We start from the raw sequence: 57,671 nt of genomic DNA on the forward strand, positions 1-57,671 counted from the left end.
GGGAAATGCGACTGGAAATCCTTAAAGTTTGTCAGGTATGCCCCCTGGAACCTGTATATGCTCTGGTCGTCGTCTCCGACAGCTGTGACGTTGCCGTCCTTTGCAATTAACTTGACAAGTTCAAGCTGTGCAAAGTTGTTGTCCTGGAATTCGTCCACAAGAACATGCTTGAACTTTTTTTGATACTTTGAGAGAACGCCCGGCTTCTTTTTGAAAAGCTCAATTGTCTGTATTACCATGTCGTCAAAATCAATCACCGCCTTGCTCCGCTGAAATTCTTGGTATTTGAAATAAACTTTGCATAAATCAGATAGTTTGAGAAGAAAGTCTCTCTCCTCATCTGAGATGTTTTTTTCCAGTTTTGTCCTTATGTATTTTTGAATCTCTTCAGGAGATATCAGCTCGTCTTTGAACGTGCTAATCCCGTCTATTATGGATTCTATGACTTCGACAGAGTTGTTTCCAATTTCCAGATACTCTAATTTGAAATCATCAATGTGTTTTAGGCCCCACACCAGCTGAGAGGATCTTTTGATTACACCAGATGACATCCCGATGCCTGAATCAAGAACATTGTCCTCGAGAATCTCTTTTGCAAAAGAATGAAACGTGCTGATTTCCATCTCCGTGATGTCTGTGAGTTTTTCGAGTCTTTGCTTCATCTCCTCTGCAGCTTTTTCAGAAAATGTAAGGCATAGAATTTCGGAAGGTTTTATTCCTGATTTTATAAGATGCATTACCCGCTCAATAATTACTCTGGTCTTTCCGCTTCCCGGACCTGCAATTACAAGCAGCGGGCTTCCCAAATGAGTAACGGCCTGCTGCTGTTCGGGGTTTAATGTTATGTTCAATTCTCACGCTTGATGAGTCAGGCAAATAAAAATAGTTGTTGCCAAGTCTTCATGTATTATATCAGAAATTCAGCGGCATGATTTCCCTCTTGCGTCATCTTTATCCATCTGTTTCTTCCAATTTTCTCAACTTCGATAAATCCCCACTGCTCTTCTAATGGCTGTATGATATTTTTATCAAGGCTTGCAAATCTGGCCTGTTCAAAGTTTTCTTCTCTGGCATTTACAGTAATCAGCTTGCTTTCCTCAGAAATCTTTGCCATTTCTTTCTTAGTTATTTTGCCGTTGTGATTTTTTACTATCTTTAATGCCTCGACAAGCTCGTGTTTTGGCTTGTGAATTTCATATTTTGGTAATTCAACCAAATCTTTTAACCCAGTTGACTGTTGTTTTCCCTGAGTTGCAGGATAGCTCTCAGGCTCTGCATAATATGGAGTGGTGTTGCTTTCTCTAAAAATCATGCATGCCATCATGCACGCAATTGCTTGAATCTTTGAACCTGAGGACACGTTTACGTAAATGTCATTGTTTGCTTCTTTTTCAAATATCTCCTTTACTGCTTTTAGGATCTGAAAGACATCCCCACGGTCAGATTCTGAGAATTCAACTTTGATCTTTTGTTTTTTGAACTCATTTGCGATTTTTTCAATGTATGGCCTAGCTTTGTCTTGCGCGGGATTGCTGTCGCGGATCAGCCAAATCTTGTCTGCCTTCATCCTTACAGCTGGGAGTACAATTCTGTCGATTTCAAAGCCGACAGGTGCTATGTGTATGCGTAATTTTGCCAGTTTACTCATAATAGTATGTACAGTATGCATACTATTGTGATGTTATATAATAATTTCTAATCCTCAATCATTTCATGAATCAAACAACAATGTATCCAAGAATAATCAGGGAGTTCGATGATGGCCCTGACGAAAAACCAATGATTTACGGAAGTAACTAGGAAATGAAGATAACCAGACTACTTCCAAAATTCCTTGCAAAGGAATACCAAAACTATTCTCTGAACAGACTGGAGGCACAACTAGAGTACCATGCCGGAATGGCAAGGGTGTGTGAGGAGATGATACGTGATGCCCGCAAAGAACTAGACTGGCTGGAGAGAAGTCCATGAGGCATACCCTCACAAGCGTCTCCCAGACCGCTGTAATCCAAAGTTTAGAGGATGAGCTGAGAAACCACCAACAAAAGTACAACTATCACAAAAGAATTGCTGACGGATACTGCAAAGTCATACAACAAACAGAACTAAAGCTGCAGGAAATCAAGAATGTGAGATACAATGCTGGATGAGGCAAAAATACGAAAATTACTAGATGACATTAGAACTGCCTATGAGATTGGATACCAAAACAACGATCTTGATACCGAGGCAGAAAAATGGGGCCAAATCCAGATTCTAGAGTGGATTTTATCAAAATGAACGCCAGTACAGTCAAGGCTGGCCACAAATAATGAGATCAAAGCTTATCTAATTCTCAATACATTTCATATCGTGCCTGACACAAAAAAGAAAATAAACACAACAAAAGATGATTATGATAAGGCCTTGGCTTCTGATGATCCTACAAAAATTAGCACCGCTGACTTGGAAAATCTGGCTAAAGAAGCCATGAGAAAATTCAAGTCGCTATGAACCCTGAATGGGTTGTTACCGGAATCATACTTTTTGGAGGAATGGCAGCTGCAGGATTCAGCTTGTATCTAAAAAGAAGAAAAGAATCTTTGATTTCCGATTCATTTTATGATATTCCACAAGATCTGGAAGAATCTGAAAAAGACAAAAAATAGCCTTCTCCTATGGAAAAACCAAACTAATTAGGCTGGATTAAAAGGCAGGATCATAATTGAATGATTTTATCGCGCAATGCAGGGCATGCAAGGCTAGAGTCACGATTCCCGATCAGGGGCCTTGCACGGACTTGGAGTATATGCAGTACATCGATGCATACCGCATTCAATGCAAATGTGGCAAAAATGATTGGGAACTCTTACAAAACTGAATTTCCTATTTCTTTAGGATTTTCTTGAGTCTGCCAAACACACCACTTGATCTATATCCCTCATCGAATCTGTTAAGACACAACTGACTGCAGAAATTCTTTGCAACTAGGATGTATTTTTTCGATACGATGTGTGACATGCACACATAATCATTACATCGGCTACATTTTTCTCTATGATTGGAACACATCACCGTCTTACACTCTGTGCATAACACAATGCTGCAATTTTTACATAAAGTTGCTCTGCATATGCCGCAAACGGTTTGAGGATTGTGTTTGTCGCAAAAGTTTTTCCTACAATCGATGCATACATGCGCGCATATCTCGCACAAAATATCTGAACATGCCGAACAGGGACGATTGTGTTTGTCGCACATGGTGGAATGGCACGTTAAACAAATGGAGTTAGTGTTGTACTCGCATGATTTGATTTGGCATTTTGACATTTCGTCCAAAATAACATCATCGTCGTCATACCCGAAATAGATTCTCTGATACGTCTTGTCTCCAAGGTTAAACTTGACATCCCAAACAGGCACGTAAATTAGATACGACCCGATTATGCGAACGTCATCTGATCTGGGCCTTACAATTTTTTGCCTTTGTCCGTTTTTTGCAGTTGTATAATGCGTCCTGATTTCATTTTGTGCGGCGATTTGCTCGCGCACGACTCGTATTACTTCTCTCTGATTTACAAACGATTCCGCTTTTTTAATTCTAAATCCTTTTTCCTGAACTGCTGTGTGCATTTCCGCATTTGCATAATATTTTATCAAATGTTTGAAAACTGGATCATTTTCAGGAACAATCGTGCCACGAACCGCGTCAACTATGACAGTTCCGGCGTCATTACTCTCTTTTGGTTTTCCAGCATTCTGATGCCGTGCTTGAACGTACAATCTGTAATTTATCACTAGGTACGGTTCTAGCTTTAGCGTAGAGTCTGATGGCACGAGATCATGGTTATTCATAATGTATCGCGGCGACTCGTTCCAGAAGTTAACTGGAAGCAATCTCTCGCATCCTACTGTGCGGCCTATTGCTACATCCTTTTGAGCACGCATCTCATCTGCAATAGTTCTCTTTTTGCTTGTAATGAGGCCCAGTCTTGTCTTAAAATAGTCTTCAATGTCAGTCGTCTGTTTGGAATATGCGAATTTTTTTAATCTTGCAATTTCATCATGGTCAAGCAAAACGATGTTTATTCCTTTTGTGTTTCTAACATGTTCTGCTCTTAGGGGCAAAGTGTTTGCAATATCTCCAGAAGAAGCAAATATTCCGTACTTTAGATTTTCAAATTCAAGCATTTCGACAAGATGGGAAAATTGCTCAGAGCCTGGCACTTGCCCGTGCCAGTCCTTGCATGACACCCCTATGATTTCCCCACTAGATGGTTCTTGTGCTAAAACATCCAAGTCTCCAATTTGTTTTCCCTTGTGCATTATTTTGTGTGGTTGTTCTTTTATCACAAAGTCGGCGCTGTGTAACATCAGCGCAATTTGAGCTTCAAACGATTCACCAGGTTTTGACAATCATATCATAACGGTGTCGTATCCAATAAAATTTTCTTTAGCATTGACAAATTGTGCCAACTATCTTAATTTTACACAACTATGAAACTAGATCAAAAGTAAATTTCACACAAAAGTTATCGCGCTGGAATATTATTTGATATTGCTAAGGGCTGTTCCTTTTTCCTTAGCTTCTTTCTTTAATTCCACTATCTGCTGGTTTACGTCCTCGATCTCTGCAATTAGCTCGTCTCTTTGTCTTACCAGAGTCTCGTAATGTGACTGGTAAAGCATGTTAAGCGATGCAGGTTCTGCCGATTTTTTCATTTCGTATTAAATGATGGATCTTCCTTATCTTAACCTTGGTAATGGAGCAAAATTGACGCATTAGTAGCAAACTATGCTGTTTTTTTAAAAACCCAAAAATACCAAATCAAAAGCACTAGTACTGTGAAGGCGCTTTATTTTGATGGCAAAAAACTTGTGATGAACGCTGATTATCCAAAGCCAAAACCCGGCGAAACCCTAGTCAAAGTTACTATGGCAGGAATTTGTGGAACCGACCTTGAGATCCTAAAAGGCTACATGTCTTATTCTGGAGTACTGGGACACGAATTTGTAGGAATAGTTGAGGATTCGCACAACAAAGAACTAGTCGGCAAAAGAATAGTGGGAGAAATCAATGCAGGGTGCAAGAACTGCGAGTCTTGCTTTTCAGGACTGGAGCGACACTGTCAGAATAGAACAGTTCTTGGAATATACAAAAGAGATGGGGCGTTTGCAGAATACCTTTCTCTTCCGGAAGAAAACGTTCACGTCATACCTGATTCAATATCTGACAAGCAGGCAGTGTTTGTAGAGCCGCTTGCAGCGGCATTTGAAATATTAGAACAATTGCATTTAGAGTCAAGCTGGAAAATTGCAGTTCTGGGAGATGGAAGACTAGCACAGCTCGTCGCACGAGTCCTGAATCTTTCGTACCGTAATATCACGTGCTTTGGACATCATGAGGAAAAAACAAAGCTTTTGCAGAAAATTGGAATTAAGACAAAGACTAGAATAGAGAATTCCGACGAACACTCGTATGATGTTGTAGTGGAGGCAACTGGGAGGGAATCTGGATTTTTGGATACATTAAAACTGGTAAGGCCAAGAGGAATCGTAATCCTAAAGTCAACCATAGCATCACAAAACAAGATTGACCTGTCTCCAGCTATAATAAATGAGATAACGTTCGTTGGTTCCAGATGCGGACCGTTTAGGCCTGCCATAACTGCATTGGCAACTGGTTTGATATCAGTTGATGATCTAATTGACACAGTATATCCAATTGACAGCTATGCCCAAGCCTTTGAGCATGCTGGAAAGCCTGGCGCCCTTAAAATCATGCTGAAAACATAAAATCAGAAAAGGCCGTACTTGGTCGATTCCATCTCTTCCTTTATGGCAAATTTTGCCTTGAGGTTTTTTTGTTCCATTTTCTGTGATAGCCATGAAAGGAATTTCTTCTCCAGCCCCTTACCCTTTAGGCGGGAAAACTCTTCTCCCTTTTGGTCTGCAAGTTTCTGCACTAGGCTGGATTTTACAGATATTACGTAAAAGTGCCATCCGAAGGCAAACTCTGAATCTGTCACAACAAAAGAGTCTTCTTCATGGACCATTTCTTCCGCTAGGGTGAGAATGGACGTGATTTCCTTGCTCGTCTTGTCATAGTCTGTAGCCGAGACGTTGATGTGTATTCTTTCCATGGTGTATGTATGGTATTTCAAAAATAAAAGCATCACTACTTGATTAGGTGTTTTACCTCTATGTTGAAGTAGTTCTTCATTATCTCCATGTAGTTTTTGACGGGTACCGGTATCTCCTCCGTACATGACAGGCCTAGATTTTTTGCATTTATCCAGATCAGGAGTGTTTGGAGTATGGTGAGAAATCTGTCATTTCCGGCATCTGGTGAGCCGACTGCCTTTGTGTATCTTTCAGCATGCTCCCACGCAGTGGAAAAGTCAATGCACTCTGTCTCAAATATCGCAATGAGTTGTTCCCTGAGATCTTTTGCCTCTTTAAACGGGGTCTGAAACATCAGATATGGAAAATCTATCTTGGCTGGCAAAAGTCCGGGCAGCGGATCAAATATTGTAATTATTTTGCAGTTTTTTAGATTCATGAATTTCTCCAACATCATCTCAACTATCCCTGTATCTGAAAACCAAAAAAGGATCACACTTGCGTCTGATAGGTCTGATTCCAAAATGTCCTGGCATCTGAATTCAGAGTTTTCAAGTTTTGCAATTTCCTCTGTCTGCAGAATCTTGTCCACATCAGAATCAATTCCAATCGCCTTTTTGACGCGAAACTCTTTTAGCGCAATCGCTATGCTGTTTCCAGTGCCGCATCCAAGGTGATAAAACGTATCATTCTTTCCAAGCTCAGCTAGTTTGAAAATGTCCCTGATTGAATCGTCTGATAGTTGAATTTCTTCTCCCGTGATGATGGAATCTGGGAGAGTTGAAATGTATTCCTCGATCTTCACAATATGCCTATCTGATTCAGAAATTTATTCCCTTATGCCTTCCAACGCGGATACTGCCTGCCATAGGGTGACTCGCACGTATGACGGCATGTTTGGGTCCTGTGACACGTCGTCAAGCTGACTGATTGCGTTTGCAGCTCTAACAGATATTGGATCTTGGCTTGCTCTGAGGCTTGAAATCAGGTCTGTAAGATTTTTTTTAATGTTCTTTGGGGTTGTCGGATTTGATACAACCTGTACTAGTGTCTGTATTGCCTGATCAAACGATGTTTGATTCTGAGCCTTTTTGTCTGCCATAACCGATCAATTATTGATATTGACTGGTTTAAAAAGTGTGCACTCAGACCTCTACAAAAACGCTGTCTGACTCTACAACTATTTGGTATGATTTTAGGTCCCTTATCTTAGCTGGAAATTTTTCAAGCTTGCCCGTCATGCAGTTGAACTTGGCTCCGTGCCAGCCGCATGTTACGGTTCCGCCTTCAAGCGTTCCATCTGCAAGGCTTGCACCGGCATGTGTGCATGTGTCGTCGCACGCATAATAGTTGCCGTCAATATTTGCAACAAGAATGTCGCGTCCATCTACTGCCACTTTTTGCATTGAGCCTGGAAGGATGTCTGATTTTTTCCCAACAATTATCTTTCCCATGTCTTGGAATGATTCTGATTCATTAATTAATTTACTGTGTGAATCGCACGGTGTTTTCTATTTTTCCAAGGTTCTGGATTTCCATCTCTATTTTATCGCCATCTTGAAGAAATACTGCATTTGGCTTGTTTAGCATCACACCTGCCGGCGTTCCAGTAGATATGATGTCTCCTTTTTCAAGTGTCATAACCCTGCTTAGCTTTGAAATTATGGCTGGAATCTTGATGAACATATTTGACGTGGATGAATCCTGCCTTGTCTTGCCGTTTATCTTAGTTGTGAGTTTTAGGTTTTGAGGATCTGTGATTTCATCAGCCGTTGTGATCCACGGGCCACACGGGGCAAACGTGTCAAATCCCTTTGCACGCCCAAATTGCTTGTCCTGTGCCTGAACATCGCGTGCAGAAACGTCGTTTAGAATCATGTATCCAAATATCGCGCTCATGGCATCCTTCTCATCTATGTTTTTACAGTTTTTCCCAATTACCAGTGCAAGCTCGACCTCGTAGTCAAGCTGTTTTACAAAGTTTGGGCAAATTATCTCAGAGTTTGTCCCGTTTAGCGTGGTTCTTGGGATTAACACTATTGCAGGATCCACAGGGGGCGACAAATTTTGCTCCTTTGCATGATCGATATAGTTGAATGCAAGACAAATTGTCTTTGGAGGATTTGGGATTGGCGCCAGAATTTTTGCATCGGACAAACTTGTTGCGTAATCTAGGTCTGGCTTTTGGGATATTACCTCGTCGTACCACCCGTCAAACAAAAATTCCTTGACTCCGATAGGTATGGGAATTCCAGTCTTTGCGATTATCTCCTCCTTTGTCGCAATTTTATTATCCCTGACAAATCCGTACGTCTCCTTGTTGTTTATCAAAAATCTGCCTATCTTCATGGTGTATCACTTGTGTGTGTAGATTGCCTGCAAAACCGAATCCTTTCTGCAGTACCCAAATCTTACAAATTGAATTTCCTTTCCCTCTTTTAGCTGTGAATAGTATGATTCTACAAATACGTCGATCTCCTCTAGGCTTTTTTCGTTGAATTGTTCTCCGATGAACAGCTGGCTTGGAATTAGAATTTTTATTTTCTGCGCGTCCTTTTGGACTACCCACTGGACCTTTGGAATTTGCGGCTTTAGTTCTTCTCCGGCATATTTTCCTTCTAGCGGTTCTGTCTTTGTTATCTGGACGTTTCCCAATCCCATGAGTCTCAACTCGTCTCCCGTTTTGAGATTTTTTATGTCTTCAGATTCTATGTACAGGTTCTCATCTAGGATAATCTCCCTTGTGCCGATGTCCTTTGTGGGATGGTTTGGCAGGGTAATGGCGCTTGGCATGCCTGAAATTTTCATTTTTGCAGGATTTCTGACCATGTGCAGTCTGATGCTGTCTGCATCTACGATTTTTCGATTAAGTGACTCAAGTGTGTCAAACGGGGCAAGCGTGTCTGCCTTTGTAAATCCCAAAGACAGGACAAATTTCCTAATTGCCTCAGGTGTGATGCCGCGTCGTTTCAATGCCTCCAGCGTTGGTAGCCTTGGATCGTCATATCCTGATACCTTGCATTCTTCAATTAGTGGCCGCAGGATTCTTTTTGATACTGGCATTCCCTCAAACCCAAGTCTTGAAAATTCTATTACCTTTGGCTTTCTCATCTTTAGTGCGTCTAAAATTGCATAGTATAACTCGTTTCTCAATTCGTACTCCTTGGTCCTAAACGCATGAGTCACGCCGTCAATGCTGTCCTCTATTGCGACTGAAAAGTCGTAGCTTGGCCAGACCCTGTACTTGTCTGCATGTATTGGATGCTTTGCCTCTATTATTCTGCACATGACGGGATCGCGCATGACCGTGTTTTCGGATTTCATGTCTCCGCGGAATCTTACTATTACTTCGCCTTGCTTGTATTTTGAAAACATTTTTTCCCATCTCTCTAAATTCTGTTCCAAATCGCCAAGGCTGCACTTGCAGGCTTTCATCTCCCTTCTGTTTGCGCTGACTGTCTCCTGCTTACACGTGCATAGATATGCAAATCCGCCGTTGATTAGCTCAAGGCATTTTTTGTATAACAGCTCCATGTCGTCTGACGTGTTTTTGACCATGTGGTACTTTACGCCAAGCCAATCAAGTCCCACCTTTATTGCCGCCCAATATTCCAGTCTTTCTGCCTCTGGGTTTGTATCGTCAAATCGCAAAATGAGTTTTCCTCCGTACATTCTGGCGTATTCCTCGTCAATTATTGCAGCCTTTGCGTGCCCAATGTGGGGGTATCCGTTTGGCTCGGGGGGAAACCTTGTGATGACTTTTCCCTGTTCTGCACCCTCAAGTGGGGGCAGTCCCTCACGTTCTTCTTTTTTTGGCTTTTCTGCCAAAAGATCAGGAAACTCTTTTGCAATTTCTGATTTTTGCTGCTCAAAGGGTATCTGGTTTATGGAATTTACTATGTCTGAAATTATGGGGGCAACTTCCTTTACAATCTTTCGCAATTCCGGAATGGTTCCTAGCGCCTTTGATAAAATGATCTTGTCCTGTGTTTTTCCTTCATGTTCTACTGCGTTTTGCAGCGCTAGCTTTCGTATCTTTTCTTTTACGGAATCATCCAACTCTAAAGACTCCTTTTTACAACAAAATCAAGCAGCGAGATCAGTTCCTTTTTTGCAGGGCCTGAATATGACGCCAGGGACTTGATTGCCTTTTCTGCATACCGCATCGCCTTGTCTCTTACATCTTTTTCAATTTCCAAAGAGCGCATTGCGTCAACTGCGTCGTTTATCTGCTTTTTAGTGGCCTTTGGGTTTCCAAAGACGTTTAGGATTATTCTTTTTGATTTCTTGTCTGCCTTTTGTATTGCAAGTAATATGGGAAGCGACTTTTTCCCCTCGCGCAAATCGTTGCCGACTGGCTTTTTTGTAATCTTTGGATCACCTAGCACTCCGATATAGTCGTCAGTTATCTGAAATGCCACCCCGAGGTTTTTTCCAAATGTTGCCAAATTTGAAATGTCTTTTGTGTTTCCCTTTGCGCAAATTGCGCCCATTGCGCACGATACCTCAAATAATGCAGACGTCTTTTTTTCAACCATTTTGATGTATTCTGATTCTGTTGGGATCTTTTTCCCTCCTGCCATTTTTATGTCAAGTACCTGGCCTTCGCACACATCCACGCACGCTTTTGCCAGCCTTGCCACCAAAAGACTTGATGTGGTTTTGTCCCTTACGTTGTCTATTGATATTATTTCAAATGCCTTTGAAAATAAAACATCCCCAGCTAAAATGGCAAGCGGCATGCCAAACTTCGTGTGAACCGTTGGAACGCCGTGGCGCATCTCGTCATTGTCCATGATGTCGTCATGGACAAGGGTGAAATTGTGTATCATTTCTATCGCCGCCCCCGCAGGTAGCGTGTCCCTGATTGAGCCGCCTAGCATCTGGCAGCTCTTTATCACCAAGTATGGCCGCAGGCGCTTTCCCCCGTTCACTATGAGGTGCGCTGCTGCAGAATACAGCTCGTCTGGTTTTCCGTCAATTTTTGCACTAAGATACCTGTTTACGACCTTTGCGTTTTTTGGCAGGGTGGCTGTCATTTGGCAAGCCTCCAGTTTTTCGTTGGAAAGTGATAGTTTAGTGATTTTTCAAGTGCTGATTTGAATTGGGGACCAATCCATTTGTCTAGAACCTGGCTGTGCTTTCTCATCATTTCTTTTTCGGATTCTGGAAGCAAATACAGCGCAACTACCATCCACGGACAATATATCTGTGGATTTTTTTCCATATCCGCGTATAACTCATCACTACTTGACCATCTTATTTCGCTGATCTCGTCTTCTACTAGTTTGGTCTGGAATGATTCTGGCACGTGGCCGATGAGCGTTCCGCAGATTTCGTTTTCCGATCCCACATCCTTGTATGGTACGTGGTACTCAAATTTGAACAAATAATCAAGCTTGCACGAGGCGCCAATTTCTTCTGGCAGTCTTCTCTCTGCCGACGAGACATACGTTTCTGATTTTCTTGGGTGGCTTGCAACCGTCCCGTCCCAATCGCCAGGCCAGAGCATTTTGGACTGGCTTCTGCGCGTGAGCAATAATTTTCCGTCCCTGTCAAATAACAATACTGTGAATGCTCGGTGCAGCTTGCCTCTTGGCAGGTGGCACTTTACTTTTTCCTCAAATCCAATCGGATTATCGTTTTCGTCAACTAGGATCAAAAATTCTTCTGCCATCATGCGCCTCTGAACATCGTTCCCTCGAATTTGCCTTTTACGGCATTGGTGATTCTTTCTGGCTTGTTTCCGTTTACAAAAAAGACATCCAGTCCCATCTTTGAAATTCTTGTTGCCTCCTCCACTTTTCTTTTCATGCCGCCTGTAACATCCATTGGTATGTCTTCTATTGAAACTTGATCTCCGTCCATCTCATGGACTAGTCTTTTCGTCTTAAAATCAGAGTACAACCCGTCCACATTGAGCACAAATATTGACAGCCTTGGGCGCAGAATCTTTGCCAGAATGCTCATTATTTTATCGCCGGATAAAATGTATGACTTTTTTGCTCCATACCAGAGCGCGTCCCCGTATGATACTGGGACGAGTCCTGACTGGGCGATTTTTGAGATCTCCTTGATCTTTTTTGTGATTGGCCTGTTTCCGTCCATAAAGTCAGTCGGAGGTAGGCAGTAAGGGTTTAGCTTGTTTTTGATCAGCAAATCCAAAATGATTTTGTCAAGCTGGATCATCGAGTTTTTTACTACCGATACCCCGTGAAGGGAATATTTGTCGGGCTTTGTATGCATGTCATATTTTACAGACCAGTAGTGGCCAAACGATCCTCCTCCGTGAACAAGTATCATGGGCTCGTGGATTTTTTTTAGCTGTTTTGAAATTTTGTCTATTGTGGAAATCCTTGGGGAGAGCGGCTTTTCCTTGTTTGTGATGATGGAGCCCCCAAGCTTGATGAGAATCATATTTTTCATCGAAATTTAGTCAGTTAAAAAGTATCTGTGATGCAGATGGCAAATTTTTTGCAATCCATGGTGCAGTCTAACCAGTTTTTACTTTGATGATGCCTTTGTCAATCAAGTACGTTATCGCGTTAATCACTTCGTCGTCTGAAACTTTTCCCTCTCCATACCAGATGAAAATGTTTCTTACCCAGCTGGGAATTTTTTTCTGGCTATTCACTGGAGACGTATCGATTTTACCCTCAACGGACTCCTCTTGGCTTTCAGCTATTTCCAGTTCTGCATAATACGCGCTGCGCTGGATCAATTTTTGAATCCTGTCTGCTCCCTGATACTGCCAAAGGGCATCAGAGTACAAATTTGCACAAATTCTTGCCTCGATACTGTGCTTTTGTTGTTCAAGCCATTTTGCCTCCCCATACAGGTGATATCTGGCGTTTTCCTCCTCGCACCACTGTATGCCGTTCTCAGTAAGCTTGCTTCCTGCAAAAAACGAGGTGGCGCCAAAAACTGTGGAAACAGAGGGCGTCAGGACAATTATGCATAGAATTATTGCGGTGCACTTCATGATTCTTCAAATTTGATTTGTTTTGCCACAATTATCTCTTGCCCATCATTGTTAGTTGGCATGATCAAAAATTCAGTTCTTGCATGAATATTTCACTAAAATTCAAATTCTGTGATTTCAAGTCGAGCTTTGCTCAAGTCCTATCATGTCTATTTTTGCAGAAAAGCACTCGTATTTTTTTGCTAGCGCACCCAGTGTTCTGTCGAGGTTTGCCTTGTCAGCTAGTGCGATTATGCATCCGCCGTCCCCGGCGCCGGTTATCTTTGCGCCGTATGATACATCCTTCACCAGGCTGATCATCGAGCCTAGCGTGTCATTTGATACTCCGATTTTTTCCAAAAATTCCTGATTTCGAGTCATCAGTTTTCCAATCTTTGCCAGATCATTTTTCTGCAAGGCGTTTAGCGCTTCCTCGATCAGACTTGCTTCCTGCGTACACAAAGATGAGAAGACTTCCTGCCTTTCGTCCTTGAACTGCCTTACCATGGACACCACCCTGCTTGTAGAGTGTGTGATTCCAGAATTTGCCACCACAAGATCAAACTCTGGCACAAACTCTAGTTTTTTCACGTGCCCGTCCTTGTTGTACTCTAGAATCCCGCCATACACGCACGCGGTGCAGTCTGCACCTGACGTGTTTTCAAAAATTGTCCTTTCTGCATCAATTGACATCTTTAGGATCTCTTCTTTTGTGTTATTTTCAAAGAGCCCGGAAATTGATGCGGCAGCTGCAACGCAGCACGCAGACGAAGATCCAAGTCCGACGCCAGACGGGAATTCTGCCCTGACAATTATCTTGATGCCTGAATCTGAATGAAATTTCTCAAGCATTCTCTGCGCGATGTAGACAATTGGGCGGAACACCAAGTCTGCGTTTTTGTACGAGACTGACTTTGAAGTTTTTAATTTGCCAAGGCTTGACTCTATTTCTATCTGTCCTGTCTTTGTAAGCTCAGACTCTACCGTAATTCGCTTGTTAATTGAGCACAGGATTGCCTTTCCACCATACACGATAAAGTGCTCCCCAAACAGAATTATTTTTGCAGGGGCAGACGCAGTTGATTTCAAGTAAAAACTATAGATGCATACCCGACAACTGAGCCCTCGTCGCCTGTTATGTCGCCGCTAGTTGCGTATTTTAGCAACTGGCCTCTTGTTGCCCCCAATTTTTCACATGCAACCATGGTTGTGGCGATGGCCCCGTATCCGCACGCACTAATCCTCCTCTCACGTAGTATTTTGTAGAACTTTTCAACATCCAAATCAAGTATCGGCTCGATGAGCGCCTTGTCCTGGCTGTGGGCAAACTCGTTTGGCTCGTAATGTGTAAAATCAGAAGAGCCGATTATCATGATCTTTTTATTTTCTGCAAGTTTCGATACCGCGTCTCCTATTTGGATGGCAGAGTCGTATTCCTGATCAATTAGGGATATCGGAAGTATCTTGAATTTGTTCTTGCAAAATTCCTGAAGCATTGGCACCTGGACCTCGATGCTGTGCTCTTTTGTGTGCGAGAAAAAATCCACCTCAACTAGACTTGTCATCTTGGTGATTTCGTCTGCAGCCTCTGAATCAACCTCCACTCCACCAAGTGGCGTCTCCCACGTGCAGTCCTTCATTGTCGCAATGTTGCATCCGATCCCCCAGTGATTTGGCCCAATTATTACGGCAAGATCAAAGTCCTGATTTGAAATCAAATTATACGAGTGAGTGGCAATCGGACCAGAATACATGTATCCTGCATGGGGGCATATGACTCCGTAAACTTTTTCAGATTTTGTTTTTGATTTTGCAGCGCCAAATTCATGCAAGAAAGAATCGTTAATTGATTTTTGCAGTTCGCTTTTTCCTTTTGGATAGAACATCCCGGCTACAGCCGGCGTTCTAATGCGCATTACTCGATTTCCTCGTCCGCTATCTTTGTTTCAAAGTCATCTATTTCGTATTTCATTTGGTCAGATTCGCTGAGCTTGCCCTGTTGGATTAGGATCTCGCGAGCTAACAACCAAAATACTGTTGCAAGTGACTTTCTACCCCTGTTGTTTGCTGGAATTACGATGTCAATCATTGATGTGACGTTGTCTGTGTTGGAAATTCCAATTACCGGAATTCCTGCATTTGTTGCCTCTATGATTGCCTGTGAGTCCACTTGAGGGTCTGATATTATGACGAGTCTTGGTTCTGTGTAGAACGGTAAAGACGGATTTGTAAGTGAGCCTGGCATGAATCTGCTGAGCATTTTTCTTGCTCCCGTTATTTCGCAAAATCTCTCAATTGGTGTAGTTGCATATTCTCGTCCAGAGCATACCAAAACTTTGTCAAAATCCATTCTGTTGATGAATTTAGCAGCTGTTTTGATTCTGTCAAGCGTCTTGTCCAAGTCTATCATGTAGAGGCCTTCTGGGCTTGCCTTTGTGATAAATGGCTGCATAAAAGTGGTCTTTACAGTGGTTCCTACTCTTATGCCTGTAGACAGGATCTTCTTTTTGATGTCTTGAGGTTCTGTTTGCTGGCTCATCTTGCGATTTTAAATCTCTGCCATGCCGCGTAATAAATCATGCTCTGATAATCTGACTAGCTCGTTTAGTTTTGCTACTCGCTCGCCTCCAACCACGCCGACTTTGAGCATTTTTGAGCCAGTTGCAATTCCGATATGGGAAATCTGGTGATCCGTGGATTCCCCAGATCGATGAGATGTGATGAGCCTGATTTTGTTTTTTGTAGCTACTTCGGCAAACTCCAGTGCGTCATAAAGGCTTCCTGCCTGATTTACCTTGAGTATTGCGGCGTTGCATGATTTTTTCTTTATTGCCTTTTGCAGGATTCCTGCATTTGTGACGGTGAGATCGTCACCTGTGATCAGTACCTTTGGGAACTTTGCCGTAATTTCTGACATGTCATCAAACGCTTCCTCATGGACTGCATCCTCTGCATAGATGAGTTTGTATTTTTTGATTATGTCTGATGCAAAGTCGATTTGCTCTTCTGGCGTATTTTCAAATCCTGCTCTAGAGTAAACGTATTTTTTCTTTTTTGGATCCCACTGGGTGGATGATGCAAAGTCTACCCCAAGCGCTACCTCTTTTCCAAGCGTGTATCCTAGGTTCTCGCATGCCTTGACAGATACGTCGAGCGCCTTTTCGTTGTCCATCTGCGGTGCCCATCCTCCCTCGTCCCCCCTGCCGTTTGTAAACATTGGATCCTTTTTTCGCAGTACGTTCCCAAGCTCCTTGTGGACTGCTAGGTTCATCTCAATTGACTCTCTGACTGTCTTTGCGCCAACTGAACAAACTAGGATTTCCTGAATGTCTGGGGTTCCAGGGCCTGCATGAGCGCCGCCGCCCAAGATATTCCCTATGGGGAACGGGAAGCGCCATTTTTTTGTCTGAGATATCACCTTAAACATTGGCTCGTCTTTTGCCTTTGCGGCAGAATCAACAGACGCTATGGTCACGGCGTATGCTACTGCCCCGCCTATTTTGGAATAATTTGACGTGCTGTCTATTTTGCGCAGTGCCTGCTGGATTGACTTTAGGTCGTCTGCTTCTAAGCCGATGAATTTTTTTATATTTGCGTTTAGTACTTGGAGACTTTTTTCTGGCTTGTTGTCTGTAAAGCTTTGCGCCTCGTATTTTCCTACGCTTGCGCCAGATGGGGCGCACGCACGTCCCAAGTGCTTGTTATCTGATATGACGTCAATCTCTACTGTCTTGCTTCCCCTGCTATTGTAAACTAGTCTACCTCTGATCGATGAGATCTTTGGCAATCTACTCTAACTCAGATTGGACTTCTAAGTAGCGTCTTTGTATTGCCTCGTAGAATGGAATTATCTGCTGTATTGTTTCTACAGACGTCATGAGCATTCTTCTGCAGCAGTATCTTTTGAAACCAAGAGAATCTAAAACTTTGGCTGGCTCTTCGCCGGACTTGATTCTATTTTGATAATCTTCGTATTTATCGGCAATTAGATTTCCGCAAGTAAAGCATCTAACTGGAATTAACACGAAATCAAAAAGTAATCAAGGATTATAAAAACCCTGCATGGTATTTCGATGCGGGAGTTGCCAAGCCCGGCCAACGGCGCTAGCTTGAGGGGCTAGTATCTTAGGATTTCGTGGGTTCAAATCCCACTTCCCGCATCCTCTTTTAATTATTTTTTAATTTTCTTGATCGTGTCAATTAGCTCTTGTCGTCTTATTTCCTCGGTAAGTGCAGTTCTTGTCTCCTCAACTAGAATTCTGTCGACATCGAGTTTCCGTCTTGCCTCCTTTACCACTTTGTCAAATGACGCAAACGGGTATAATTCCAAGTAGAGATCCTCCATCAAGTCAAATGTTTTTTTTGCCTCTTCGAGATTTCCAGTTCTGATTCTGTCGTAGATGTTTCGCCTCAGTTCTCCCACACAGTCAAGCAGCCCCAAAACATATGATTCCTCTTTTACCTTTAATGACTCAAAGGTGGGAACCGGCTTGTGTTGTATGATTGCTAAAAATGATGATGCTTCCACAAACTCCTGCTCTGATGGTATCAGGTATCGGTACAGGCTTTGATCAATCTCTTTTCGGAATTTTTCCAAGAGTTTTTTTGCACTTTGGATTTTTGCAGCGGCATTTTTTGTATCGTTTCTGTGAATGCTAATGATTGACTCGCTGCACAGCGTGATGATCTGGCGAGTGTTTTTTATGAGATCTTCCCGGCTGTCCTGAGTTTTTTCCAAGGATTTTGAAATCTTTGACAGCGATACCTTTGCATCTTTTAGTGACATGGAATGATCAAATTTGTTCTGGCATAAAGTCGTTTTCCAAATAGCTTATTTTACCTGTACAAAACTAATCCATTGTGGAAATCACTGTAAAGCAGATGTATCAGATTGAGGAAAATGGCCACCAGATGGGCTTTCCACGTCAGCTGATGATGGAAAATGCAGGCGCGTCAATGGTAAAAGAACTTGTAAATAAATTTGGAAACCTGTCTTCAAAAAAGGTACTCATCTTTGCAGGACTTGGAAATAACGGCGGGGACGCCCTAGTTGTCGCAAGACACCTGGCAGGACATGGGAGCAAGGTGACGGTGGTTCTGCTTGGTGACCCAAAGGACATCAAAACAATAGAATGCAAGGCAAACTGGCAAGTCTTGCAAAAAATGAAGTCAGTAAAACTAACACATGCCCTCAATGACGTATATGATATGAAGCCTGACATCATAGTTGATGGGATTTTAGGAACAGGCATATCTGGCACTATCCGAGAGCCGCAAGCATCGGCAATTGACTTGATAAACAAAACCAAGGCATTCAAGGTAGCAGTGGACGTCCCGACCGGACTGGATCCTGACACTGGCCTGACCTCTGACAAGTACGTTACAGCTGACATGACTGTGACCTTTCATAAAATGAAAAGGGGAATGCCAAAAAGCGCAGATATCTGCGGAACAATATTTGTTGAAAAAATCGGCATCCCACCGGAAGCGGAAATTGGAGTCCTATGATAGTACACCAGCTCCAAGTGGGAAACATGCAGAATTTCACCTATGTCTTAGAAGACGAGGATACAAGCCAGGCAATAATACTGGATCCGTCATGGGATCTTGACGAGGTAAATAGAATCATAGAAAAAAACAATCTTACGATAAAATACATTGTGAACACGCATCATCACTTTGATCACACCTTGGGCAACGAGTCGATGGCAAAAGAGACTGGCGCAAAAATCATCCAGCATGCATCATCGACCCTAAAGCACGACATTTCTGTGTCAGGTGGTGACAAGATAAAATTTGGAAACTCGGAACTGGAAGTCATTTACACTCCTGGACACTCAAAGGACAGCATGTGCCTTGTGGGCGATGGAAAAATCTTTTCAGGCGACACACTGTTTGTTGGGACTTGTGGCAGGGTAGACTTGCCGGGTGGAGACGCACGCGAGTTGTACCATAGCCTAGTTGACACCCTGAGAAAATTAGACGATAATCTGTTGATGTATCCTGGCCATAATTACGGGACAACTCCGACATCAACAATTGGCGAGCAAAAGAGAATGAACCTTGTAATGCAGCCAAGGACAGAGCAAGAGTTTTTGGAAATGATGGGAATCGGCTAGTTGTCAAAAGATATAGATATTTTCGGCAATCGCGCCTTGGGGCAGGACTTCCTAGACTGCCTTGAAAAAAAACAATTCATGTTCTCACTAGTCATATCGTATACTGATACCTGCACAATTCCTGGGATAACCATAGCTGGAAAAAACCCTGACCTCTTGGCGTATACCCCTCCAGCAGATGCAGAGTTTCTCAACTTTGGGTACTGCAGATGCATAGATGCAATTCCGATGAGTCCTGACGGGAAGCCAACGCCTGGACTTCTTACAAAAACGGCACTAGAGGCAGCAAGCATCTCAAACGTTGTGATAAATGCAGGGAGCAAGATCACGCCAAAACTGCCCTACTTTGAAACCGGGCTGGATTATGGCAGAAACATTGCACTGGAGCCCGCAATGCAGCCTGACTCTGTCACACAGGCAGTGGAATATGGGAGAATGATTGGACGGACGCTGGGCTCATTTACAGACTGTTTGGTGATTGGCGAGACCATTCCCGGTGGAACGACAACTGCACAGGCAGTACTCACCGGCCTTGGAGTCAACGCAAAAGTCAGCTCATCCATGCCTGAAAACCCGACATCATTGAAGAATAAGATTGCAAATGATGCACTTGCAAAAGTCAAATCCACAAACCCCTTTGATGTTGTAGCGGCTGTTGGGGACCCTATGATTCCAACCGTTGCAGGAATGCTCAGCACTGCGTCTTCGCTGACTAAGGTGATTCTTGCAGGAGGAACCCAGATGGCAGCAGTACTTGCATTTTCAAAGATGACTGGATATGAGAAAAAAAACACTGCAATAGGAACAACCTCTTACGTGATTGATGATCATACCGCGAATCTAGTTGACACCATAAAACAAATTGACGATATTCCAGTCATATCTGCAAAACTTGCCCTAAAGGACTCCAAGATAGATGGGTTGAGGGCATTCGCAGACGGCTTTGTAAAGGAGGGAGTGGGTGCAGGCGGCGCATCTATTGCAGCAATGCTAAAGGTTGGAATTGACGCAAAACACTTGCTGGAATTATCCGAAGCGGAATATCAAAAGGCTATTTCACAGTCACGGATTTAGCCAAATTCCTTGGATAGTCCGGGTCGGTATCTTTCTCAATTGCCGCATAATATGCAAGCAGCTGTATTGGAATGATTTCAATTAACGGGTACAACGCCTCGTCGATTGCCGGGATCTCAATCCAGTGATCATACACGTCGCTTGGCTTGTCCGATATTCCAATTATTTTTGCGCCGCGCGCCTTGATCTCGCGCGCACTAGTCAACGTGTCGTTGTAGGTAAAGTCATTTGGATTTATTATTATGACATAGACACTTGAGTCCATGAGTGCCAGAGGCCCGTGCTTTAGCTCTCCTCCAGGTATTCCCTCTGCGTGAATGTACGTCAATTCTTTAAGCTTTAGTGCGGACTCTGCGGCAATTGGATAGTGCACACCCCTTCCCAAAATGTAAATGTCCGAGACCTCTCTTAGCTCCTTTGCTATCTCCTTGATTTTAGAATGATCCTCAAGTGTCTTTGCGATGGACTCTGAAATTTTTCGACTATCCAGTTTGATGCATCCGTCGCAGAGCTTTTCAGTTATCTTGTAGATTATGCTCAGTTGGGCAGTAAAGCTCTTTGTTGCAGCAACTCCAATTTCTGGCCCGCAGTTCATGCCTATGACTAGCGATGACTCCTGTGCCAAAGACGAAGTCAGCGTGTTGACTATTGCAAGTATCTTTGAATTTGATTTTTTTGCAATGTTTACTGCCTCTAAAACGTCTGCGCTTTCCCCGCTTTGTGAAATAGCAACAAGTATGGAGTTTGGTTCTATTGCATCTGGTGCAAAGAATACCTCGCTTGATATTATCGGCTCTGCCTTTATCTTTGCATATTTTTGCCAGAGATATTTTGCGATAAGCGCTGCATTGTAACTAGTGCCGCTTCCAGTTATGTAGATGTTTTTTGCGTGCTTTAGAACGTCTGTAACAGAATCAATTGCAGCCTTTGACTTTTCGCCTGCCTGTACTATTGTTTCAGGTTGTTCTGATATTTCTTTTAATGTAAAATGCGCATAGTCTCCCTTGTATACGTCTGCAAATTCCTTTGATACTTTGGTTACCTGATGCTTTACTGGAATTCCTTCAAAATTAAAAATTTGCATGCCCATGCGATCAAGCACCACCAACTCTCCGTTGTCAAGATATATTGCGTCGTCTGTCTTTTCTATGAACCCCAAGACATCACTTGACATAAAGTAGCCATTCTTTCCAATTCCAACTATGAGTGGTTCGTGGTATCTGGCAGCTGCAAGCGTTCCGTTCTGAAACATTGCGACAAATGCATAGTGGCCCTTTAGGCTTGAGACTGTACGCATCATGGCGCTTTTGATGTCTCGGGTCTCATCAAAATTAAACTGCAACAGATTTGCAATTACCTCGCTGTCTGTCTGGCTCTTGAAAACATATCCCCGTTTTTCAAGATCTGATTTTAGCTCGCCATAATTATCGATTATTCCGTTGTGAACTATGGCGATTTTACCGGAGCTGCTCGGATGTGGGTGCGCGTTGGCATCTGTTACGTTTCCATGAGTCGCCCATCTCGTGTGGCCGATTCCTACGTTTCCCAGCATTGCGTCCAAATGTAATGCATTGTTGACCTCAGAAACCTTCCCGACTCCCTTTTTTACGCTAATTTCACTACCTGTCTCGGTTGCAACACCTACGCTGTCATATCCGCGATACTCCATTCTTTTTAGGCCTTTTACAAGAATTGGTGCTGCCAAGCCGTCGCCATAGTAGCCGATTATAGAACACATTTTCTTATCTCAATTAACTGCGCAGGTATTTAGAGATAAGCTTAGCTTATGATTCAGACTCTTGCACAACTGGCTCTGGCTCTACATCTGCCGGTTTGGCTTGCAGTAGATTCTTCAATGTTGATTTTGGAGCCAGGTGAATCTCTTGCTCTTCTTTGATACTGACAATGTATGATGGAATGTCAATTATTCGGTCATCAATCATGATGTGGCCGTGTGTTATTGCCTGTCTTGCTTGGTATGGAGTCTTGAAGGAAAACTTCTTTTGGACAAGTGTCTGCAATCTACGTGCAAGCAAATCGTTGATATTCAAGTTTAGTACATCGTCTAAGGTTGCGTTCTCTTTTACCAATCCGATTCGGACTAGTGACTTCATCAGGATTGGTTCTTTTTGTTCTCTGACTTCCTGTCTTAATGCCAATAATGATCTTGCCTGGTGTCTGACTCGCGATAGTTCTGTCCTTGACTTCCATAACTCTCGCTTGTTTTTCAAACCATAGGTTCCCAAAGTATTGAGATCCTCCATCATGAAATCATAATTCAGTGGACGCTTTGGTTTTCGCCAGATTCTACTTGGATACCGAGGATCTCCCATTCAGTCCACCTATTTCTTTGCCTTCGCATCGGCTGGTGCCTTTGCTGGAGCTGCTCCCTTTGCTGGTGCCGCTGCCTTTGCTGGAGCTGCTGCGGCTGCTGGTGCTGCCCCTGCTGCTGGGGCTGCTGCGGCTGCTGGCGCACCTGCTGCTGGTGCTGCACCTGCTGGCAATACCTTGCCGCCCTTCTTTACACCCACTGAAGCGCCCTTGCGTCCTGTAGTTCTGGTTCTTTGACCTCTGACCTTTAGTCCGTACATGTGACGAAATCCTCTCCAGCTGTTTGCGCCTTTCTCTCGCTCAATATCGTTTCTTATTGTAAAATCAATATCTGATGTAAGTAAATGAAATGTCTTTCCCGTCTCCACGTCCTTTCTTCTGTTGAGCAGCCAACTTGGGAAACTCATCGTACTTGGATCTTTTAGCGCCTTTTCAATGGTTTCGACCTGAGACTCGGTAAGAAATCCAATGTTGCTATTAGGATTCAAGTTCAAAGAGCCGATCAGAGCGTGTGCAAATGTCTGTCCTACGCCCTTTATCTGGCCTAGCCCGACTGAGATCTTTTTATCCCCTGGGATGTCTTTTCCGACAATTCTGACAATGTGCCTATAGTCTTGTGCTGACAAGTATTGAAAAATCAAATCTACCCCGATAAAAACCCTGCTCAAGTGATTTGCAAGAAAACCGCCCTGTTGGGTAATTCAGTAATAATATAAGCTCAAAGCGTACTAAGACTAGCAATTTGTCTGACATAAAACAACTGGTTCAGAAAAGCTATGCCTCACAGCCAGCATACTCTCAAGTCAAGGCAGGATTCCCAGAAAACCACGCCGAAATCAAAACAATAGGCGATCTGCTGAAAATCAATTACAAGCTAGTTGAGGCAAAAGAGCAGCTCAGACAAAACCTGATATCGCTAATGAAATCTGGCGCTCAGAAATATCCAAAAATACTTGGATACGACGACGATGTTATCCCGTCCCTTGACAGGGCAATACTAGCATGCCATGATATTTTTCTAATTGGGCAAATAGGGCAGGCAAAAACAAAACTAGTTGAGACAATTGCAACGCACCTGCTCTCACCAATTCCCGTAATCGAGGGCAGCATAACAAACGACTGTCCAATGGACCTGCCTCAAAACGAACTGGCATCTCTTCTGGAAGGGCAGGAAATAGACAAGACGCTGCCGAAATTCTACGTGAGTCCGGAAAGCGCCCAACAAATACTTGATAACAAGTTGGACACTAAAATCAAATGGGTCGACGGATACCAAAGATACAAGTATGTTTTGGCAACGCCGGATATCTCCGTAAAGGATCTGGTTGGCTATATTGACGCAATCAAGGTTGCAAAAAAAGGAGTTGAAATGTTTAGAATAGAGTCGTATTCCCCGGGGCAGCTACTGCAGGCAAAGCACGGAATATTTTGCATTGATGAGCTTCCTGTACTAGATCCGAGAAAACAGGTTACCCTGCTCTCTGTTTTACAGGAGGGGCGATACACGACGGGATCATACCCTGTCATGTTTGAGCCAAAGACTGTATTTTTTGCAACTGCAAACCCAATCGATTACACCCATTCTGGCAAAGTAATAGAGCCGTTATATGACAGGCTAAAGAGCCACATCCACACACATTATCCGAGAACCATAGATGACGAGATGTTCATCATTTTGCAGGAGGCAAAAACTTCCAAGTGTGTAATTCCTGTTTTTGTACTAAAGACACTTGCAAGACTTGTTCAAAAGGCCCGCAATCATCCTGAGATAAACCAGGCAAAGGGAGTTAGCGTGAGATTTGGAATTCATGGGCTGGAACTACTAGTTGGGGAATCTGAACGGGTGCGCGCAATACAGAACCAATCCGTAGCCATTCCAAGGCACTCTGACATGTACTGCCTAAACCAAATTGCAAAGTTTGAGCTATCGGAAATGGACGACACAGTTGAGAACCGCTCAAGAATATTTGAGGAATTACTAGTTGATTCCATAAGGGAAACCTCGCTTGAATATGTTCAGGGCATTGATCCAAACGTTCTAGAGTCAATCAAGCAGGAATTCGCTCAAAGAACCCTTCAGGTATCGCAAAAAATCAATTGGAATGACGGGCAGGCATCGTACAAAAACCAACTGCAGCACTTTGGCACTCTGAACAGTCTCCTAGATTCCACGCTGGGCCGGGTCAAAGAAGATCAAAAGAGTCTCGAGCAAAAACTAACTGCCGCACACATAGCAAACAAGAACATTGCTCTGGACGGCACTGATGAGATAAAGTCTGCAGTCCTCGAAGTAATACTTGACGGCCTGTGTTTTACCTCGCCAAAAATAATAGACAAAAAAGAATCCGGATATGCAGTTGCGTAACATAGTTAATTTTGTGTATTATTCCACAACTGAGGAAAATAAAGAAAAGCCCTCCCAAAAACCAAGTGATGCTGACCAGAAGACACTTGAGAAAATTCTGGAGACTTTGGCAAATCAATCAATGCGCGAAAAAAACATCAGCCTGAAGGAGCTAGATGACATTCTTCAAAACGCGATAAACGAGCCGGGAAATGATCCTGCGCAAGCCGCCTCTGTGGATGAGCCAAAACACGACGACACGAAATCCGTAACAAAATACCTCATTGAAAAAGGCTATCTGCGTGACGAAAAAAACTGGCTGACAAAGAAAGGCTTTCTTGCAGTTGGGAACCAAATACTCCGCAATCTGATGAACGATCTTAAAACAGACGAGTTCGGCCTACACGAAACAAAGAAAATTGGCTCAGGAACAACAGTTCTAGACACTAGCAAAAAGTTTGAGATTGGAAATGATCTAAAGTTCCTCAATGTCCAAAACACCATTCTAAACACCATTCAGCGAATTTCGAAAAATAACCCTACCCTGAAGTTTCCGCTAGACATTGACGTAGACGACTTTGAAGAGTTTGAGACAGTTAACGACGTTAGGGCCTCAGTTGTGTACTGTATAGACCTAAGCTCCACAATGAAGTCATCACTTGCAAATTCTGGAATGAGCAGAATAGAGGCAGCAAAGAGGGCGCTGTGGAGCCTTTACATCTTAAACAACAAGTTCTTTCCAAACGATTCAGTATCGGTAATCGGGTTTGCGTCCATGGCGTCCGTGATTGACCCGTATGACATACCGTTTCTAAAAACATATGATGCAAATGATGACTTTTTACACTATACCAACTATCAGGCGGCATTTAGGCTGGCAAAAAAAATTCTACTAAAAAACGCAGCGCAAAACAAGCGAATCGTGCTGATAACAGATGGCCAGCCAAGCGCATGCTTTGTAGACACCGAACACCAAAAGAACAAGATCCTCTCCGAAAAACCGTACTCGAACTTTTACGTCCCAAGCGAATCACTGCTATCAAAAATAAAGCAAGAGCGCAACATCAAAATTCACAACGACAAGAACAGCCTGGTCTATCTCTGCTACAAGTACAAAAAGGTCGACCCAAAGGTACACGAGCAAACGCTTGCCGAGGCAAAAAAATGCAGGCGAGAAAACATTGACATTGACACAATTGTGATAAGCGAGGAAACTGAACTACTCACATATGTGCAGGATCTGGAGAAGGAATTCTCCGGTCGCACATACCACATAAACCAAAACAACATGGACAAGGTTCTGGTAATTGACTATCTGTTTAATACCAAGAAGATATTAAGTTCTAAAAACAATTGGAATTGAAATGGCCGAATTTGACAAAGAAAAGATAGTTGAATGCATCTTTGATCCGGACGTCTCTGCCGTTTTAGCTGAGCTTGAAAACGGCGGAAAAGAACTGTCATATCTGGCAGGAAAAATTGGCGTTACTGAGGATGAAATCAATAACAGACTTGCATACCTGATAGACTGCCACCTTGTTAAAGTCGAGTCCTCGATCTATTCAGTCGATACAGAAAAGCTTGCCAAAATAATGGAAGGCGACGAAAACTATGAAAACGTGATGGACGGGCTAGCAAAGCTAGACAGCTATCTTAACTGAGCCTTTTTCCTACTTTTTAATGCAAAAATGCCTGAAACCACCACGCCTACGAATCCTGAAAGTATGAACATCTGTCCCAGGTAGTTTAGTGAAATTATCATCTTGTCTGGCATGTGGGTGAGACCTATGATTGCGCGGACTTCGGTCTGCTTTTCGTTTTCCAATTCAAGCCTGTAGATTCCTTTTGCCGGGATGGCAAATTCCCCTTCTGTGTTTTTCTGCTCGATTCTCTTTGTTGATATGATCTGGTTGCTTGGATCAAATAATTTTACAACCATGCTTGCATCTGCAAACCCTTCTGACTGGACAACAAACACCGCAGTATCGCTAATCAAAGGATCTAACTCCTTTGTCACTTGGATTGGCGCAGTACCGTTCAAGGTCGCCTCGCTATACGTGACGTCTCTAGTCACAAGGCTTGCACCGTAATACGACATCACCATTCCAACTGCTACTAGCAGGCCTGCGATTAAGATGACAATGTGCGATTTCTGCATTGCTTACCTGGGTTTGTACGCTCTATATTGGATTAACGCTCTGTCCTGGGTTGATCCGAACTTGATGGCTTTTCTGAGAAATTTAGCCTAGGCTAATAAATTTAGCCTAGGCTAACTTTTAAATATAGAAAAACACATACTTTAGTTGTATCTTGAAACGTCTTTCAAAAATGTTATTTGTTCTAGTAGTAACTGCGGTTTTGACTACATTTTATTTTGCATATCCGAATTCCAGCAACGCAAACACTGGAGAAAAGACATTCCTATCCCACAACGGTGCAGTGATCAAAACCACTGGCGAGGTTTTGGATCCAGTTTACTCAGCTCAGACTTTGGAATTTGATCCTGACAAATATCTGAGGGAGTTCAACTACGGCAGAGTGTCAAAGCTGGCAGACGGTACGACACTGCGTGAATTTACAATAATTGCAGAAGATGACAAAATGATGGAAATCTCACCTGGAGTATTCTACAACGTGTGGACGTTTAATGGAACTGTTCCAGGTCCTACAATTAGGGCAACCGAGGGAGACCTGGTGAGAATACACTTCATAAACAACGGTGCCCGTTCGCACACGATGCACTTTCATGGAGAACATCCGGGCGAGATGGATGGTGTTTTTGAAATTGTTGGGGCAGGCGGCGGCCAATTCACATATGAGTGGATTGCAGGACCGGTCGGCGTTCATCCGTATCACTGCCATGTGATGCCTCTTGAGGAGCACATCATACACGGACTATACGGCGTTTACATTGTTGATCCAAAGGACGGCAGGCCTCAAGCAGACGAAATGGTCATGGTACTAAACGGATTTGACACCGACTTTGACACTGAAAACAATTTTTATGCTGCAAATACGATTCCATTCTATTATCAGCATCATCCAATCCAAATTTCGACAAATCAGCTAATCAGAGTCTATGTGGTAAACATGGTTGAATTTGATCCTATAAACAACTTGCATCTGCACGGGAATTTGTACCAATATTATCCGACTGGAACCGATATTGTCCCGTCTACTTTTACTGACATGATCACCCTTTCACAAACGGAGCGTGGAATCATGGAGTTTAGCTATTCGTATCCAGGAAAATACCTGTTTCATGCTCACAAAGTAGAGTTTTCAGAAAAGGGTTGGACCGGATTATTCTTAGCAACGGACAAGGAGTAACAGAGGCACAATGGAAGAACAAAAAAGATCAAAGGCAAAGCTAGTTGCAAGTGGCCTGATTCCATTTATCTTTCTAATTGTCATGCTTGCATACATTGTCGGCCCGGGATCTACGATGATTGATCTTGGCGTGCCGCTTCCGGAGCTGACTGTTGAAAAAATAGACTTTGTCGAATCCGAAATACTGGTAACCGTGCGAAATACGGGGCCGATCCCAGTTGACGTGACACTTGCAGATGTAAATGACAGAATTCAGCCTGCCGCAATAGAGCCCGACAAACATTTGGAGCGATTTGAGACTGCACTGGTAAAAATTCCATTTAGCTGGAACGAGGGAGAACCATACACCATAGGACTTACAACGTCTGATGGAACTAGATTTGAAAAAGGTGTGGATGCAGCAGCGCCTGCACTAAAACCAAACTCTGAGACCGTAGGATTCTTGTTATTGATTGGAACATACGTTGGAGTAATACCAATTTTGATTGGCCTGATGTGGCTTCCATTCATCAGAAAAATCAGCCAGCAAAAATACATCTTTTTCCTGGCACTGACTGTCGGATTATTGCTATTTCTGGGAATCGACGCAATTGAGGAGGCACTGGAGGTTTCCTCTGAAAATCTCGCAGGTGCGTTCAATGGACCACTGCTGATAGCTACGACCGTTCTGGTGTCGTTATTTGGCCTGTATTATGCCGGGGAGCGACTTACAAAAAAATCAAGCCTTACAAAGATTGCAAATCCATACTCTGTTGCACTGATGATTTCAATTGGAATCGGCCTTCACAATCTTGGAGAAGGCCTTGCAATTGGCGCAGCGATAGGGCTGGGCCAGGTGGCACTGAGCACGTTTTTGATAATTGGGTTTGCACTGCATAACACCACTGAGGGAATTGCAATCGCAGCACCCATCGCAAAGGAAAAAACATTCATTCGAAAAATAATCGGCCTTGGCCTGATTGCGGGGGTGCCTGCCATTTTTGGCACCTGGATTGGGAGCTTTGGCTACTCACCGTTCACATCCGTCATCTTTTTATCAATTGGAGCAGGTGCCATATTCCAAGTAGTAATAGTTCTATCAAAGTGGCTTAGAGAATACGACAAAAGCTTTTCAAGCACCCCGGTAGTTGCAGGAATCGCAATTGGCATGCTGATAATGTATCTTACAGGAATCCTAGTCTAAAACGGCTCAGGATGTATGGTTATGACTGAATTCTTAAACTGACCACGTATTTTTTGCTCTATTTGGGATGTCAAGTCGTGGACGCTTTCAATTGTGAGATCCTTGTCAAAAGAACAATCTATGTCGATTTTCAGTAGATCATCAAAATACAGAGTTACTATGTTCCCGATTTTCTTTATCTCGCCGTACTCCTTTAGGATCTCAAGTATTTTCTGGTCGGTTTTCTTGTAGTCTGACTTGAGAGTAGTCGGTATTGCAATGTGCGGCTCTAGGTGAATCGTGACGTGGTTGATATCCGGAATGGTGGCGAAAATTTTCTGCTCTATCTCCTCTGATATCTTGTGTGCCTGCTCTAGGTTCATCTCCCTGCTTACCATCACGTGCAGGCTCACGTAATGCATCTGGTCTGAGGTATAATAGCTCACATTGTGCACGCCCATAACGCCTGGAACGTCTGACGCAATCTCATAAATTTTCGAATCCTTTGGGACATCCTTCCAGCTTGGCTCAAAATGAATCGTAATTTCCGAATTTGTGATCTCTTTTTTGATGTTTTTCTCAACGGCATCACTGATCTCATGCGCCCTCTCAAAGCTGACGTTTCCTCGAAGCGACATCGTGATGTCTACAAAGAACATGTCCCCTGATCTTCGCATGAGAACTGAGCTTGCATCAAGCACTCCTTGGGTGGCAAGCGTAATTCCTCTCACTTTGCTTACAAGATCAGGAGAAATTATGTCAGTCAGGTCAAGCGCAGTTCTGTGGATGAGCTTCAGGCTCAAAAACACAAGAAGCATTCCGAGAAACAGTGCTGCAACAAAGTCCCCGTCGTGGAAACCAAATGACACCAGAACAATTCCTGCAACGACAACCAGCGTGGAGCCAAAATCCATGGCTGCATGATACAAGTCTGCCTTGAGCGTAACGCCGCCGACTTTCTTAATTGATCTGTTCAAAAGCACTATCCTAAAGATGTCGGTGCATATCGTGTAGAGTGCGGCAATGAGAACAAGGGTGGTTGGAAATACCGACGGCGGTGGACTCTGAATTCTGATTATGGCCTCGACAATAAAAAAACATGCAATTAGAAATATTGCTATTCCGCCAATTAATCCTCCAAGCGATTCGATTTTTCCATGACCGTAGGTGTGCTCTGCGTCTGGGGGCTTTATTGCAAATCTTGCTGCCAATAACAGCACCACCGTAACAATGCTGTCAAGTAAGGCATGGACGCTGTCGGTGATCAGTGCAAGGCTGTTTGAAAAAATGCCGAAAACAAGTTCCACTACAAACGCAGAAAGTATTGCAAACAGCGAAAGCTTTAGGGTTCTGGTCCTTTGGGCAAACATGACTGGCAATTAGAATTGAAATTGCTGATATTAGTAATGTTCTGATCTGCAAATCATACGATAGCGTTATCTTCTATGGCGACACAAGGAAAGGTAATTTGAATAGACTAGTCGTACTTTCGAGCATTTTGTTATTAATTCCGTTATACGCATCCGTGGATGCTGCCTCGAACCCAAACCTTATCGTCTCTGCCGAAAACCCTGCATTTGGGAACCATTTTTCAGGCTCGATGGTAGTAGAGGTGATAGTAAGCGATAACAGTATTTCTGACACGTCTGAAGGAAAGGGAGAGCCCGACGTTACGATAAATGGCAACAACCTTCGAATGGTTCAGGCAACAGATGGGCGGTGGTACGGATACTTTGCAAACGTGGACAAGGCAAAGGCTGCTGACCAGATTTCTCTCGACGGCGGAGTTTCTGGCGTGGGATTTGACTTTGGAGTATTTTGTAGCAGGGACACAACGTCGCTTGGCCCGACATTTACAGAGTCTGCCGGCATTGCAGTTCCGCGATCGATTACCGGGGCAACAAATGGAAATTCAGCCTTTGCAACTTGCACTGGAACCCCGTCCGGGGCAAACATCAACAACGTGGTGCGCAACCCAAGATCAATCAACACAAATTCTGGCATACTGACTGGCCAAATTGGCCTTGACACAAATGCCTGGCCGCTCATACAATTGTTTTCATTTAGCAACAACGTTGTGATCCAATACAATGGCGTTGGAACACAATCAGTCACACTAGTATACGATGACATGACAAACATTTCGCTAAGCCTTGATAGGCAAAACTATCCGCCGTCATCACACGTGTTTGCAACTATTTACGACATGCAGCTAAACCAGGATCCGACAGCAAGGGATTCTTGGACGTTTAACATCAGTCCGCAAACTGTATTTTATGGCGCGTTTACCACGTCTGGCGCAAACTCTGCAAACGGGGGAACAGGCCTTGTAAATCTCGTTTCAAAGCTTTCAAGTCTTGGTTTTGACAACAATGGTAAACTGGCAATGAACCTTGGGCAGATAGGCGATCTTGTACAAAATAACTTCCAGCAGGCTACCGCGTCTGATGGCACCACTACATATTCTGAAATAGTGACCTTTGTTGAAACAGAACCAAACACCGGAATCTTTGAAAACGCAGATGACAATTCTCAGTCAAACATCAAGATACTATCTAGTGCGCCAAGGGGACAATCCGCAACAATCGAATACAATTCAAGATCTTACTCTATAGTTTCAGGCCTAAGCGATGCAGGCATGTCCTTTGGAAAAAATGCAGAAATCTCCTTGGGAACCTCACAACTTCTACCGGGGAAAAGAATCCCGCTTACACTAGTAGATTCTGACCAAAACATAAACCCGTCATCACGAGACAAACTTGACATTTTTAGAAGCTCTGCTCTGATTCCTAGCCTGACAATAGGCAGTCCTGCAACTCTGGGAGGTGCATCTGGTGTCGTATTTTACCCGTCCTCAACTAGTTTTGCTGGAGGAACATCAATTCCGTCCTCTGTCCCAGACACGAATTCTGACAGACTTGTGCTGGATACAAGATCCACTGCACTGACATCGTTTGAAAAAGTATCGATAAGCCTTGGCATGTCTGCAGACGAGCTAAAGACTGTATTGATCGATACCAGCGACACGGATAATTCTGGAACAAACTGGGTTAACTATGATTTACGGGCCATTCAAAACCAGCTTGGGATAAGCGATTTTTCCGATACAAGAATATCGTTATTTTTCGGATTGTCAGACTCAAGTCCTGTTACATTGTTGAGCGCAGGTAGGCTGACAGGTGCACAAGGATTCATACAAAATGACACCGCAGCAACTCAGATACATGCAAAATCTGGGCAAGCATTTCTTGTAATTGACTTTGATGCATCAAACAATTCCTCCCCAGCAGGTACCGTGTCATCCGAAACAGACACGCAGCCAATTGTATTTGATTTGTTTTCATTTGGAGAGGAAAACGAAAACTCGGTAAACAATGCAATATACAGATTCGAACTAAAAGAAAACGGCCTGAACACCGGAACATTCACAGGTACATTCGAATACGTTATGGCAAACCAGCTAAATCAGTTTGACTCAAACACAATCGGATCCCTGAGCACCATAAGTGATAATGTGAAATTCTTTGTGAATCAAAGGATGGTCGATGAAGAAGGACTCGATATTTCATACTCTGACGTTGCCAAGGTGGGACTTACAATTGGTGTGTCTGCCAAGTCAGACATTGGCACCCACTCTGGCACGATATCACTGAATTCAAAGACATTCAGATTTGGCCAGCCAGTTATCGTAAGACTAGTTGATCCAGACCTCAACATAAAGCACGACACAATTGACATTTATCTGACAAACAACAACCCTGCTTCTGCTGACGTAGATACAGTAGCTGGCCCAAGCGGTGGCACAATGCTTGAGATTCTGATGAAGGACATTAGGTACAAGCGTTGCACCATAGACGGCGTGTCGTATGGCGGCCTGGCATCAACAGGGTTCAGTCTTGTGGAGACGGGACCAAGCACGGGAGTTTTTGAAGGAGTGTTCAAACTGCCGTCTAAAATATGCAATCGGGATGGCACTGAACTAATCTCTTCAGCAGGTGGAATAGTCGATGTAAAATACACCGACTTTAGAGATGCGTTTGGCAATCAAAACATCTTTACACTTTCAAAACAACCAACCAAGCAAGATTCAAAGCCAGTAACGACACCACCAACTCCTACAAAACCAATAGTTGTACCCCCGCCAATGCCAGAGAGAATACTCACTCCACTACAGCAAGTCAAGGCAGGAACTGCCCCCGAAATGGTTGAATGCAGAGAAGGATTCGAGCTAGTCATACGCTCCGTAACCGGCGCGCCAGCTTGTGTATATCCCCATACTGCAGAAAAACTGCGAAACTTGGGATTAGCTACAAGATAAAAAGCACGCTGATTTTTACAGATTAAATTTGCAAATCTGGGGCAAAAGTTCGCATGGCAAAATGATGTCATGGGCCCAAAAAACAAAAACGATCAAAAAACACTGAAAACAATATTGTGATCCTCCGGGTCAAAAAAGACACAAGAAGGCTATAATCAAGTCAACTTTTGTTTTATAGAATACATAAATACCCTGAATTGTTGTACAAGCCTAGAAATGAGAGTATCTGGAGTACTTTGCACTATAGTATTATCATTAATTGTCGTTTCATCAGCATTCTCAAGCAATGCATTTGGCCAACTGGTTGACGGTACCATTCCTCCACTCTCAGTAAAAACCGAGCTCCCGTTATACGACGAGGGCGACTCTGTTGTTTTTAGCGGTCTTATAAAAAACCCAGACGTAAACAATGCCATCGATATCACCGTTCGAGTTTTAGGTCCGCTGATAAATGGGACCTCAAATAAAATTGTCACAGTTGATCAAATTCACCCAGTTGGAGGCTCCTTTGAGGGCGCCTTCGTAGTTTCAGGCCAATTATGGAAGGCCGCAGGCGATTACAAAATTCTAGTAAATTATGGCCCACAAAAGGCAGAAACAACATTCTACTATAACGGCGGTAGCGGTTCAGGAATAGTTGACGTGCCAAAACCCAAGCCAACGACATGTCCAGAAGGGCAAGCCGTAGTTAACGGACAATGTGTCAAAGTAACGGCACCCCCACCAGAAAAGCCGACATGTGGTACTGGAACTGTCTATGACGAAGTATCTAAGACATGCATAGTCGCACCACCAGTAACATGCCCACCAGGACAAATGATGTCAGGCGGCCAGTGCATTGACCAGCCACCAGAGGAAAAACCACCTGTATGTGGTGCTGGAACCCATGCTGAAAACGGCATCTGCGTACCAGACAAAACTGGCGGTGAAAAATCTGGCTGTCTTATCGCAACAGCGGCATTTGGATCAGAGCTTGCACCCCAAGTACAACTACTAAGGGAAATCAGAGACAACGTATTGTTTAGCACTAGCTCCGGAACAAGCTTCATGAGCGGATTCAACTCTCTCTATTACTCGTTCAGTCCGACGGTTGCTGACTGGGAAAGAGAAAATCCAGTGTTCAAGGAAGTAGTAAAGATAACAATCACTCCGATGCTATCGACCCTGTCAATACTAAATCACGTAAACATTGACTCTGAGTCAGAAATGCTTGGATATGGAATTGGAATCATATTGCTAAACATTGGCATGTACTTTGTTGCGCCTGCAATAGTGATAGTAAAGATTAATGGCCTAAGAAAGAAAAAGGCCCTTTAAGATTCTTATATCCATACCCTAATACCTAATTCGTGCACGTAGAATACGAAGAGTTTGATTCTATGGAGGACATCTTTTCCTACATGGCATCCGTAATGCCGCCAATGAAAAACACGATGCCCATCAATTCGTACAAGGGGTATGTCTTTGCGTTTATCCCACTTGGGCACAGCAGCGGAGACGTGTATCTTATGATATATGCAAAGGGAACACTTGATGGACGAATACTAGAATTTGACATCAACACCAAAGCCTACAAAAAGGTAAACGCAATAGAGCGTGCAGACAAAACCTACTTTATTGTCATGACGCCGAAAAGAAACACGATTGCAGACCATGCAATCAAAAACTTGAGCTAGGATTTTTAGAAATTTTATCTGGTGTACGTTGGGGCTGCAACTGATCTGCTTCTAGAGTATCTGTCGACTATGTCTTCTGGGAGTTTTCCATTGAAGAGATCCTTGCAGAGGCCGCGCAAATAACGCATGATTGCCCAAGTTCCGGCCTTGATCATGCCGTACATGAGCACCTTCATTGGAGGGCCGTACGTCTTGTTTCTAAGAATTATTGGAATGATGTCATTTATGACGCGCATGTTGTTTTCCCAGCATCTCCAAAAGAGAGTAAACTGAGCCTCGTTTAGGTTTCCAAAGTGCATCGAATTCTTTTCACTAAAGTCTTGGTACAGCAACGGCGCAACCAGCCCTCTAAAGTTAGTTTTTCTGAAATCCTCAATCAAATCAATGGTGTACTGGGTTTCATCTGGGGTTTCGTCCGGCCAGCCAATTATCAGAGTAGCTGCTGGGAACCACTGGTTTTCGTTCATTACCCGTGCCCCCTCCCTTACGACCCAGCCCCATTCGTCAGTTGAAAACGGTTTTGTCTTTACACCCAAGTGCTTTTTGACCATTCTTGGCGCAACTGTCTCGATTCCGAGGTTTGTCGCAAGCCACCTGCCGCTTGTCTGCATGTTGTTGATCTCTGACATTTTGCGCAAAAGCTCAGGATCTGCTGCAACTGCAGAAAATGTCATGTGTGTAGTTCCAACAAAGTTTGCGCCAAGTGATTTTAGGCCGCTCCACAATTCGGTGATTGCGTCGCGGTTTGGCTGAAAGTCTTTGCTGTCACATCCGTAAAGCAACATTTCGTCAGAGTGTAACCATATGGAATCAAACCCGTATTTGAGATTAATTTTTGCCTCGTGCTGCAGCCTTTCCAGTGGAAGATCTTTTTTGGAACGCTTGTTTACATCACAAAAGTCGCAACCTCTTCCGCACCCTCTCATTGCCTCGATCAAAGAGTTGACTGTTGGTCCCTCAATGATTGGGATGTTTTGTATGTTTTTTACAAAGCAGTGCATCAGCTCTGGTGCATCACCACTTTCCAAGTCCTTAAACAAATCAAGTGCAAGTTCGTCTGCCTCCCCAACTACAACTGTGTCAATTCCGTGAATCTTCATCCTGTCTGTCTTTGCTAGTTCCCATGCGCCGTTTCCTCCGACTACTACCTTGAAATCATATTTCTTTTTGAGCTGAATTATGTCTGCACACATTCGTTTGAACTTCATCGCAACATAGGACAGTTTTTCAGGCGACATTGTTGTGGTGACTGGCGCCATTCCGAGCGGATCCATCACGTTAATTCCTACCACCTTGGTGTCTGGCCCAATTGATTTTGCAAGATGATCTGGGTTTGCAATGAACACCTCGTCCCTTTTGTATCCCTGCAGCAGTGCACTTTCCACTCTTCGAAGCCCTACCTGTGCCACTTTTGCCTCGCCTGTCTTTGGATCTGTTTCCACTGCAGGACAGAATACCTTGTCAAAGACCCATTCTGGGAGAAGCTCATATGGTCCACATGCAATAAAGCCATAAAGGAAATTACCGCGATAATTAGTCATCAAACTACGATCTGCAGTGAGAACTATTCTTTTGCCGGCCAACTAGTTATCAGCTTTCTATTTAGTATAAATTATTTGCTGCCTGATTTTTCAAGCTTAAATTATGCTGGTATCCAGTAATTTTGCAAATGAAAGACATATCTGAGCCACGGCACAGCGAGCCTCACCTGTCTGAGTCTAGCGGAGTGAGGGACTTTGTCTTTGGTTTTGGAGATGGGATAAACACCTCCCTTGGCATAGCTGCCGGAGTTGGCGGCGCGGACATTTCGTCAAATCTGATAATACTTGCAGCATTTGTCGGCATGTTTACTGGTGCAAAGGCCATGGCGGTGCAGAACTATCTTGCAGTAAAGACGCATCGAGAATTACTAAAATCTGAAATAGCGCGTGAAGAATGGGAAATTGAAAACAAGCCTGATGTTGAGCGCAAGGAAATTGAGGACATTTACAAGGCAAAGGGGTTTTCCGGAAAAGATCTGGAGATAGTTGTCAACAAAATAACGTCTGACAAAAAAGTTTGGCTTGACACAATGCTTACTGAGGAGCTAAAGCTAAACATCGATGTTTTGGGGAATCCGTTAAAGAGCGCATTTAGGATGTTTGGGGCGTTTCTGCTTGGCGGCATCTTGCCGATTATTCCGTTTTTCTTCGGACATGGATACACGCCGCTAATAGTTGCAGTTGGGATGAGTCTGACTGCGTCGTTTTTGGTTGGCTCACTAAAGTCTAGGCTTGCCAAAACCAGCATTATAAAGGGCGGACTGGAAATGGCAGGACTTGGTACTGGAATTGCGTTATTGGGATTTGGCATCGGGACTGAACTTGCGAATTTTGGAATTATTGACGTCTAAAGTTTCTTACCTTGTTTGCAATGTTTGATGCGACTGCTCCTGCACCAATTCCATTGTCTATGTTCACGACTGACAATCCAAGTGAGCAGCTCTGAAGCATCGATGCAAGGGCCGCAACTCCTTTTTCTCCGTATCCGTATCCGACAGACGTTGGCAATCCAACTACTGGCACTTCGACAAGTGATGACACGACAGACGCAAGTGCTCCCTCCATTCCGGCCGCAACGATGATCACGTCGACATCTTGCTCGATGAATTTCTTTATGACTGGAAATGTCCTGTGAAGTCCTGCGATTCCTACGTCGTAGCTGCAAATGCACGTGCAGTTCATCGCCTCGCATGTGAGCCTTGCCTCTTCGGCCACGCCTATGTCTGACGTTCCAGCAGTGATTATTCCGACTTTTCCGCCAGTCGGCCTGAGTATGTTTTTGTACAAGAGCAAAGCAGTCGTGTTCTTTCCCGGTTTTACTTTAATCTTATTTTTTTTTGCAAAGCTTACTATTTTGGGATAATCCTGCTTTGTAATCCTTGAAACTAGGACCGAATTTGATTTTGCAAGTATTCTCTTGATAATTTTTTTGATCTCGTCAACCTGCTTTCTTTCGGCAAAAACCACCTCTGGTATGCCTTTGCGGTATCTCCTCCCCATGTCTATTTGGGCAAAATCCTCGATTTTTTCAATGGAGTAAAGTGATAGGAGTTTTTTTGCTTTTGAAACGCTAATTTTTCCGTCCTTTAGTGATTCTAAAACGTCAATTATTTCCAATGTTGATCGTTGTAAGATTTCATTAAAAAACTGATCAGGTCAGATGCCTGCAAGCGCGGTTTTGACGCCGTCGACTCCTTTGTTGAACCATTCCCTTTCCTGCTGGTTCAAGTCTAACTCTATTATTTTTTCAACACCCCTTCTTCCGATTACTGCCGGAACTCCAATTGAAACATTGGACTGTCCATATTCGCCGTCAAGCGGGGTCGCAACTGGAATTACCCTTTTTCTGTCTTTGAGTATTGCCTCAACTATTGCAGATATTGCGTTTCCTGGGGCGTGGACAGTTGCGCCCTTTAGTTCAATTACCTTTGCTGCAACCTGCCTTGTGTCCTGTACTAGCTGGTCTAGTTTTTCACTTGGAAGTATGCTTGATAATGGAATCCCTGAAACAGTTGAGAATCTTGGAAGTGGAAGCATGCTCTCACCGTGTTCTCCGATTACTAGTGCACGTATCGAGTCTCTAGAATGGCCAGTTGCCTCGTGAATGAACTGGATGAATCTTGATAGGTCAAGCATGTTTCCCATGCCTATGATTCTGCTTCTGTCAAATCCCGACGTCTTGTATGTGATGTGAACTATTGGGTCAAGCGGATTTGTAACTGGAACGATAATCGAATCACTTGCATATTTTTTGATGTTCTCAACAACGTCTTTTACTATTCCCGCATTAATTTTCAAAAGATCCATTCTCGTCATGCCAGGCTTTCTTCCAGAGCCTGCGACTACCACGACCACCTTGGAGTCTTTCATGTCGGAATAGTCATTAGAGCCACGGATGTTTACGTCAATTCCCTGCTCTGATAACATGTGGTTTAGGTCCATTGCTTCGCCTTGTGGCAAGCCCTTTACAACATCTAGCAGTAAAATTTCACTGTCTATCTTTTTGAGAGCGCAAAACAACGCTGCGTCTCCGCCAACTTTGCCAGAACCGATAATTGTGATCATATTGTGCGACTTTTACGCTCAATAATTAAATCTATTGCAAAAATTTTTCCATTAATTTTGCATGAAATTGTTTTGCAAACTTCAGGATCTGAGAATTTATATGCATTTTTGCAGCTTGAACTCTCATGGTTTTGGTAATAGATCCGCAGATAGCTGGCATCTCAGGTGACATGATGCTGTCTTCACTTGTGCACTTGGGCGCAAACAAATCAAAAATCATCAGCGGCGTCAGTGCGTCTCAAAACTTTCTACACGGATCTAAAATCAAAAAAATCGACTTTAAAAAAGTAAACAAGCATGGAATTCAGGCAACGTCACTTGTCCTGCAAATAGATGAGCATCATCATGAAAGAAAGGGGGTGGAAATTCAGAACTGCATCAAAAAAACTGCCGACAAAATAGGATTGTCCGAATCTGCTAAAACATTTGCGGCAAACAGCATTGCCACTTTGATAAAAGCAGAGTCAAAAATTCACGGCGTGCCAACGGACTCTGTCCACTTTCATGAGGCTTCAAGCATTGACACTGTAATTGACATTGTCGGAACTGCGATAGCGCTAGATGACTTGAGATGTTTTGATGAGGAGATAATCACAACGCCTGTCTCTGTGGGAAGCGGAACCGTTACGTTTTCACATGGGACAGTATCAAATCCTGCTGGCGCAATTTTAGAAATATTTGACAAATCAAAAATACTGATATCTGGAAGTAATGTAAAAGACGAACTGACCACGCCGACTGGGGCAAGCATTCTTGTAAATCTGGCAGACAGGTGCTCTGAGTTCTATCCGATGATGAATATCAAATCCATTGGATATGGAGCAGGACAAAAAAACTTTGACGGGTTTTCCAACGTGCTAAAAATAATCCGCGGGGAATCTGCCAAAAATACCAGATTAGATTCTGTTACAATTCTGGAAACAAACGTGGATGATATTTCTGGTGAGGTCTTGGCTCACGTAATAGACAAGATAATGGCAAACGGCGCAAAAGACGTTTCTGTCATTCAAACCATCACAAAAAAGGGGAGGCCAAGCCACATGATATCTGTAATATGCGACTCTGATTCTGTCAGTCAGTTACTAAATTTGCTGGTGTCAGAGACTGGAACGCTCGGGGTAAGAATCCGAACGTCAGATAGATTCCTAGTTCCAAGGCAAATAATTACAATGAGGGTGAAAATAAACAATAAAATTTTCACGCTCCGATGCAAAGTGGCAAGCACTGGCTCTCATAAGCAATTCAAAGTAGAATATGATGATATCAAGTCAATATCTGAAAAACTTGCACTCTCATTCAAGCAAACCGAAGAATTAATCAAAGCAGAAGTAAAAAAACAACTAAAATGACAAAGCTCGATCAATTACTCCACTGGTTTTCTGACAAAAAAAGCGCAATGGTAGCGCTGTCTGGCGGGGTGGACAGTGCGCTTGTCGCATATGCTGCGTACAAAGCCTTGGGCGATTCTGCACTTGCAGTTACTGCTGATTACAAAACTCTGGCGCAAGAAGAGCTGGATTCTGCAATGAAGATCTGCCAAGAAATAGGGATACGACACATTGTGATATCCTACAATGAATTACAAAACGAGGATTTTGCCAAAAATGACAAAAACAGGTGCTTTTACTGTAGGTCTGAACTCTCCGAGCATCTAGTAGATGTGGCAAAAAAAGAAAACATCGCGTGTATCGTTGATGGTACGAACATTGACGATCTGGGAGACTATAGGCCGGGAATCACAGCTTTGCGGAATAATGGAGTCGTGAGCCCTCTAGTTGAGACACAGTTCTCAAAACAAGAGATACGACAGACTGCAAAAGCACTCGGGCTATCCGTATATGAGAGGCCGTCAAATTCCTGCCTTGCATCACGCATCCCGTGGGGCCAGCGAGTTACTGCAGAAAGACTAGCTAGGATAGAAGTTGGCGAAATGTTTGTCAAACAAACAATTGGGGCAAAACAGGTTCGCGTTCGCGATATTGACGGTGTGGCAAAAATTGAGGTTGGATCAGACGAACTATGCCTCCTAGAAAAAACAAATATGGCTGATCTTTTTGCTAAACTAAAGTCAATCGGATTTACCTCCGTAATACTTGACTCCGAAGGATACCGACCAGGAAAAATTAACGTGATTGCCGATTGATATATCTGGATAACGCCGCATCAACCCAGGTTCACGAAGAAGTGTTCCAAGAGATGCTGCCCTACTTTAGAGAGCAGTATGGCAACCCGTCCTCAATTCACCGATATGGAAGACTTGCTTCAAAGGCAGTTGAAACTGCAAGAAAAAGAATCGCAGAGATGATAAACGCAAAACCCCATGAAATACTTCTGACCTCTGGCGGAACGGAGTCAAACAACACTGCGCTATTTGGAGTGATGCGTCAAAGCAAGGCAAAACAGCTCATAACTTCCCATATCGAGCACGATGCAATACTTGAACCGTGCAGGCGGCTTGAAAAGGAAGGCTTTGATGTGATCTACCTTCCGGTGAACAGTTACGGGCTAGTTGACATTGAAAATCTAAATCGCTCCATCACAAAGGAAACCGCGCTTGTTAGTGTAATGTTTGCAAATAATGAGGTTGGCACAATCCAGCCAATAAAAGAAATCGCCCAAATTTGCAAGCAGCACAGCGTCTTGTTCCATACCGATGCAATTCAGGCAGTTGGGAAAATCCCAATTGACGTCAAAGATCTTGGCGTTGACCTGCTCTCGATATCGTCTCACAAAATAAACGGCCCAAAGGGAATAGGGGCACTTTACATCAGGGACGGCGCCGCACTTGACCCGTTCATCCTTGGCGGAGGGCAGGAAAATGGCATGCGCTCGGGAACTGAAAACGTGGCAAACATTGTGGGCTTTGGAAAGGCATGCATTTTGGCAAAAGAGCATCTGGGAAAAAACGCATCCCACATGAAAAGCCTCAGAGATCATCTGACATCTAGAATAGTCAGTGAAATATCGCACGTATCTGTAAACGGCAACGTGGAAAACAAGACCCCAAACAATGCGCACTTTACTTTTCTTGGCGTAAATGGGGAAGATCTGATAATCAAATTGGACGAGTATGGAGTTGCGGCATCTACCGGCTCTGCATGCTCGGTCAAAACCCAAAAGGCGTCACACGTTTTAATGGCAATGGGGTTTTCTCATGAGCAAATCACCGGCTCCCTTAGAATCACCGTTGGCCTGTACAACACCATGCAGGAAATGGACCAAACCGTAGATATCCTAAAAAAAACAGTTCAGGAGCTGCGAAGCGTATCGCCCTTTAAGACAAAATACGGATTTTAACTGATACGAAGTAAGGACGTTTTCTTTGTGGATATTATTACTGTCAAAGTGATGGCAAGTACCAAAACTATGACTGCGATGGGACCGAATTCCGGAATCACTTGGGTTCCAATAATTTCGATATCCGAGTCCCCTTCCAAGAACTGTATTGTAAGTACTCTGGAATCAGCGTCTGCCGATTCCTGGTATTGCACCTCAGAACCATCAATGTAAATTATGAATGAGTCGTCATCACCAGTCGTTGTCTTGGCGTCAATCCATTTTCTTCCCAAGTCCAAAGTCAAAGATCCGTCATTGTCTGACTGTATTGTCACAATAAATCCGAGTATTTGCGGATCAACAATTATGTCTTTTACTATTCCGCCGCGTATTGTGTATGGGACATCAAATGTTCCAGAATCTCCTGCCTTTACCTCAAAAATCTGTGCTGTGGTATTTGCCGTGCCGCTTGTCTGAAAATCAAAACTTGTCTCATAGACATTTCCGCTTACCCCGTATGTTGCCTTTACTGTGTATTTGCCGTCGCTCTTCCAGTATATTCCGTCTGCAATTACCGTATGGGTGTAACTTCCATCTTGGGATACTTCGACTTGGGCAATGTTTACTATGTTTGTGCCATAGAATATCTGGATGATTATGGGTGTCTTTTCCAAGACCGCATCGACTTTACCCGATATCACGATTGCGTCCCCCTGTCTGTAGAATTCTTTTGCGATACATAGCTTACATTCCTGCGCATGCACGGGCACCGTGCTGACTACAACTAACACTAAAACTGAAAATAACAATAATCCGTAATAGTTCATCATCAAAATTGTGTTGTATTCGTATATTTCCTTTTCTAGATAATCATACTAAAAAATGAAAAAAGTTGATTGATCTTAGTATCTTGGTAAGATGCTAAGTCGTGTTCTTGCAGAGACTGCAACTATTGCTACAATTGCTACTGCGAGAATTATTGCTGCTGTAGTGCCAAATTCTGGGACTGCCCAGGTACCAATGACTTCGATTTGTGTAGCACCTACTGGGAAGGTTATGTCTAATGTTCTGTCGTCTGAAGTGGTGTCTATTTCCTCAAAGTCTGCTTCTTCACCATCGACTAGTACGATGAAATCGGCGTCATCTCCTTCCATTCCGTGCTGTCTTGCGTCAAGTACATTTCTTGGAATTTGCAAAGATACTGAGCCATCACTATCTGTTGTGATTATCAAAGTAAGCGAAGATGTCTTAGAACTGATGGAATTCTTTTCTACTACTGCTCCTGTTATGTCAAAAGGAACACAATATACTTGGTTTCCACCTTTTACTACAAGCTCATCTGCGGCACATGCTGATGCTTCTTGGGATACTTCGCCGGTAATCTCTACCACGGCCTTATCATTGATCTGTTGTGGACCATATTGAGCTCTGATGGTATACATACCGTTTTGTTTCCAAAGACTACCGCCTGTGTTTAACATTGCTTCAAAGCTGTTGTCTTCAGATACTTCTACTTGTTGAACTGTCACAATGTTGTTTTGTGGGCCAGTCACTGTGATCGTAACTGGAGCATCGCCTCTAAGATTTGCAACATATCCGCGTACGTGAATTTCGGAGTTGTGATCATATACTTTGTTTTCAGTCATGACTCTAATTGGTGAGTCCCTTTGATTAGCCATGTTGGCTCTTTCGTATATGTCCATGCTGCCACAATCTGGGCATGCTTCTTCGTCGAAGGTAGATGCATAAGTTGGTACTATTGCTAAAGTGCCTGCTGCAGCCATTATGGCAATTAGCACGTATAGTGCATAACTATTCATCTTGATTGGCGATTAGAGTATTGACTATTTATGTATATTTAAAAAATGAAAAAAGTTGATTGATCTTAGTATCTTGGCATTATGCTAAGTCGTGTTCTTGCAGAGACTGCAACTATTGCTACAATTGCTACTGCGAGAATTATTGCTGCCATTGCGCCGAATTCCGGAATTACCCAGGTACCGATAATCTCTATTTGAGAGCTATCTCCCTCGAACGGAATTGTCAGTGTGCGTTCAGACGCTGTCGTGGTTTCATCAAAGTCTACTTCCGATCCGTCGACTAGTACGAAGAAATCAATATCTTCTCCAGACTGACCATCAGCTCCATTTCTAGCATCGATTACCTCTCTTGGTATCATTAGCTTGACTTGGCCGCCGTCATCGCTGGTAGGTTCGATTGTTACTATCAGTGATTTTGCTGGTATGTCTGGTGCGATACTGACTATTCTGCCTCCTGTTATGGAGTAGCCTACCAACAATTCAGGGTTTCCCTCTACTGGGACGTATTTGCCTGAAGGTATTTGTCCGGTGCTACCGCTAAACTCGAAGGTAGTTTCTGCCGTTCTTGTATCGGTTCCATAGAGTACTTTGATGGTGTATTCCCCTTGGGATCTCCACAGCGCTCCACCAGCTGCTATTTCGGTTCCATAGGTATTGTCCTCTGAAACGTCTAGCTGCTCTACAGTTACCAAGTTTCCATTAGCTGCTATGATTTGGAGAGTTACAGGATAACCGGACAGTCTTTCTCTGACTTGGCCTGATATCGATATTAAGTCTCCATCATTATACGACTCTTGGTCTGTGGTTACTGTTATTGCATCTACAATTTGAGCGAAAGCTGGTGCTACGTTCACACCTGTAGCCAGAATTGCAAACAATGCTATTACTGTGTACAGAGTACTCATCTTGTTTATTCGTGCTAACGAATACTATTTAAGCTTAAGAAAAAAATCATTGACTAAAGACAAAAAATATTGATTTCTTGCTAGGGATCTTGATTAAATATATATAAACCACTTGGGGAAGTTTTTACAGTTTGTTTGGTAATTTTGTATATTTAGCTAGTGCTATCCAAGGTGGTAAAAGTGGCAACTAAAAAGAGTCACATTCTTGTTCCGGATCACGTCTATGTTCCAAAGCATGAAATCATGACAAAAAAAGAGGCAGAAGAAATACTAAAAAAATTCAACTGCAAGCCAACTGAAATGCCGTTTATCTTTGCAAACGATCCTGCAATTATCGGACTTGGAGTAAAACCGGGAGACATGATAAAAATAACAAGAAAAAGTCCAACTGCTGGAGAAAGCATCTATTATCGATACGTGGTGGAGGTTTAGAAAATGTCTGACACTTCAAACAAACGCTGGCCAATCATTCAGGATCTTCTAAAGCGAGAGGGAATTGCAAGGCAGCACCTCAACTCTTTTGACGAGTTCCTTGAGCGTGGACTACAAAGCATAATTGACGAGGTAGCACAAATCGAAATTGAAAATGCAGAATATCCGTATAAAATTCAACTTGGCAAGGTAAAATTACAACAACCACGAATGATGGAGCTTGACGGATCAATCACTCACATCACTCCTGCAGAAGCTCGACTCAGAAATGTTTCATACTCTGCACCAATAATGATGGAGGCAAGTGTGGTTGAGGACGGAAAAATTCTAGAATCAAGATTTGTCCACATAGGCGACATCCCAGTGATGGTAAGATCAAACGCATGCATACTGCACAACTTTTCAACTCAAAAGTTAATCGAGCACGGCGAGGATCCAAACGATCCTGGCGGATATTTCATAATTAACGGATCAGAGAGAGTCATTGTCGGACTAGAGGACTTGTCTTACAACAAAATCATTGTCGACAAGGAAAAAGTTGGCGGCAACGACGTATTCAAAGCCAAGGTATATTCGTCAATTGTAGGTTATCGCGCAAAGCTAGAACTCGTCATGAAAAACGACGGATTAATTGTTGCAAGAATTCCTGGCTCCCCTGTTGACATTCCAGTTGTGACACTGATGCGAGCACTGGGTCTTGAAGCAGACCGTGAAGTTGCGGCAGCAGTATCGCTTGTGGACAGCCTTCAAAACGAACTAGAGGCATCATTTGAAAAGGCAGCAGACGTACAAACAACAAAAGACGCAATTGTGTACATCAGTAAAAGAATCGCGCCTGGAATGCTAGAAGAATTCCAGATAAAGAGAGCCGAGACACTGCTTGATTGGGGTCTCTTACCGCACCTAGGAAAGCACCAAGAGAACAGGAGAGAAAAAGCGCAATTCCTCGGAGAGGCAGCATGTAAATTAATTGAATTAAAACTTGACTGGATATCTCCTGACGACAAGGATCATTATGGGAACAAAGTGATCAAGTTTGCAGGCCAGATGTTAGCTGATCTGTTTAGAACCGCATTTAGAAACCTAGTTAGAGACATGAAATACCAACTGGAAAGATCAGGACAAAAGCGAGGCATCAACGCAGTAGCCGCAGCAATCCGTCCTGGAATAGTGTCTGACAAACTAAACAACGCAATTGCAACCGGAAACTGGGGCAGAGGAAGAGTGGGCGTAACACAACTGCTTGACAGAACAAACTATCTTTCTACTATTTCTCACCTGAGAAGAATTCAATCACCTCTATCCAGAACTCAGCCAAACTTCGAGGCAAGAGACTTGCACCCAACTCACTTTGGAAGAATCTGTCCAAGTGAAACACCCGAAGGCTCTAACTGTGGTCTTGTAAAGAACTTGGCACTATCTGCAATTATTTCAGTAAACGTATCGCCAGAAGAAATCATAGAAAAACTCTATGACTTGGGCTCTGTTCATTTCACTGACGCAAAAGAGGACCTAAAACGAGATGGAACCAGAGTATTCGTAGACGGAAGACTGGTTGGCTATTACAAAGACGGAGAAAAACTAGTAGAGTCACTTCGTGAGCTAAGACGAAGCTCAAAGATACACCCACACGTCGGAATCTCATTCCACAAATCAAGTGTTGAGGGCGCAACAAAGAGACTTTATGTTAACTGCAATGCAGGCCGTGTACTGCGTCCGCTAATTGTGATCAAAGACGGAAAATCCCTTCTGACACCAGAGCTAATTGACAAAGTATCAAAGAAGCTGATGTCTTGGAACGACCTTCTTAGAATGGGAGTAATTGAACTAAACGACGCAAACGAGGAGGAAAACTGCTTCCTTACGCTTGATGACAAGGACACCAAAAAATACACCCACCTTGAGATATTCCCATCTGCAATCTTGGGAGCGGGCGCATCAATCATTCCATATCCTGAACACAACCAGTCCCCAAGAAACACATACGAGTCTGCAATGGCAAAACAAAGTCTTGGATTCTCAACTCCAATGATGAACACAAGCACCTATGTCAGACAACACTTCATGTGGTATCCACAAACACCAATTGTCACTACAAAAGCAATGAACTTACTTGGACTAGAAGACCGACCGGCAGGACAAAACTGCGTCGTAGCCGTATTGCCATTTGACGGTTATAACATTGAAGACGCAATTGTGATTAGCAAGGCAGCAGTGGACAGGGGACTTGGAAGAACATTCTTCTTTAGAATCTATGAGGCAGAAGCAAAGCAATACCCTGGCGGAATGCGAGATAACTTTGAAATTCCAAATGCAGAAGACAACATCCGTGGATACAAGGGAGAAAAAGCATATCGATTACTAGAAGAAGACGGCGTCATCGCTACAGAATCTCCAGCAACCGGCGGAGACATCTTGATTGGAAAAACAAGCCCGCCAAGATTCATGGAAGAATATCGTGAGTTTGAATCAAAGGGACCGTACAGACGTGATACCTCAATAGGCGTCAGGCCGTCAGAGACTGGCGTGGTGGATACCGTTGTTATGACCCAATCCAACGAGGGCGGAAAAATGTACAAGATTAGAGTAAGAGACATGAGAATCCCAGAAATTGGCGACAAGTTTGCATCAAGACACGGACAGAAAGGTGTCATTGGAATTTTGGCAAGATACGAGGATTTGCCGTATACTGCAGAAGGAGTAATTCCAGACGTTTTGATTAACCCACATGCATTCCCGTCTCGTATGACCGTTGGAATGTTCATGGAGTCAATTTCAGGCAAGGCGGCAGCACAGCGAGGAACCAAATTTGATGGCTCTGCATTTGTCGGAGAAAAAATGGACGAAATCAAAACTGCACTAGAAGGAAGCGGTTTGAAATATTCTGGTAAAGAAGTAATGTATGACGGAAGAACTGGAAAAGCATTCCCAGTTGAGGTATTCATGGGAGTCGTATACTATCAAAAACTTCACCACATGGTCGCAGACAAAATTCACGCAAGAGCAAGAGGCCAAGTCCAAATGCTAACAAAACAACCAACGGAGGGAAGGGCAAGAGGTGGAGGTCTGAGATTTGGTGAAATGGAACGAGACTGCCTTATTGCATATGGTGCGTCAATGATTCTAAAAGACAGATTACTTGATGAATCAGACAAAGCAGAAATCTATGTCTGCGAAAGATGTGGACTGGTAGCATATCATGATGTTAAACAAAGAAAATACGTCTGCCGAGTCTGTGGAGACAAGGCAAAGGTTTCTTCAGTATCTGTGGCATATGCGTTTAAGCTATTGCTCCAAGAAATGCAGAGCCTCAACGTGGCGCCAAGACTAATGATCAAGGAGAGGGTGTAATTGTCAGTTCAAACAGTAAAAGCAATTGATGGAATCCGATTCTCAGTCTGGTCACCAACTGAAATCAGAAAATACTCTGTTGCAGAAATAACTGCACCTGAGACATACGATGAGGACGGAATGGCAGTACAAGGTGGACTGATGGATGGACGACTTGGAACACTAGAACCAGGACAAAAATGCCTGACATGCGGAAACACTGCAGCAAGATGCCCTGGACACTTTGGCCATATAGAACTGGCAGAACCCGTACTGCATATTGCGTTTATTGACAATATTCATAAATTACTGCTGGCAACATGCCGCTCTTGCTCAAGACTAAAGCTTCCTCAAGAAGATCTTGACAATTACACCCAGGTTCAAAAGCAAAAGGCGGCATATACCATCTTGTCGCAGAAAAGAATTCCAGATGAAATTCTGGACAAGGCAAAAAAGGCAAAAGAATGCCCGCACTGTGGCAAGCCCCAATACGATATGATTTTCACAAAACCAACAATTTTCATCGAAAAAACAGAAATCGGAGAACACAGGCTGCTCCCAATCACAATTAGGGAAAGATTCACGCAAATCCGAGATGAAGATCTCAGACTTCTTGGATATGACCCAAACACTGCAAGACCAGAGTGGTTCATCCTGCAAGTCCTGCCAGTTCCACCAGTAACAGTAAGACCATCAATTATTCTTGAAACAGGAATCAGATCAGAAGACGACCTTACTCACAAAATGGTAGACATCATACGAGTTAACCAAAGACTAAAGGAGAGCAAGGATGCGGGAACTCCTCCACTTATTGTCCAGGACTTGGTTGACCTGCTCCAGTATCACACTACCACGTACTTTGACAACGAAGTATCTGGCATACCACAGGCCCACCACCGTTCGGGCAGACCGCTAAAGACACTTACACAAAGACTCAAAGGAAAGGAGGGAAGATTCAGAGGATCACTTTCTGGAAAAAGAGTCGACTTTTCAAGCAGAACCGTAATTTCACCAGACCCGAGCTTGGACCTATCGGAGGTCGGAGTCCCAGAGGCTGTTGCGAAAAAACTAACGATTCCAGAAATTATTACAGAGTGGAACATTGAGAGAATGCGAGAACTTGTAATTAACGGACCTGACATATTCCCAGGAGTCAACTATATCGTCAGACCAGACGGTGTAAAAATCAGACTTGATTTCGTAGAGGACCGCTCCGTCATTGCTCAAAATCTCGAAGTTGGATATCTTGTTGAAAGACATCTCTCAAACGGAGACATTGTCATGTTTAACAGACAGCCATCACTCCACCAAATGTCAATTATGGCTCATTATGTGCGTGTTTTACCAGGAAAAACATTCCGACTTCACCCATCAGTATGTCCGCCATACAACGCAGACTTTGATGGGGATGAAATGAACCTGCACGTACCGCAAAGCGAGGAAGCAAGAGCAGAAGCAATCTTGCTCATGAGAGTGCAAGACCAAATCATATCTCCAAGATACGGAGGTCCAATCATTGGTGCACTAAGGGACTTTATCACCGGTTCATACCTGATGACAAAGGACGACACTGTCATTGCACCACAGGAATTTGCAAACTACGCAATGCTTGGCGGGTACGAGGGAGCACTACCAGAACCTGCAGTCAAAGGAAAAGACGGCCCAATGTATTCAGGAAAACAACTCTTCTCGTTATTCTTACCAAAGGACTTTAACTATATTCTGACATCCAAGTGGTCCAAGGGAACAAAGGGACAGGCAAAAGACGTCGTAATTAAAAACGGGGAGCTGATCAGCGGCGTAATTGACAAGGCATCAATTGGCGCTGAAGAGCCAGAAAGCGTACTGCACAGAATAGTAAAAGACTATGGCAATGCGATTGGAAAACAATTCCTAAACTCTGTTTTGATTATTGCAAAACAATTCATCACTCATTATGGATTCAGCTACGGATACGCAGATCTTGAACTATCTGATAAAGTAAAGAATGACATCCACACAGGAATCCAAGAAACATACGATACCGTATATGATTTGATTTCACAAGCAAAGAAAGGCACACTGAAGCTCACAAGAGGTCTGTCAGCAGACGAAGCACTGGAAGCATACATCGTAAACGAGCTATCCAAGGCAAGAGACAAGGCAGGTAACACCGCTGACCAACAACTTGATCAAAAGAATGCGGCAAGAATCATGGCGACAACTGGCGCAAGAGGTTCCTCACTAAACATCGGTCAGATGGCAGGCGCATTGGGACAACAGTCAATTCGTGGTAATAGACTAAACAAGGGATACAGCAATCGTGCACTGCCTCACTTTAAGGAAAATGAGGACAATCCAGACGCGCACGGATTTGTAAAATCAAACTATAGGGACGGCCTATCAACAATAGAATTCTTCTTCCACGCAATGGGTGGACGAGAGGGACTCGTAGACACTGCAGTCAGAACACAGCAAAGTGGTTACATGCAGCGAAGACTCATCAACGCACTAGAACACATCAAACTAGAATACGATGGAACCGTACGAGACCCACACGGGCACATCATCCAGTTCTTGTATGGTGAGGACGGAGTCGACGTTCAAAAAAGCGACCACGGTGAGGCATTTAACATTGCCAGACTAATCGAATCAGAAACAATTGTTGACACTGGTAAAAAAGCAGTAAAGGACGAACAAGAAGAACTGCTCAAAAAATACACCAAGACATTCAACCCAAGACTGACAAGACTAGTAGAAGAAGGAATCACTCAATCAAAATTATCAAGGGACGGAATAGAAAAAGTCCTCAAAAAATCACTGGACCTGTACAACAAGGCAAAGGCAGAACCAGGACAGGCAGTCGGCATAGTCACCGCCCAGTCAATCGGTGAGCCGGGAACTCAGATGACACTTAGAACATTCCACTTTGCAGGAATCAGAGAAAGAAACGTAACCTTGGGTCTTCCAAGATTAATTGAACTGGTAGATGCAAGAAAGAAACCAGTAACACCAACCATGGACATCTACCTTGAGGAAAAATACAAAAAATCAAGAGAGAAGGCAATCGAGGTTGCACGAAACACATTGCAGACCAAAGTATCAGCATTACTATCAACTGCAGATACCAATTATACCAATGAAATTACACTTGAACTAAGTCCTGGCGCACTGAACCAAAGAGGTTGCACTGTGGAAGAAGTTGAGACAGCACTGGCATCAAACAAGAAATTCAAAATTGAAACAAGCGGAAACACCCTGACACTAAATCTTGCAGAAGAAGGCGACGCACCAACTGTTATTGCTATTAGAAACAAGGTCTTGAATACAATAGTAAAAGGAGTTCCAGACATCACTAGAGTTACAGTTGCACAAAAGGACGACGAGTGGGTCATCCAAACAACAGGATCTAACTTGCCAAAAGTACTTGAAATTGATGGAATTGACAAAAGAAATGTTAGGACAAACAATGTCTTTGAAATTGCAGCAACACTTGGAATCGAGGCTGCAAGAAACGCAATGATTAACGAATTATCCTCCACTCTAGAAGACCAAGGACTGGAAGTCGATGCAAGGTACATCATGTTGGTATCTGATATGATGTGCTCACGTGGATACTTGCAGCAAATAGGAAGACACGGAATTGCGGGAACCAAAGACAGCGTCTTGGCAAGAGCCGCATTCGAAATCACAGTCCCAACTATAGCAGACGCAGCATTGACTGGCGAAGTTGAGAACCTCAAGGGAGTAACGGAGAACGTAATTGTCGGAAGCAACATTCCAGTTGGTTCTGGTACTGTTGACCTCTTTATGCAGGTCTCCAAAAGCTAGCCCCTCAAAATATCGCCTTTAACTTCTGCAATCTTTCATTCAGTCTGACATTTGGGATTATCGGAACAAATCCTTCTAAACTGATAAATCCGATACTGGTGAAAATTCTATTATGGTGGCAAGTCAACTGCTGTTTTTAGTTACATGCGCTAGCCTGTTCACCAGCGTGTCTTTTGCAGAAAACACTCCTGACTATTACAAGCCGTATGCGCCAATATACACTGACAAGCAAGTATACACTTGGACTGACAAAGTTCACATAACGATTGTTTCTCCAGCTTGGAATGAAAACATACATGCCATTGACTCAATTGGGGATGATAGATATCATCAGGTCAAAATATCTACTGCGAGTAATTCTCTCGGGCCGTATCGACTCACAGAAACATCGCCAAACAGCGGAACTTTTGCAGGGGAGGTAACGCTAACTGGATTTTCACATGATGTGGATGGTGATGGAGTATCTGATACTACTCCGCGAACATCCGGCAATGGCCCAACAAGCGGATTGCTTGAAGCAAAGCGCGATGACGGCATTACAATATCGTTTGAATTTGCAGACGGTGTGGTACTAACAAAATCTGTAAAAATCAGCTGGAACGTCGGAGAAATTGCGTTTTCTAATCTCAGATATCTTCCAGAAGAACAAATCAAAATTCAAGTAAATGATCCTGACATGAACCTCAATCCGGAAAATTTAGATCAGGTCAAAATTACAGTATCGACAGAATCTGACTCTGCCGGAATCTCCGTCATTGCAGTTGAAACACAGGACGACTCTGGCGTTTTTGAGTCTACAATTTCTTTAACGCAGACCAGTGGGTCAAGCGGCAACAGAATACGCGCATTTCCAGGAGAACTTATCACTGCAAAATATGAGGACCGGACACTGCCTCTGCCATACGGCATATCTGATGATCTTGATATAATTGCCACCTCCTCTATCGGCGCAGACATTCCAGACATACAGCGAGTATCAATTGAGGATCTTTACGTTGCAGATTCGACTGGAGAACAAATAAGCAAATTGACAAAGAATAATCAAATTCAAATCGTAAGCCACATACGCAATAACCAAGATTACTCACAACAGTTCACATCTATTGTGCAAATCGTGGATGAGCAAAATAGAATAGTTTCCCTTTCATGGATAGCGGGCAAACTATCGGATCTTCAGAATTTTGAGTTATCGCAATCCTGGATACCGACGGAAAGCGGCAATTATAGGATAGAGACGTTTGTCTGGAAGTCATTAAATGATCCTTCTCCACTTGCGCCAAGCTATGTAAAGTCATTTTCTGTAAAATGAATATTCAAAACATATATTCGTGCCCATTTGCGACTAGTATATTTTTTATAATGACGCATGACTTTCTGTTTAATGACTAAAACGACACTTTCAGCCTTGTTTACTGTCGCAATTCTTTTGTCAGCAGCATTTGTAGCTTCATCTGGTATGGTGGAGCAAGCATATGCTGTCAAGTCACAAAGTACAACGCCTCAAAAATTATTTGGACCGAAAACAACAAGCAAAGTCTGTGGCGAACAGCTGTGCTATGATGCAGACTCCTCTGTAAAAACAGATCGAACCAACACCATGATGGAACTAAAAACAAAATCAATGCCCGTGAAAGAATACAACACAAAATCAATGCCATTGAAAGAATCCAAAACAAAAATGATGGGTTATGATAAAATGATGGGTTCTAACAAAATGATGGGTTATGCAAAAATGCATCAGTCTGCAGTCGTCACAAAAACAATGCAATCTGCTCAGGATCCCGCAGCGGGTCATGAATCGCACCAACTCGCAGTTATCCTGCCTCCAAGTGGCAAGATCTACAAAGGAACACTTACTTATGCAGCATCCGAACCAGTTCAGCTTGTAGCCCTACATGGACCACTAGCTGAAGGCGAGGCCACTGGTCAACCAATCTGGTCACCAGATGGAAAAACCAAGTTTGCATTGACATTTGTTGACACACAACAAGCTTCAGGAACATGGAACTTTGCAGGAAACGCACTTGCAGTCCACACAAAGAACCCAGAACCGTTCACTGTCAGCTACACCGTCAGCTATATGGAAAAGCAAAAGTCTGACACCGTAAAATCTGGAACAATGCAATCTGCTCAGGATCCCGCAGCGGGTCATGAATCGCACCAACTCGCAGTTATCCTGCCTCCAAGTGACAAACCGTATGCTGGCATGATAACTTATGCAGCATCCGAACCAGTTCAGCTTGTAGCCCTACATGGACCACTAGCTGAAGGCGAGGCCACTGGTCAACCAATCTGGTCACCAGATGGAAAAACCAAGTTTGCATTGACATTTGTTGACACACAACAAGCTTCAGGAACATGGAACTTTGCAGGAAACGCACTTGCAGTCCACACAAAGAACCCAGAACCGTTCACTGTCAGCTATACCGTTGTAGCAGGTCAGTAATCTCTCTTTATTTTTATATTATTTTTTTTATTTTGAAATTAACTGGTCATTTGTTCGATTTTTCAAGTGATAAATCTATAAAGGAGCAATTTTGGATCGACATTACGCAGTGAAATATGAGCAAATTACTTGAGAAAGCACTAAAGGACGCACTATCTGAGAACAAATGCGTATTGGGTACGAAGCAGGTAGTACAGACAATTAAAAACGCAAAACTTGTGATAGTGTCAAGATCTGTTTCGGAAGGTTCATTAGAAAAAATCCAAGATTCTGCCAAAAGTCAAAAAGTTGCTACGTTGCCATTTGATGGTTCATCTGTTGCACTTGGCAGACTATGTGGATTACAATTTAGAGTTTCAGCAGCATCATTGACTTCAATTCCAGAGGCAAACATCAAAGCAATAATCAAAGAATCAGAAAAACAATGATCAACAAAATTTTTTCAAACAACACTCAAAGTTTAAATGAGACTCTCAGAGCTTCGAGATAATTAGCAAAGATGGCACAAACAATCAAACTTACAACCGATCAAATGCGTTTAATCTCGCTTTTCCAAAATGTTACCGGCGCATCAGCACGTGATTGCGTAGAAGATGAAAAACAAAATCGCGTCATCTTTGTAGTCAGCGAAGGAAAGATGGGGCTTGCAATTGGCAAGGGCGGCTCACACATTAGAAATCTTCAAAACATTGTCAAAAAAAATGTCGAGCTTGTTGAATATTCAGATGATCCCGTTGAATTTTTGAAAAATATGCTAAATCCAAAACTTGTTACTGAAGTAAAATTAAACAAAAGACTCGACGGAACAACTCAGGCAATAGTCCTAGTTGATCCTAAAAAGAAGGGGATTGTAGTGGGGCGAGAAGGACGCAATGCCGAAAAGGCACGCTTGCTTGCAAAAAGGTATTTTGAAATTACAAGCGTTTTAATTAACAGTCCTGATAAAATGATGGAGTGATAGTATGGCAAAGTCTCCACTTGGTTTATTTGCAGGTCGCGTACTAAAAGCAAAAAGAAAAAGACAGCGATGGTCTATAGGCGTATATAAAAGAAGAACTCTTGGCCTTGACAGAAAATCAAACCCTCTTGGAGGTTCGCCGCAGGCAAGAGGCATAGTTTTAGAAAAAGTAGGTGTTGAGGCAAAGCAGCCAAACTCTGCTGTGAGAAAATGTGTTAGAGTACAACTAATCAAAAACGGAAAAACAGTTACCGCATTTTTGCCCCGAGACGGAGCAATGAACTTTATTGACGAACACGACGAAGTTCACCTAGAAGGAATGGGTGCAACTCAAGGTGGTGCAATGGGAGATATCCCTGGAGTTAGATTCAAGGTATTCAAAGTAAATGGAACTTCCCTAAGAGAACTAGTCCGAGGAAGAAAAGAAAAACCAAGGAGATAGACATGACAGACGCACCAAATCTTTTGTTATTTAGAAAATGGGATCTTACTGGTATAGAAATAAAGGATCCTGGACTTAAAACCACAATCTCGCTTAAAAAATCAGTAATGCCGTTGACATTTGGCAGATCCTCGCTTAAACGATTTAACAAACTCGAGGTAAACATTGTAGAACGACTTGCAAACAAGCTTATGCACTTTGGAAAAAAGTATGCAAAAAACACTGGAAGAATGGGCGGCAAAAAGGCACGTACAATCAACACTGTCAAGGCCGCATTTGATATAATACACCTAAAGACTGGCAAGAACCCAGTTGAGGTACTAGTCCGAGCAGTCGAATACTCGTCACCAAACGAGGATACTACAAGAATCGTTTACGGTGGCACTGCGTACCATGTATCAGTTGATGTTTCTCCTCTAAGACGGGTTGATCTTGCATTAAGATTTATCGCAGATGGCGTAAAAGAAGCAACATTTTCAAACCCAAGATCAATGGAAGAATACCTGGCAGACCATCTCATTGCGGCATCGACAAACGATGGAAACGCACCATCTGTTAAGAAAAAGAATGAATTAGAAAGAATAGCGCAAGCATCCAGATAATTGTAAAGTAGCCCGAGGCAGATTCGAACTGCCGTCTCTGCCTATCCACTCATAAGATCCAGAGGGCAGAATCCTTAGTCTGAAATTCATTTGACCGCTAGACTATCGGGCTACTGAAAAAACTGCA

At 43.2% G+C, this 57,671-nt stretch carries 61 protein-coding genes and 2 tRNA genes; 31 read left to right on the forward strand and 32 right to left on the reverse strand.

Annotation, left to right across the window (positions count from 1 at the left end):
* Positions 1 to 851, reverse strand: an 851-nt coding sequence (locus NKMY2_RS03805) for an ATP-dependent helicase (protein WP_042684823.1), incomplete at its 3' end; no start/stop codon positions are given.
* 56 nt (positions 852 to 907) lie between these two features.
* Positions 908 to 1,648 (reverse strand): HFX_2341 family transcriptional regulator domain-containing protein, encoded by a 741-nt coding sequence (locus tag NKMY2_RS03810; RefSeq protein WP_238549762.1) that lies wholly within the window; start codon positions 1,646 to 1,648, stop codon positions 908 to 910.
* Positions 1,649 to 1,803: 155 nt separating this feature from the next.
* On the opposite strand from NKMY2_RS03810, the gene NKMY2_RS10720 reads away from it, so the two are divergent.
* The 5 genes from NKMY2_RS10720 (at position 1,804) to NKMY2_RS10870 (ending at position 2,648) form a co-directional block, all read left to right on the forward strand.
* Positions 1,804 to 1,971, forward strand: coding sequence for a hypothetical protein (locus tag NKMY2_RS10720; RefSeq protein WP_157832440.1), 168 nt, complete (start codon positions 1,804 to 1,806; stop codon positions 1,969 to 1,971).
* Entirely contained in the window at positions 1,968 to 2,150 is a 183-nt protein-coding gene (locus NKMY2_RS03815) for a hypothetical protein (RefSeq protein ID WP_042684828.1), read from the forward strand. The genes NKMY2_RS10720 and NKMY2_RS03815 overlap by 4 nt, the downstream gene beginning before the upstream one ends.
* A complete protein-coding gene (locus tag NKMY2_RS10725; protein WP_157832441.1) occupies positions 2,140 to 2,280 on the forward strand; it encodes a hypothetical protein in 141 nt (46 codons plus the stop codon). The genes NKMY2_RS03815 and NKMY2_RS10725 overlap by 11 nt, the downstream gene beginning before the upstream one ends.
* A 72-nt stretch (positions 2,281 to 2,352) precedes the next feature.
* A complete protein-coding gene (locus NKMY2_RS10730; RefSeq protein ID WP_157832442.1) occupies positions 2,353 to 2,493 on the forward strand; it encodes a hypothetical protein in 141 nt (46 codons plus the stop codon).
* Positions 2,490 to 2,648, forward strand: a complete 159-nt coding sequence (locus NKMY2_RS10870) for a hypothetical protein (RefSeq protein ID WP_177316511.1) — start codon at positions 2,490 to 2,492, stop codon at positions 2,646 to 2,648. The genes NKMY2_RS10730 and NKMY2_RS10870 overlap by 4 nt, the downstream gene beginning before the upstream one ends.
* A 217-nt stretch (positions 2,649 to 2,865) precedes the next feature.
* On the opposite strand, the gene NKMY2_RS03820 is transcribed toward NKMY2_RS10870, so the two are convergent.
* A complete protein-coding gene (locus NKMY2_RS03820) occupies positions 2,866 to 4,395 on the reverse strand; it encodes a restriction endonuclease (protein WP_042684831.1) in 1,530 nt (509 codons plus the stop codon).
* 132 nt (positions 4,396 to 4,527) lie between these two features.
* Positions 4,528 to 4,701 carry a hypothetical protein gene (locus NKMY2_RS10740; protein ID WP_157832443.1) on the reverse strand — a complete coding sequence of 58 codons (174 nt, stop codon included), beginning with the start codon at positions 4,699 to 4,701 and terminating at the stop codon, positions 4,528 to 4,530.
* A 123-nt stretch (positions 4,702 to 4,824) separates the two neighbouring features.
* Between NKMY2_RS10740 and NKMY2_RS03825 the strand changes: the two genes are divergently transcribed.
* On the forward strand, positions 4,825 to 5,775 hold the full coding sequence (locus NKMY2_RS03825) for an MDR/zinc-dependent alcohol dehydrogenase-like family protein (RefSeq protein WP_042684834.1): 951 nt from the start codon (positions 4,825 to 4,827) through the stop codon (positions 5,773 to 5,775).
* A gap of 2 nt (positions 5,776 to 5,777) precedes the next feature.
* On the opposite strand, the gene NKMY2_RS03830 is transcribed toward NKMY2_RS03825, so the two are convergent.
* From NKMY2_RS03830 to NKMY2_RS03900, 15 genes are all read right to left on the reverse strand, one after another.
* The gene (locus NKMY2_RS03830) at positions 5,778 to 6,122 is read right to left on the reverse strand and encodes a hypothetical protein (RefSeq protein ID WP_042684836.1); all 345 of its coding nucleotides are present in this window, start codon (positions 6,120 to 6,122) and stop codon (positions 5,778 to 5,780) included.
* A 35-nt stretch (positions 6,123 to 6,157) separates the two neighbouring features.
* Positions 6,158 to 6,907 carry a class I SAM-dependent methyltransferase gene (locus tag NKMY2_RS03835; RefSeq protein WP_042684839.1) on the reverse strand — a complete coding sequence of 250 codons (750 nt, stop codon included), beginning with the start codon at positions 6,905 to 6,907 and terminating at the stop codon, positions 6,158 to 6,160.
* 24 nt (positions 6,908 to 6,931) lie between these two features.
* The gene (locus NKMY2_RS03840; protein WP_042684842.1) at positions 6,932 to 7,204 is read right to left on the reverse strand and encodes a stationary phase-response protein; all 273 of its coding nucleotides are present in this window, start codon (positions 7,202 to 7,204) and stop codon (positions 6,932 to 6,934) included.
* A 43-nt stretch (positions 7,205 to 7,247) separates the two neighbouring features.
* Positions 7,248 to 7,556: a Rieske (2Fe-2S) protein gene (locus tag NKMY2_RS03845; protein ID WP_042684845.1), complete on the reverse strand. Its 309-nt coding sequence runs from the start codon at positions 7,554 to 7,556 to the stop codon at positions 7,248 to 7,250.
* A gap of 31 nt (positions 7,557 to 7,587) precedes the next feature.
* Entirely contained in the window at positions 7,588 to 8,451 is an 864-nt protein-coding gene (locus NKMY2_RS03850) for a fumarylacetoacetate hydrolase family protein (RefSeq protein ID WP_042684849.1), read from the reverse strand.
* A 6-nt stretch (positions 8,452 to 8,457) separates the two neighbouring features.
* Positions 8,458 to 10,161 carry a glutamate--tRNA ligase gene (locus NKMY2_RS03855; protein ID WP_042684853.1) on the reverse strand — a complete coding sequence of 568 codons (1,704 nt, stop codon included), beginning with the start codon at positions 10,159 to 10,161 and terminating at the stop codon, positions 8,458 to 8,460.
* 2 nt (positions 10,162 to 10,163) lie between these two features.
* The gene (locus NKMY2_RS03860; RefSeq protein ID WP_042684856.1) at positions 10,164 to 11,141 is read right to left on the reverse strand and encodes a polyprenyl synthetase family protein; all 978 of its coding nucleotides are present in this window, start codon (positions 11,139 to 11,141) and stop codon (positions 10,164 to 10,166) included.
* Positions 11,138 to 11,779, reverse strand: a complete 642-nt coding sequence (idi, locus tag NKMY2_RS03865) for an isopentenyl-diphosphate Delta-isomerase (protein ID WP_042684859.1) — start codon at positions 11,777 to 11,779, stop codon at positions 11,138 to 11,140. Before idi ends, NKMY2_RS03860 begins: the two co-directional genes overlap by 4 nt.
* A complete protein-coding gene (locus tag NKMY2_RS03870) occupies positions 11,779 to 12,519 on the reverse strand; it encodes an isopentenyl phosphate kinase (protein WP_042685173.1) in 741 nt (246 codons plus the stop codon). Before NKMY2_RS03870 ends, idi begins: the two co-directional genes overlap by 1 nt.
* Positions 12,520 to 12,595: 76 nt before the next feature.
* Positions 12,596 to 13,084 carry a hypothetical protein gene (locus NKMY2_RS03875; RefSeq protein WP_052347503.1) on the reverse strand — a complete coding sequence of 163 codons (489 nt, stop codon included), beginning with the start codon at positions 13,082 to 13,084 and terminating at the stop codon, positions 12,596 to 12,598.
* Positions 13,085 to 13,201: 117 nt separating this feature from the next.
* Positions 13,202 to 14,152, reverse strand: coding sequence for a mevalonate kinase (gene mvk / locus NKMY2_RS03880; RefSeq protein WP_042684862.1), 951 nt, complete (start codon positions 14,150 to 14,152; stop codon positions 13,202 to 13,204).
* Entirely contained in the window at positions 14,149 to 14,979 is an 831-nt protein-coding gene (locus NKMY2_RS03885) for an MEMO1 family protein (RefSeq protein ID WP_042684865.1), read from the reverse strand. The genes mvk and NKMY2_RS03885 overlap by 4 nt, the downstream gene beginning before the upstream one ends.
* Entirely contained in the window at positions 14,979 to 15,602 is a 624-nt protein-coding gene (gene rpsB, locus NKMY2_RS03890) for a 30S ribosomal protein S2 (protein WP_042684869.1), read from the reverse strand. Before rpsB ends, NKMY2_RS03885 begins: the two co-directional genes overlap by 1 nt.
* 9 nt (positions 15,603 to 15,611) lie before the next feature.
* On the reverse strand, positions 15,612 to 16,850 hold the full coding sequence (eno, locus tag NKMY2_RS03895) for a phosphopyruvate hydratase (protein WP_042684872.1): 1,239 nt from the start codon (positions 16,848 to 16,850) through the stop codon (positions 15,612 to 15,614).
* Between the two features lies 1 nt (position 16,851).
* Complete coding sequence (locus NKMY2_RS03900; protein ID WP_042684875.1) at positions 16,852 to 17,088, reverse strand: DNA-directed RNA polymerase subunit N; 237 nt, start codon at positions 17,086 to 17,088, stop codon at positions 16,852 to 16,854.
* A gap of 50 nt (positions 17,089 to 17,138) precedes the next feature.
* Between NKMY2_RS03900 and NKMY2_RS03905 the strand changes: the two genes are divergently transcribed.
* Positions 17,139 to 17,223, forward strand: a tRNA-Leu gene (locus tag NKMY2_RS03905).
* 11 nt (positions 17,224 to 17,234) lie between these two features.
* Here NKMY2_RS03905 and NKMY2_RS03910 read toward each other — a convergent pair.
* Complete coding sequence (locus NKMY2_RS03910) at positions 17,235 to 17,849, reverse strand: translin family protein (RefSeq protein ID WP_042684879.1); 615 nt, start codon at positions 17,847 to 17,849, stop codon at positions 17,235 to 17,237.
* A 74-nt stretch (positions 17,850 to 17,923) separates the two neighbouring features.
* Here NKMY2_RS03910 and NKMY2_RS03915 point away from each other — a divergent pair, with 74 nt between their 5' ends.
* Genes NKMY2_RS03915 through cobT form a run of 3 tightly spaced genes read left to right on the forward strand, consistent with a single transcriptional unit; the run spans position 17,924 to position 20,256 of the window.
* On the forward strand, positions 17,924 to 18,571 hold the full coding sequence (locus tag NKMY2_RS03915) for an NAD(P)H-hydrate epimerase (protein WP_042684882.1): 648 nt from the start codon (positions 17,924 to 17,926) through the stop codon (positions 18,569 to 18,571).
* Positions 18,568 to 19,182: a hydroxyacylglutathione hydrolase family protein gene (locus tag NKMY2_RS03920; RefSeq protein ID WP_042684886.1), complete on the forward strand. Its 615-nt coding sequence runs from the start codon at positions 18,568 to 18,570 to the stop codon at positions 19,180 to 19,182. Before NKMY2_RS03915 ends, NKMY2_RS03920 begins: the two co-directional genes overlap by 4 nt.
* Positions 19,183 to 20,256 (forward strand): nicotinate mononucleotide-dependent phosphoribosyltransferase CobT, encoded by a 1,074-nt coding sequence (gene cobT / locus NKMY2_RS03925; RefSeq protein ID WP_042684887.1) that lies wholly within the window; start codon positions 19,183 to 19,185, stop codon positions 20,254 to 20,256.
* Here the strand turns inward: cobT and glmS are convergent.
* The 3 genes from glmS to NKMY2_RS03940 are packed head-to-tail and all read right to left on the reverse strand — an operon-like array spanning position 20,234 to position 23,213.
* Complete coding sequence (gene glmS / locus NKMY2_RS03930) at positions 20,234 to 21,994, reverse strand: glutamine--fructose-6-phosphate transaminase (isomerizing) (RefSeq protein ID WP_042684889.1); 1,761 nt, start codon at positions 21,992 to 21,994, stop codon at positions 20,234 to 20,236. The two genes, cobT and glmS, sit on opposite strands and share 23 nt — an antisense overlap.
* Before the next feature lie 46 nt (positions 21,995 to 22,040).
* Positions 22,041 to 22,589, reverse strand: coding sequence for a 30S ribosomal protein S4 (locus tag NKMY2_RS03935; RefSeq protein ID WP_042684891.1), 549 nt, complete (start codon positions 22,587 to 22,589; stop codon positions 22,041 to 22,043).
* Between the two features lie 9 nt (positions 22,590 to 22,598).
* Positions 22,599 to 23,213 (reverse strand): 30S ribosomal protein S13, encoded by a 615-nt coding sequence (locus NKMY2_RS03940; RefSeq protein ID WP_042684896.1) that lies wholly within the window; start codon positions 23,211 to 23,213, stop codon positions 22,599 to 22,601.
* Positions 23,214 to 23,329: 116 nt separating this feature from the next.
* Here NKMY2_RS03940 and NKMY2_RS03945 point away from each other — a divergent pair, with 116 nt between their 5' ends.
* The 3 genes from NKMY2_RS03945 to NKMY2_RS03955 are packed head-to-tail and all read left to right on the forward strand — an operon-like array spanning position 23,330 to position 26,592.
* Positions 23,330 to 24,952: an AAA family ATPase gene (locus tag NKMY2_RS03945; RefSeq protein WP_042684899.1), complete on the forward strand. Its 1,623-nt coding sequence runs from the start codon at positions 23,330 to 23,332 to the stop codon at positions 24,950 to 24,952.
* Positions 24,939 to 26,294: a VWA domain-containing protein gene (locus NKMY2_RS03950; RefSeq protein WP_081781867.1), complete on the forward strand. Its 1,356-nt coding sequence runs from the start codon at positions 24,939 to 24,941 to the stop codon at positions 26,292 to 26,294. Before NKMY2_RS03945 ends, NKMY2_RS03950 begins: the two co-directional genes overlap by 14 nt.
* 1 nt (position 26,295) lies before the next feature.
* Positions 26,296 to 26,592 carry a hypothetical protein gene (locus NKMY2_RS03955; RefSeq protein ID WP_042684905.1) on the forward strand — a complete coding sequence of 99 codons (297 nt, stop codon included), beginning with the start codon at positions 26,296 to 26,298 and terminating at the stop codon, positions 26,590 to 26,592.
* On the opposite strand, the gene NKMY2_RS03960 is transcribed toward NKMY2_RS03955, so the two are convergent.
* Complete coding sequence (locus NKMY2_RS03960) at positions 26,580 to 27,089, reverse strand: hypothetical protein (protein WP_042684906.1); 510 nt, start codon at positions 27,087 to 27,089, stop codon at positions 26,580 to 26,582. The genes NKMY2_RS03955 and NKMY2_RS03960 overlap by 13 nt on opposite strands.
* Before the next feature lie 170 nt (positions 27,090 to 27,259).
* Here NKMY2_RS03960 and NKMY2_RS03965 point away from each other — a divergent pair, with 170 nt between their 5' ends.
* Positions 27,260 to 28,261: a multicopper oxidase domain-containing protein gene (locus NKMY2_RS03965; protein ID WP_042685179.1), complete on the forward strand. Its 1,002-nt coding sequence runs from the start codon at positions 27,260 to 27,262 to the stop codon at positions 28,259 to 28,261.
* A 10-nt stretch (positions 28,262 to 28,271) separates the two neighbouring features.
* Positions 28,272 to 29,444 (forward strand): ZIP family metal transporter, encoded by a 1,173-nt coding sequence (locus NKMY2_RS03970; RefSeq protein WP_042684908.1) that lies wholly within the window; start codon positions 28,272 to 28,274, stop codon positions 29,442 to 29,444.
* Here NKMY2_RS03970 and NKMY2_RS03975 read toward each other — a convergent pair.
* Positions 29,441 to 30,793, reverse strand: a complete 1,353-nt coding sequence (locus NKMY2_RS03975; protein WP_042685183.1) for a cation diffusion facilitator family transporter — start codon at positions 30,791 to 30,793, stop codon at positions 29,441 to 29,443. The genes NKMY2_RS03970 and NKMY2_RS03975 overlap by 4 nt on opposite strands.
* Positions 30,794 to 30,891: 98 nt before the next feature.
* Here NKMY2_RS03975 and NKMY2_RS03980 point away from each other — a divergent pair, with 98 nt between their 5' ends.
* From NKMY2_RS03980 to NKMY2_RS03990, 3 genes are all read left to right on the forward strand, one after another.
* A complete protein-coding gene (locus NKMY2_RS03980) occupies positions 30,892 to 33,741 on the forward strand; it encodes an autotransporter outer membrane beta-barrel domain-containing protein (RefSeq protein ID WP_157832444.1) in 2,850 nt (949 codons plus the stop codon).
* A 216-nt stretch (positions 33,742 to 33,957) separates the two neighbouring features.
* Entirely contained in the window at positions 33,958 to 35,058 is a 1,101-nt protein-coding gene (locus NKMY2_RS10875) for an EB domain-containing protein (RefSeq protein ID WP_042684910.1), read from the forward strand.
* 32 nt (positions 35,059 to 35,090) lie between these two features.
* Positions 35,091 to 35,417: a hypothetical protein gene (locus NKMY2_RS03990; RefSeq protein WP_042684913.1), complete on the forward strand. Its 327-nt coding sequence runs from the start codon at positions 35,091 to 35,093 to the stop codon at positions 35,415 to 35,417.
* A 14-nt stretch (positions 35,418 to 35,431) separates the two neighbouring features.
* On the opposite strand, the gene NKMY2_RS03995 is transcribed toward NKMY2_RS03990, so the two are convergent.
* A complete protein-coding gene (locus NKMY2_RS03995) occupies positions 35,432 to 36,958 on the reverse strand; it encodes a B12-binding domain-containing radical SAM protein (RefSeq protein WP_052347514.1) in 1,527 nt (508 codons plus the stop codon).
* A gap of 128 nt (positions 36,959 to 37,086) precedes the next feature.
* On the opposite strand from NKMY2_RS03995, the gene NKMY2_RS04000 reads away from it, so the two are divergent.
* A complete protein-coding gene (locus tag NKMY2_RS04000; protein WP_052347505.1) occupies positions 37,087 to 37,809 on the forward strand; it encodes a VIT1/CCC1 transporter family protein in 723 nt (240 codons plus the stop codon).
* Here the strand turns inward: NKMY2_RS04000 and larB are convergent.
* On the reverse strand, positions 37,796 to 38,575 hold the full coding sequence (larB, locus tag NKMY2_RS04005; RefSeq protein WP_042684917.1) for a nickel pincer cofactor biosynthesis protein LarB: 780 nt from the start codon (positions 38,573 to 38,575) through the stop codon (positions 37,796 to 37,798). The two genes, NKMY2_RS04000 and larB, sit on opposite strands and share 14 nt — an antisense overlap.
* Positions 38,576 to 38,614: 39 nt before the next feature.
* Positions 38,615 to 39,523, reverse strand: a complete 909-nt coding sequence (locus NKMY2_RS04010) for a malate dehydrogenase (RefSeq protein WP_042684919.1) — start codon at positions 39,521 to 39,523, stop codon at positions 38,615 to 38,617.
* Positions 39,524 to 39,648: 125 nt separating this feature from the next.
* Here NKMY2_RS04010 and larC point away from each other — a divergent pair, with 125 nt between their 5' ends.
* The 3 genes from larC to NKMY2_RS04025 are packed head-to-tail and all read left to right on the forward strand — an operon-like array spanning position 39,649 to position 42,820.
* Positions 39,649 to 40,872, forward strand: coding sequence for a nickel pincer cofactor biosynthesis protein LarC (gene larC, locus NKMY2_RS04015; protein ID WP_042684921.1), 1,224 nt, complete (start codon positions 39,649 to 39,651; stop codon positions 40,870 to 40,872).
* Complete coding sequence (larE, locus tag NKMY2_RS04020) at positions 40,869 to 41,666, forward strand: ATP-dependent sacrificial sulfur transferase LarE (protein WP_042684924.1); 798 nt, start codon at positions 40,869 to 40,871, stop codon at positions 41,664 to 41,666. Before larC ends, larE begins: the two co-directional genes overlap by 4 nt.
* Positions 41,663 to 42,820, forward strand: coding sequence for a cysteine desulfurase family protein (locus tag NKMY2_RS04025; protein ID WP_042684929.1), 1,158 nt, complete (start codon positions 41,663 to 41,665; stop codon positions 42,818 to 42,820). Before larE ends, NKMY2_RS04025 begins: the two co-directional genes overlap by 4 nt.
* On the opposite strand, the gene NKMY2_RS04030 is transcribed toward NKMY2_RS04025, so the two are convergent.
* The 3 genes from NKMY2_RS04030 to NKMY2_RS04040 form a co-directional block, all read right to left on the reverse strand.
* Positions 42,817 to 43,590: a PEFG-CTERM sorting domain-containing protein gene (locus NKMY2_RS04030; protein ID WP_238549763.1), complete on the reverse strand. Its 774-nt coding sequence runs from the start codon at positions 43,588 to 43,590 to the stop codon at positions 42,817 to 42,819. The two genes, NKMY2_RS04025 and NKMY2_RS04030, sit on opposite strands and share 4 nt — an antisense overlap.
* Positions 43,591 to 43,701: 111 nt before the next feature.
* Positions 43,702 to 44,619 carry a PEFG-CTERM sorting domain-containing protein gene (locus tag NKMY2_RS04035; protein WP_052347506.1) on the reverse strand — a complete coding sequence of 306 codons (918 nt, stop codon included), beginning with the start codon at positions 44,617 to 44,619 and terminating at the stop codon, positions 43,702 to 43,704.
* Between the two features lie 65 nt (positions 44,620 to 44,684).
* Positions 44,685 to 45,524, reverse strand: coding sequence for a PEFG-CTERM sorting domain-containing protein (locus NKMY2_RS04040; RefSeq protein WP_042684936.1), 840 nt, complete (start codon positions 45,522 to 45,524; stop codon positions 44,685 to 44,687).
* 180 nt (positions 45,525 to 45,704) lie between these two features.
* On the opposite strand from NKMY2_RS04040, the gene NKMY2_RS04045 reads away from it, so the two are divergent.
* The 9 genes from NKMY2_RS04045 to NKMY2_RS04085 all read left to right on the forward strand — a co-directional run bounded on the left by NKMY2_RS04045 (position 45,705) and on the right by NKMY2_RS04085 (position 57,544).
* Complete coding sequence (locus NKMY2_RS04045; protein ID WP_042685193.1) at positions 45,705 to 45,956, forward strand: DNA-directed RNA polymerase subunit H; 252 nt, start codon at positions 45,705 to 45,707, stop codon at positions 45,954 to 45,956.
* A gap of 3 nt (positions 45,957 to 45,959) precedes the next feature.
* Positions 45,960 to 49,307 carry a DNA-directed RNA polymerase subunit B gene (locus tag NKMY2_RS04050; RefSeq protein ID WP_042684937.1) on the forward strand — a complete coding sequence of 1,116 codons (3,348 nt, stop codon included), beginning with the start codon at positions 45,960 to 45,962 and terminating at the stop codon, positions 49,305 to 49,307.
* Positions 49,308 to 53,096 (forward strand): DNA-directed RNA polymerase subunit A', encoded by a 3,789-nt coding sequence (locus NKMY2_RS04055; RefSeq protein ID WP_042684940.1) that lies wholly within the window; start codon positions 49,308 to 49,310, stop codon positions 53,094 to 53,096.
* Positions 53,097 to 53,208: 112 nt separating this feature from the next.
* Positions 53,209 to 54,405, forward strand: coding sequence for a hypothetical protein (locus NKMY2_RS04060; RefSeq protein ID WP_052347507.1), 1,197 nt, complete (start codon positions 53,209 to 53,211; stop codon positions 54,403 to 54,405).
* Between the two features lie 72 nt (positions 54,406 to 54,477).
* Positions 54,478 to 55,542 carry a hypothetical protein gene (locus NKMY2_RS04065; RefSeq protein WP_042684942.1) on the forward strand — a complete coding sequence of 355 codons (1,065 nt, stop codon included), beginning with the start codon at positions 54,478 to 54,480 and terminating at the stop codon, positions 55,540 to 55,542.
* Between the two features lie 116 nt (positions 55,543 to 55,658).
* Positions 55,659 to 55,970 carry a ribosomal L7Ae/L30e/S12e/Gadd45 family protein gene (locus NKMY2_RS04070; RefSeq protein ID WP_042684945.1) on the forward strand — a complete coding sequence of 104 codons (312 nt, stop codon included), beginning with the start codon at positions 55,659 to 55,661 and terminating at the stop codon, positions 55,968 to 55,970.
* A 71-nt stretch (positions 55,971 to 56,041) separates the two neighbouring features.
* Entirely contained in the window at positions 56,042 to 56,500 is a 459-nt protein-coding gene (locus NKMY2_RS04075) for a NusA-like transcription termination signal-binding factor (RefSeq protein WP_042684947.1), read from the forward strand.
* 4 nt (positions 56,501 to 56,504) lie between these two features.
* On the forward strand, positions 56,505 to 56,942 hold the full coding sequence (locus NKMY2_RS04080; RefSeq protein WP_042684950.1) for a 30S ribosomal protein S12: 438 nt from the start codon (positions 56,505 to 56,507) through the stop codon (positions 56,940 to 56,942).
* Positions 56,943 to 56,944: 2 nt separating this feature from the next.
* Positions 56,945 to 57,544, forward strand: a complete 600-nt coding sequence (locus tag NKMY2_RS04085; RefSeq protein WP_042684952.1) for a 30S ribosomal protein S7 — start codon at positions 56,945 to 56,947, stop codon at positions 57,542 to 57,544.
* Between the two features lie 8 nt (positions 57,545 to 57,552).
* Here NKMY2_RS04085 and NKMY2_RS04090 read toward each other — a convergent pair.
* A tRNA-Gln gene (locus NKMY2_RS04090) sits at positions 57,553 to 57,656 on the reverse strand.
* Positions 57,657 to 57,671: the final 15 nt, after the last annotated feature.

Origin of the sequence: Candidatus Nitrosotenuis chungbukensis (assembly GCF_000685395.1) — an archaeon.
GTDB lineage: Archaea > Thermoproteota > Nitrososphaeria > Nitrososphaerales > Nitrosopumilaceae > Nitrosotenuis > Nitrosotenuis chungbukensis.

Bases quoted from the DNA above. Each gene is read 5' to 3' on its own strand.
- NKMY2_RS03810 (WP_238549762.1), bottom strand. From the start codon at position 1,648: ATGAGTAAACTGGCAAAATTACGCATACACATAGCACCTGTCGGCTTT.
- NKMY2_RS10720 (WP_157832440.1), top strand. From the start codon at position 1,804: ATGAAGATAACCAGACTACTTCCAAAATTCCTTGCAAAGGAATACCAA.
- NKMY2_RS03815 (WP_042684828.1), top strand. From the start codon at position 1,968: ATGAGGCATACCCTCACAAGCGTCTCCCAGACCGCTGTAATCCAAAGT.
- NKMY2_RS10725 (WP_157832441.1), top strand. From the start codon at position 2,140: ATGCTGGATGAGGCAAAAATACGAAAATTACTAGATGACATTAGAACT.
- NKMY2_RS10870 (WP_177316511.1), top strand. From the start codon at position 2,490: ATGAACCCTGAATGGGTTGTTACCGGAATCATACTTTTTGGAGGAATG.
- NKMY2_RS10740 (WP_157832443.1), bottom strand. From the start codon at position 4,701: ATGAAAAAATCGGCAGAACCTGCATCGCTTAACATGCTTTACCAGTCA.
- NKMY2_RS03830 (WP_042684836.1), bottom strand. From the start codon at position 6,122: ATGGAAAGAATACACATCAACGTCTCGGCTACAGACTATGACAAGACG.
- NKMY2_RS03840 (WP_042684842.1), bottom strand. From the start codon at position 7,204: ATGGCAGACAAAAAGGCTCAGAATCAAACATCGTTTGATCAGGCAATA.
- NKMY2_RS03845 (WP_042684845.1), bottom strand. From the start codon at position 7,556: ATGGGAAAGATAATTGTTGGGAAAAAATCAGACATCCTTCCAGGCTCA.
- NKMY2_RS03850 (WP_042684849.1), bottom strand. From the start codon at position 8,451: ATGAAGATAGGCAGATTTTTGATAAACAACAAGGAGACGTACGGATTT.
- NKMY2_RS03860 (WP_042684856.1), bottom strand. From the start codon at position 11,141: ATGACAGCCACCCTGCCAAAAAACGCAAAGGTCGTAAACAGGTATCTT.
- idi (WP_042684859.1), bottom strand. From the start codon at position 11,779: ATGGCAGAAGAATTTTTGATCCTAGTTGACGAAAACGATAATCCGATT.
- NKMY2_RS03870 (WP_042685173.1), bottom strand. From the start codon at position 12,519: ATGATTCTCATCAAGCTTGGGGGCTCCATCATCACAAACAAGGAAAAG.
- NKMY2_RS03875 (WP_052347503.1), bottom strand. From the start codon at position 13,084: ATGAAGTGCACCGCAATAATTCTATGCATAATTGTCCTGACGCCCTCT.
- NKMY2_RS03885 (WP_042684865.1), bottom strand. From the start codon at position 14,979: ATGCGCATTAGAACGCCGGCTGTAGCCGGGATGTTCTATCCAAAAGGA.
- rpsB (WP_042684869.1), bottom strand. From the start codon at position 15,602: ATGAGCCAGCAAACAGAACCTCAAGACATCAAAAAGAAGATCCTGTCT.
- NKMY2_RS03910 (WP_042684879.1), bottom strand. From the start codon at position 17,849: ATGTCACTAAAAGATGCAAAGGTATCGCTGTCAAAGATTTCAAAATCC.
- NKMY2_RS03920 (WP_042684886.1), top strand. From the start codon at position 18,568: ATGATAGTACACCAGCTCCAAGTGGGAAACATGCAGAATTTCACCTAT.
- glmS (WP_042684889.1), bottom strand. From the start codon at position 21,994: ATGTGTTCTATAATCGGCTACTATGGCGACGGCTTGGCAGCACCAATT.
- NKMY2_RS03935 (WP_042684891.1), bottom strand. From the start codon at position 22,589: ATGGGAGATCCTCGGTATCCAAGTAGAATCTGGCGAAAACCAAAGCGT.
- NKMY2_RS03950 (WP_081781867.1), top strand. From the start codon at position 24,939: ATGCAGTTGCGTAACATAGTTAATTTTGTGTATTATTCCACAACTGAG.
- NKMY2_RS03955 (WP_042684905.1), top strand. From the start codon at position 26,296: ATGGCCGAATTTGACAAAGAAAAGATAGTTGAATGCATCTTTGATCCG.
- NKMY2_RS03960 (WP_042684906.1), bottom strand. From the start codon at position 27,089: ATGCAGAAATCGCACATTGTCATCTTAATCGCAGGCCTGCTAGTAGCA.
- NKMY2_RS03965 (WP_042685179.1), top strand. From the start codon at position 27,260: ATGTTATTTGTTCTAGTAGTAACTGCGGTTTTGACTACATTTTATTTT.
- NKMY2_RS03970 (WP_042684908.1), top strand. From the start codon at position 28,272: ATGGAAGAACAAAAAAGATCAAAGGCAAAGCTAGTTGCAAGTGGCCTG.
- NKMY2_RS03975 (WP_042685183.1), bottom strand. From the start codon at position 30,793: ATGTTTGCCCAAAGGACCAGAACCCTAAAGCTTTCGCTGTTTGCAATA.
- NKMY2_RS10875 (WP_042684910.1), top strand. From the start codon at position 33,958: ATGAGAGTATCTGGAGTACTTTGCACTATAGTATTATCATTAATTGTC.
- NKMY2_RS03995 (WP_052347514.1), bottom strand. From the start codon at position 36,958: ATGACTAATTATCGCGGTAATTTCCTTTATGGCTTTATTGCATGTGGA.
- NKMY2_RS04000 (WP_052347505.1), top strand. From the start codon at position 37,087: ATGAAAGACATATCTGAGCCACGGCACAGCGAGCCTCACCTGTCTGAG.
- NKMY2_RS04010 (WP_042684919.1), bottom strand. From the start codon at position 39,523: ATGATCACAATTATCGGTTCTGGCAAAGTTGGCGGAGACGCAGCGTTG.
- larC (WP_042684921.1), top strand. From the start codon at position 39,649: ATGGTTTTGGTAATAGATCCGCAGATAGCTGGCATCTCAGGTGACATG.
- larE (WP_042684924.1), top strand. From the start codon at position 40,869: ATGACAAAGCTCGATCAATTACTCCACTGGTTTTCTGACAAAAAAAGC.
- NKMY2_RS04035 (WP_052347506.1), bottom strand. From the start codon at position 44,619: ATGAATAGTTATGCACTATACGTGCTAATTGCCATAATGGCTGCAGCA.
- NKMY2_RS04040 (WP_042684936.1), bottom strand. From the start codon at position 45,524: ATGAGTACTCTGTACACAGTAATAGCATTGTTTGCAATTCTGGCTACA.
- NKMY2_RS04050 (WP_042684937.1), top strand. From the start codon at position 45,960: ATGTCTGACACTTCAAACAAACGCTGGCCAATCATTCAGGATCTTCTA.
- NKMY2_RS04060 (WP_052347507.1), top strand. From the start codon at position 53,209: ATGGTGGCAAGTCAACTGCTGTTTTTAGTTACATGCGCTAGCCTGTTC.
- NKMY2_RS04065 (WP_042684942.1), top strand. From the start codon at position 54,478: ATGACTAAAACGACACTTTCAGCCTTGTTTACTGTCGCAATTCTTTTG.
- NKMY2_RS04070 (WP_042684945.1), top strand. From the start codon at position 55,659: ATGAGCAAATTACTTGAGAAAGCACTAAAGGACGCACTATCTGAGAAC.
- NKMY2_RS04075 (WP_042684947.1), top strand. From the start codon at position 56,042: ATGGCACAAACAATCAAACTTACAACCGATCAAATGCGTTTAATCTCG.
- NKMY2_RS04080 (WP_042684950.1), top strand. From the start codon at position 56,505: ATGGCAAAGTCTCCACTTGGTTTATTTGCAGGTCGCGTACTAAAAGCA.
- NKMY2_RS04085 (WP_042684952.1), top strand. From the start codon at position 56,945: ATGACAGACGCACCAAATCTTTTGTTATTTAGAAAATGGGATCTTACT.